Origin of the sequence: Tamlana sp. 2_MG-2023, assembly GCF_030548465.1 — a bacterium.
GTDB lineage: Bacteria > Bacteroidota > Bacteroidia > Flavobacteriales > Flavobacteriaceae > Pseudotamlana.
In genome coordinates, this window is record NZ_JAUOSF010000004.1 from 57301 (window position 1) to 114971 (window position 57671).

Genomic DNA, 57671 nt, shown 5'->3' on the forward strand with positions numbered 1-57671 from the left:
CACTTTTTTTGTTTTTATTTCAAAAAAACAAAGATAAGGTTTTACTATATTTGAAATCTAATTATTACAACTTAATTAATTATCAAATTATTATGGAAAATTCTTTAAAGTCGATCGCAACTCATTACGGCTTATATTTAGGTGCTTTACTTGCATTAATCACGGTTCTATGCTATGCCATAGATTTAGAATTACTTACAAATATGTGGGTTGGTATTTTTATAATGATTGCCATAATTGTTCTTGGTATCATTGCCGTGGCTAAAGTGAAACAAGCACAATTAGGATTTGTTTCCTTTAAACAGGCTTTTACTTCTTATTTCATTACCGTTTTAATTGGTTTATTAATTAGCACTTTTGTCTCATACTTGTTATTCAATTTTATTGATACCGACGCTGCTGAAGTTTTAAAACAAAAAACGATTGAAAAAACTGTTGAAATGTTAGAAGGCTTTAACTCACCTACTGAAGCTATTGATGAAGCCGTAACACAAATTGAATCTCAAAACCAATATTCTCTTGGCAACATTGCTAAAGGCTTAGCTGGTTATCTTGTGTTTTTTAGTGTTATCGGACTCATAGTTGCTGCAGCAATGAAAAAAAGTAACCCAGAGGCGGAATAAATTCAGTATTTTTGAATATTATTTTCGAAAATATTCAAATGAACATATCTGTAGTTATTCCACTACTTAACGAACAAGAATCTTTAACCGAATTACACGATTGGATCGTAAGAGTGATGCTTTCCAATCAGTTTTCCTATGAAATCATTTTTATAGATGATGGCAGCACCGATGACTCTTGGGAGATTATTTCAACATTGGCTTCGCAAGATGTTCATGTTAAAGGGATTCAATTTTTAAAAAACTTTGGAAAATCTCAAGCCTTACATGCTGGTTTTGAAAAAGCCCAAGGCGAGGTGGTTATTACCATGGATGCCGATTTACAAGATAACCCTGATGAAATTCCTGAGCTCTACCGCATGATTACAAACGAAGGTTTTGATCTAGTTTCGGGCTGGAAAAAGAAACGCTACGATTCGGTTATCTCTAAAAACTTACCTTCAAAATTATTTAATTGGGCAGCTAGAAAAACATCTGGAGTGAAATTAAATGACTTTAATTGTGGTTTAAAAGCATACAAACTTGAAGTTGTAAAAAGCATAGATGTTAACGGTGAAATGCACCGCTATATCCCTGTGCTTTCTAAAAATGCAGGTTTTGGCAACATAGGTGAAAAGGTGGTGCAGCACCAAGCTCGAAAATATGGGGTCACTAAATTTGGTATGGATAGATTCGTTCATGGTTTTCTCGATCTAATCACGATTTGGTTTTTATCACGTTTTGGTAAACGTCCTATGCACTTATTTGGTGCACTAGGCTTTATTATGATTACCATTGGTTTCATTTTTGCTTTTTATCTTGGCATTGACAAACTCTTTTTGAACCAGCAAGGGAGATTGATAACCGAACGTCCACAATTTTATATTTCATTAACCACTATGATTATGGGAACCCAGTTTTTTGTTGCTGGTTTTTTAGGTGAAATTATTTTAAGAATGAAGCAAGACAAAAAACGATATGCCATAAAAGGCGCACTAAATATAAATTAACTTTATAAAATACAGTATTACCATTTGTATATGTTTTCTGTATTAACAACTAAATAAAAAGAGGAATTGCTTATTTTTGTAACTCTTTATTTCACAACATTATGATACACATTGAACCTAACATCTTAGAAAGAATAAACAGCTGGTTAACACCTGCTTTTGACGAAGAAACGCAAAACACAATTAAGGAAAGTATTGCGCACAACCCCAAAGACATCCAAGAAAGTTTTTATAAAGACTTAGAATTCGGTACTGGTGGTATGCGTGGTATTATGGGAGTTGGAACCAATAGAATTAATAAATATACCCTTGGAAAAAGCACGCAAGGCTTAAGTGATTATTTACACCAACAATTCCCAAACGAAACTCCCAAAGCAGTTATCGCATACGATTGTAGACACAACAGCAAATCATTAGCAAAAGTAGTTGCAGATGTGTTTTCAGCAAATGGAGTTGAAGTTTATTTATTTGAAGATTTGCGTGCCACACCAGAATTATCCTTCGCTGTAAAACACTTAAACTGTCACTGCGGAATCGTTTTAACAGCCTCACACAACCCACCAGAATACAACGGTTACAAAGTGTACTGGCAGGATGGCGGACAACTAGTACCACCTCATGATAACGGTGTTATTGATGTTATTAATACTGTTGAATACGCAAACATTAAATTTGAAGCTAACGATAGCTTAATTCATTATATAGGTAAAGATGTTGATGATGTTTTCATCGATGCTTCTGTTGAAAACGGTAGCGTTGGCGCAACACAAGCCGCTAAAGATGATTTAACGATTGTTTTCACATCTTTACACGGTACATCAATTACTGCTGTTCCAGAAACCTTAAAACGTGCTGGTTACAAGAATGTACATATTGTAAAAGAACAAGAAGTTCCAGATGGTGGCTTCCCAACCGTAAAATCGCCAAATCCAGAGGAACCTGCGGCCTTAAAAATGGCTTTAGAATTAGCTGAAGAAGTTAATGCCGATATTGTTATTGGTACCGATCCAGACTGTGATCGTTTAGGTGTTGCCGTTCGTAATTCTGAGAATGAATTGCAACTGCTTAACGGAAATCAAACCATGTTAATGATGACCGATTTCTTATTAAAACAATGGAAAGCAGAGAATAAAATTAAAGGTAAGGAGTTTATTGCTTCAACCATAGTTTCAACTCCTATGTTGAGCAAATTAGCTGAATCTTATAATGTTGAAAGTAAAATTGTTTTAACTGGTTTTAAATGGATTGCTAAGTTAATTCACGATTTCCCTGAACTAGATTTTATTGGTGGTGGTGAAGAAAGTTTCGGATTTATGGTTGGTGATTTTGTTCGCGATAAAGATGCTGTAACCTCTACCCTTTTGGCTTGTGAAATTGCTGCAATTTCAAAATCAAATAACAGTTCTTTCTTCAAGGAATTAATCAACTTATATACAGAACACGGCTTTTACAAAGAAAAACTGGTTTCACTGACTAAAAAAGGTATTGAAGGCGCCGAAGAAATCAAACAAATGATGATCGATGCTAGAGAAAATCCACTTAAAGTCATTAATGGTTCTAAAGTGGTAAAAATTGAAGATTACGATTTATCGGTTGCAAAAAACATGATTACTGGTGAAACTAGTACTATCGATATTCCTAAATCGAATGTTATCATTTATTATACAGAAGATGGTAGCCAAGTGGCTCTAAGACCAAGTGGTACAGAACCTAAAATTAAATTCTACGTAAGTGTGAATGATACTTTAAAGAATGCTAGTGATTTTAAATCTGCTGAAGCCCAACTTGACGCCAAGGCTGAAGCCATCTTAAAAGACATGAATCTTATTTAATGGAATATTTTAAAAAACTTTCTCAATTTATAAAACCGTACAAAAAGTACGGTTTTTTAAATATATTCTTTAACATCTTATACGCCTTGTTTAGCACTTTGGCCATGGTCGCTTTAATGCCGATGATAAGCGTGCTCTTTGGAGAAACTGAAAGATTAACGATTAAACCAGAGTACCAAGGCTTTAAACACCTCAAAGACTACGGCCAAGATTACCTAAATTATTTTGTAACAACAACAAATGCTAACGAAGGTCCAGAACGCACCTTGTTATACATGATTGTTTTAATTATAAGCTTATTTCTTCTTAAAAACATATTTAACTACTTAGCACTTTTTTCTATTACTTTCCTTCGGAATGGTGTTCTGCAAGACATGCGAAATGCCATCTATGATAAGGTCATCACCTTACCTATTTCGTATTATTCCGAAAAGAAAAAAGGTGATATTATTGCCCGTATTTCGGGTGATGTTAACGAGGTTAAAAATTCGTTGTTGGCTATTTTAGAACTTATCATAAAAGAGCCTTTAACCATTGTTTTTGCAATTGTCACTATGTTCACGCTTTCAGCAAAACTTACCATTTTTGTATTTATTTTTATTCCTGTTGCTGGGCTTATCATCTCTAGAATAGGAAAAAGTTTAAAACAGAAATCAGGTCAAGTACAAGCCGAACAAGGGGTTTTTATTTCAACTTTAGAAGAAACTTTAAGCGGACTAAAAGTAATTAAAGGGTTTAATGCTGAAGGTAAATTCAATAAGCGGTTTCAAGAATCTACGAATCGTTTTTATCACTATTCGAACACACTTTTAAACCGACAAAATTTAGCTTCTCCTACCAGTGAATTTCTAGGTATTGTGACCATAGCGGCCTTACTTTGGTACGGCGGAAGCATGGTTTTAATTGAAAAGACACTTACAGGAGGTGCCTTTATCACCTATATGGCTTTAGCTTATCAAATATTAACACCTGCCAAAGCAATTAGCAAGGCTAGCTACAAAGTGAAAGCTGGAAATGCTGCGGCCGATCGTGTTTTGGAAGTTTTACATACCGAATCTCCACTGCAAGATAAACCAAACGCTATCGTTAAAAAAGATTTTACAACTAGTATTGACATTAACAACGTTTCTTTTAAATATGAAGACGATCTGGTTTTAAAAAACTTTTCTATACAAGTTCCTAAAGGAAAAACTGTGGCCCTTGTTGGTCAATCTGGTAGTGGAAAAAGTACCATTGCCAATTTAGTAACACGCTTCTACGATGTAAATTCAGGAAACATTACTATCGATGGCACTGATATACGCGATTTAACTAAACATTCGCTTCGCGATTTAATGGGCCTTGTAACTCAAGACTCCATCTTATTTAACGAGTCTATAAAAAACAATTTATTAATAGGAAGAGACTCAGCTACGGAAGCTGAAATCATTGATGCTCTAAAAATTGCTAATGCTTGGGAATTTGTAAAAGATTTACCTAAAGGTATTGAAACCAATATTGGTGATTCTGGAAACAAACTTTCTGGCGGACAAAAACAACGTTTAAGTATTGCGCGTGCAGTACTTAAAAACCCACCTATTATGATTTTAGATGAGGCAACATCAGCATTAGATACAGAAAGCGAACGCCTGGTGCAAGATGCTCTGGATAACATGATGAAAAACAGAACATCTATTGTTATTGCTCACAGACTTTCAACCATACAAAAGGCAGATGAAATTATCGTTTTAAGTAAAGGTGAAATTGTAGAGCAAGGAAAACACAGTGAGCTTTTAGCTAAAAATGGCGTGTACCAAAAGCTTGTAGCTATGCAAACTTTAGAATAAAAACCTAGTTATATAAAATTAAAAAAGGATAGAGATTTGGGTTTCTATCCTTTTTTTGATTCATTGTTAGATATGGGGACATCTAACAACGTTAGTTAGGTTCTGCAGTAAAAGTAAATCACAAATCATATTTTTACAAGAAAAAACACATTTAATCGTGTTTTAGAAACACTTTGTCGATAAAAAAGATCCCTAGAACCTGATTAACAACCCCTTACACAATACTTCCTCAAGAAATCACAAACAAAAGCTTAAACCCACCTTAAAGGTTTCAATATTTATCATTAACAAACCATAAAACTAAATACTGTAATCATTTTAGATTCAAACCACAAACATTAAAACAAGCTGCTAAAAAGTATAAATCTTTTATTAAATTGCTCTGTTATAATAATTAATAGATTAAAATTTAAAATGGATATTAAAGAAAAAGTGTGGTTTATCACTGGTGTTTCATCGGGTTTAGGAAAACAATTAGCAAAAGAAGTATTAGCACAAGGTCAAATTGTCGTTGGTACCTTTAGAAAACAAGATCAAGTTGAAACCTTTAACAGTGAAGTTCCAGGAAAATCTTTTGGTGTCCTAATTGATGTGGCTTCAAACGATATGATTATTGAAGGCGTAAAATCAATTTTAGATAAATTTGGTAAGGTTGACGTTCTTGTAAATAATGCTGGTTACGGCATTATGGGAAGTATTGAAGAGGTTTCAGATGAAGAAGTTAGAAGACAGTTTGACGTTAATGTTTTTGGTGTTTTAACCACCATTCGTGAATTGCTACCATCTATGCGCGCCCGTAAATCTGGTCATATTATTAATATCACTTCTATTGCTGGCCGTGTTGGTTCACAAGGATTAGGCATTTATAATGGTTCAAAATTTGCTTTAGAAGGTATTGGTGAAGCGCTTGCTGCTGAATTAAAACCTTTAAATATTAAAGTGACTAACGTAGAGCCAGGGCCATTCCGTACAGAATGGGCGGGAAGTTCTGCTGATTACGAAAACACAAAAATTAAAGATTACGAAAGTACTGTAGGCGAGCGTATCGCTTCACTTCAAAAATTAAGCGGTAACCAACCTGGTGACCCTGAGAAAGCTGCTGAAGCTATTTATAAATTAGCACAGCTGGAAGAAGCGCCTATACATTTACCATTGGGTAAAATTGCTTATGAAGTTTTTGATAAAGTCAATAACGGACTCATTGAAGAACTTGCCAAGTTTGAGGACTTAGGAAAACCTTGTGACTTTGATAATAATTATTACGTTTAATTGATTTATCAATCAACACTATAATTTCAAAAAACCGTCTTTTAGACGGTTTTTTTACACCTAATTTTCTTATTACTCCAATAGTTTTAAAGTAGAAAACTAAGTTTTTAATCAAAAAGCATCAACTCCATTAAACTTTCTGTAATTTTAAAAGTCTAAGCAACAAATAGCAATTCGTGACAGACGAAACGATACTTTTAGAACAACTCAAATCTGAAAACCAAAAAGAACAGGCCTTTAAAGTTTTACTAAACTTATATAAGGAACGTTTGTATTGGCACATTCGTAATATCGTAAAGTCCCATGATGATGCCGATGATGTACTGCAAAACACCTTTATCAAAATTTATAGAAATATCAATGGATTTAAAGGCAATAGCAAATTGTATTCTTGGATGTATCGTATTGCCACCAACGAATCGTTAAGCTTTTTGAGTAAAAAGGCCAAGCAATTACAAATCACAAACGAAGAACTTCAAAACGCAACTATAAATAATTTAGCTTCTGATGTTTATTTTGAGGGAGATCATATTCAGCTCAAATTACAACAAGCTATTGCCTCCTTACCAGAAAAACAACAATTGGTTTTTAATATGAAATATTTTGAAGACATTAAATATAAAGATATGGCAGAAATTTTAGAAACTAGTGAAGGCGCTTTAAAAGCATCATACCACATTGCAGTGAAAAAAATCGAAGCTTATCTCACCCAAGATTAAACCTTTACAAAAAAACAGAGTCTTATAAATAAGATGAAAACAAATAAGTTACATAACGATAAATCTACTGGCTTTAAAGTTCCTGAAGGCTATTTTGATACGCTTGATGATAAAATCATGAGCCAAGTCAAAAACAACTTGACTTTAGACACTGGTGCAGAAAACGGATTTAAAGTACCTAAAGACTACTTCAACACCGTTGATGAGCGAATTATTAAGCGTATTGAAAACGGTGAAAAAACCGCGAAAGTTATTCCGATTTTTAATAAAAAAACAATTTTATTTGCATCAAGTATTGCTGCAGCGGTATTGCTTTTATTTAACTTATCTGTTTTTGAAAGCAACAAACCAAGTTTTAATAATTTAGATGTACAAACTGTTGAAAACTATATTATTTATGAAGACATCAGCACCTCGGAATTAGCCACTCTATTTACAGTTGAAGAATTGGATGAAACGGTTTTATCTGAATCGGTTTTTGATGATGAAAACATCGAAGATTATTTATTAAACCATGCTGATATTGAAAATTTGTTAACCGAATAAATTACCATGAAACCTCCATAACCAGAATTCGACACCCAATCGAATGTCTATTATGAAAGTAACATGTCGTGCTTTGCGCAGTCTAAGTATGACTACTGAAAAACAATAAATATAAACACATGAAAAAGTTACTCCTTATACTAGTTTTATTTTCATCGCTAACCATGTTGGCACAGAAAAACAAAAAAGACCACATAAAATCACTTAAAGTCGCATATATCACTGAAAAACTTAACTTATCTTCTAAAGAAGCACAGGAATTCTGGCCTATTTATAATACTTATGAAGACAACAGAAGTAAAATTAAACATGAAGAAATACGAAGCATTAGAAATGAAATAAAATCTAACTTTGAAGCCATGACCGATGAAGATGCTCAAGTTTTAATCGACAAGCTAAATGACTCTGAAATAAAACTCCACGAGCTTGAAATGGATTTTTCAAAGGAATTATCTAAAATTCTTCCGCCTAAAAAAATCATTTTGCTTAAGGTTTCCGAAGAAGACTTTAAGCGTAAAATGTTTGAAGAGTTTAAGAAGCGTAGAAAAGAAAAATCTTAATTCAGACTATCTTTAAACGTTAACTTAGAAATTTTTCCCGCACCAGTACCATAAGCTACGGAGTCATTTAAAAAACGTAAAGAATAAAAACCAGCTTCGGTAACTTCTTTCCACGTACTTCCTGAGTTTACACTATAAAAAATACCATTAGCACTAGAAGCTACTAAGGCTTTACCTCCTGCTCTAGGCACATAACGCACACAACTACTGTATCCCGGTTCCTGATGTTGCGCTACTAGAGTCCAAGTTTTACCTCCATCGGATGTTCGTATTTTATTGGCTGCATTGCCTTCTGGTTTAGTATAATCACCACCAATAGCAAACCCATTCAATTCATCGTAAAAATCTATCGAATAAATACCTTCGGTTTCTTCGGCACTCGCTATGTCTGTTTTAGTCACCGACCAAGTTTTACCGCGGTCTGCTGTATAATAAATATTTCCGTGTGTAGTACCAAACCATGCTTTATCTCCTAAAGTTTTAATATTAGTATTACTCGCTGCAAATGCCCCCTCGCCTGCTTCGGTTCCTGGTAGCTGCGAACAATCTAACTTTTTCCAAGTTGCTCCACCATCTCTTGTGATAATAACCGACATACAGCCATCAACACTATCACCTATGGCAATACCTTCTTGATCATCCCAAAACGTCATGGCATCATAAAAAACACCTTCACCCGCTTCTTGGTATACTAAAACCATATTGCCGTTATCACCTGTTTTATATAGTAAAGCAGGACTTTCAGTCGTTAACATAAAAAAATCGTGGGCGGTATGAGCCGTGGCTCTAAAGTTCAAAGTCGTGTTATCACGAGTCATGATTGACGTTTGCCACATGCCTGTTTTTAGACTGTTCATTCCAAAAACACCATCATTTGCAGCAAATGCTAAGCTTTTATCTTTTAAAATTTCTATCGTTCGAATACTATAATCTGCATCACGAAAAATGCCCTCAACTTGAACAACATTAACATCTTTAAGAATGATAGGTTCTTCAATATGAATTTCTGATACGGTCAAACTATCTTCATGAATACTTGCAGGCATTCCTGCAGGTGATTCTATCGAAGTTTCAACAGGACGATTGTTTTCCTCTTTACAATTAAAAAGAACCAGTAACAGAGCGAATAGGCTAAAGTATTTCATCTATAAAAATTTTGTATAAAAATAGGGAAGCTTTACCTAAGATTAAAGTCTGGTGAAGAAAATAAAGCTACGCAGACAAATATTACATTTATTTTATTTCTCATAAGTTCTTAATGGTTTGGTTTAATTCCTTTTAAATGGTCATTAGGTTATCCCCAAATCCCTATCATGAAAACAGCGTGAAAATCATAAAAACATTTAATACCAATGTTAATATGATCATTCCAATAAGTACTATAACAAACTTCCTTTGCTTCATTACTCTACTATAAATTCTTATTAACGGCTGTTTTCATATTTTAATAGGACTTACTTGACTAATTTCTTTTTCTACCCTGTGGTTTTGGTGCGTTTTTAAATTCTTCTTCTGTAATAAAACCATCTTCATCGGTATCTATTTCAGAAAATTGATCCTTTAAAGGGCCTTTAACTTCACTTTCAGAAAGTTTTCCATCTTCATTTTCATCTAGCTTTTCTAACAATTCACTAAATTCTGGAGGTCCTTTTCGCTCCCCACGCCCTTGTGAGAATGCGGTGGTAGTGCTTAATACTGTAATTCCAAATACGATTGCTAATGTTGTAAATAAGTTACTTTTCATGTTTCAAATTTTTATTGTTACGTACTTTTAGATGCACTCCTTAGAAACAACTTGTTCCTTACCATGTTAAAAAAAACACAAAAAAAAGCCCTTATTAAAAAGAGCCTTGATTACTATTAATGAAATTAAGAGAAAGAGAGTACCTATATTAATGGCGAGGCGGTGGTGGTCTATACCCATCAGGTCCTTGAAATTTTGACGGATCACGTGGCTCCTTCACACCACGTCCCTTATGTAAAGCATCCTTTAATATGCTCTTAAACTTCTGCTTTTGCTTCTCATTGCACAGCTCTTGAATGCTTCTCAAATGATTAAAAACTAACAACTCTTTAGTTTTCTCACTTTCTCCTATCACAATTGCTAAAGAATCTATTTTACTTTTTTGAATGGATTCACTTGTAACTTTTTCAAACAAGGCATCTTTCGTTCTTCTTAAAGCATTGTCAATAGCATCCATTTCCCTACGTTGATTTTTATTAATACGATTGAAATCCTTCAACTGAGCTTCACTAAACTTCAATTCTTTTACAATAAACTCCATAGGAGTTTTACCACCAGCCTTTTTCTCCTGTTGAGATTTCCCCATGTAATCTAACAAGAAAAAACCATTAACAACTATTAGAAAAAAAAGTAATATATATAAGAGTAAGTTTTTTTTCATTGTGTCAAATTATAATATTGAATTATCGCTTATTACCAGACCATAAGTTTCTGCAAACTCACTAATATTTTCATCATAGCTTTCAGTTTGCATTTTACTAAAGGCTACGATGTTTAAAACCACAATACAAACTAATACAGCTAGCTGTAATGATGATGTCAACCACGATGTAAGGAAATGTCGCTCTTCCTTCTCTGTAAATAATTTGTGCATGGTTTTATCCTTAAAAAAAGGCGAAACATTTACAGCTTCAATAGCATCTGCTGCATTTAAAGTTTCATTAATTTTATCCTGTATGTTGGTATTGATCTCCATAACTATTTCTAATATCTTTTTAGATGCTATTTTTCATTAAAACTTGCGTTAAAAAACATTTTTATTATCTTTTCACGCTTAGCGCTTATTAATTCATTTCATTTTCATAGTAATCTGTTAGCAATTTCTGCAAACTTTTTTTGGCACGAAACATTAATGATTCTACTGATGATAAACTCTTATCGACAATCTCACTAATTTCCTGATAACTTTTTCCATCTATTTTATGCAAGGTAAAAACGACTTTTTGATCTTCAGACAATTTATTTACTGCCCGAAACAAGGTTTCACTCTGTTCTTTATTTTCTAAAATAATCCCAGGATGATTCAATTCAGTAAAATAGTTGCTTCGGTCTAAAGGCATATCATGACCTAAAATTGATTGCATAAAAGCGAAGCGTTTCTTAGTATTTCGTTTTCTTATAAACTCCAAACATTTATTTGTAGCAATTCTATAAATCCATGTTGATAATTTTGAATCGCCTTTAAATTTATGAATGGATTTAAAAATTTCAATAAAAACATCTTGAGCAACATCTTCTGCATCCTCTTTATTAGGGATGAATGATATGCAGGTTGCGAATACTTTCTGCTGAAAGTCTTCTAACAACTTAGCATAAGCATTGGCGTTTTCACTTTTTAACCCCTTTATAAATTCGCTTTCGATCAAATAAAATAAATTAAACTTGAACAAGTTTAGATGCCAAAACTTTTAAAAACTTGCGCTCTTTTACAATTAAAAATAGTAAAAATTAAAATAGTCGTGAATTCGTCGCTTTTAATGTAACTTTGCAGCCATATTATTTTACACGATGCGAATACACAGAAATTTAAGCTTTGCCGTTATTGATGGTTTAACCCTAATATTTAACGAAGGAAAGTATGCCGATAAAGTCATTCAACAACTTTTAAAACGCGATAAACGTTGGGGGTCTCGAGACAGAGGTTTTGTTGCTGAAACGACCTACGATATTGTACGTTGGAAACGATTATATGCTGAAATTGCAGAGGTAAAAGCACCTTTTGATAGAGATAACCTTTGGCGTATGTTTGCCGTTTGGGCAACTCTAAAAGGTATCACTTTACCAGATTGGAAGTATTTTGAAAATACACCTACTAGAAAAATAAAAGGCCGTTTTGATGAACTTTCTCAAATTAGAAAATTCAAAGAATCTATTCCAGATTGGATGGACGAAATTGGAGAAAAAGAATTAGGAGCAGAATTTTGGTCTAAAGAAATGGCAGCCCTTAACGAGCAAGCCGATGTGATTTTAAGAGTAAACACCCTTAAAACAACTAAAGAAAAATTACAAACTGAACTTTTTGATTTAGATATTGAAACAGAATTCATAAAAGGGTATCCAAGTGCTTTAAAACTTAGAGAACGTGCTAATGTTTTCTCTACAGAAGCTTTTAAAAACGGACATTTTGAAGTTCAAGATGCCTCGTCGCAATTGGTTGCTGAGTTTGCAAATGTTCAACCTGGTATGCGCGTGGTAGATACTTGTGCGGGTGCTGGAGGAAAGACATTACACCTTGCTGCTTTAATGGAAAATAAAGGTCAGATTATTGCCATGGATATCTATGCCAATAAATTAAATGAACTTAAACGTAGAGCAAAACGTAATGGTGCTCATAACATCGAACCTCGCGCTATTGACTCTACAAAAGTTATTAAAAAACTTTACGACAAGGCAGACCGCGTGGTTATTGATGCTCCATGTTCTGGACTTGGTGTTTTACGCAGAAACCCTGATGCTAAGTGGAAGTTACAGCCCGATTTTCTTGATAAAATAAGAAAAACACAGCAAGAAATTATACAACAGTATTCTCGCATGGTAAAAGCTGGCGGACAAATGGTTTACGCGACTTGTTCAGTTTTACCTTCTGAAAATCAGCTACAGGTGGCTAAATTCTTAAAATCTGAAGCAGGAGCTAATTTCTCTTTAGTGAAAGACAAAAAAGTATCGGCTCATAAATCTGGTTTTGACGGATTTTATATGGCTTTATTGGAGAAAAAAGCGTAATACCCCTAATGATGCAAGTTTACCACGACGGCTACCGCTAGGATTTCCTAGTAGCAGTAAGAGTGAAAAAATAATTTAGAAAAGCTTTTACAGAAATGTAAAGGCTTTTTTCGTTTTTAAATAGCCTATAATTTAGAGGCCTTAACAAGGTTATCTATTAGATAGAAAAGATGTTGTTTATCTTCGTCGGGGGCAAAAACAAATCTCGACTGCGCCATTTTTGACGTAACCAGACCCTTCAGGTTTTAAATCGAAATCATGTTAATTTCAACAAAAACTCACCTCTAGATTTTGAAACTCTACGATTCTTTGTATTTTTAATACATGGACTCGGCATTACGAACACATATCTCTGAAATCTTAAACAAACCCATCCACCATGTCATTGATTTACAAGGTGGCGATATTTCGCATGCCTATAAAATTAGTAGTGATGACCATGCTTACTTTTTAAAAACTAATGAAGCCGATTATGCTTTAGATATGTTTCAGAGCGAAGCCGCTTCTTTGAAAGAAATCAGAAGTACCAATACCATAAAAACACCTGAAATCCTGGGTTGTGGAGCTTTCAACAATCTAGCCTTTTTGTTATTAGACTATATCCCGACCAAAACTGCTGATGCTTCCGATTTTAAAATACTAGGCAAACAACTCGCCCAATTGCACCAAACCACACAAGAAAACTTTGGCTTTTCCAACCACAATTTCATTGGTAAACTCACTCAAAGCAATACCGAACACGACAATTGGTTAGAATTTTACACCTATGAGCGTTTACTTCCGCAGCTAAAATTAGCCACTGAAAAAAGTTTATTAAAACCAAGTGAAACGCCTAGCGAAGCCCAAATCCTTTCGGTTTTAAAACCTCTTTTTGAAAACATCAAGCCAAGCTTAATTCACGGCGACTTATGGAGCGGTAATTATTTAATTTCTGAAAACGATGTGCCCTACCTCATCGACCCGGCTGCTTATTATGGGCATTATGAAATTGACATTGCTATGAGTCAGCTCTTTGGTGGTTTTGACCAAGAGTTTTATGAAGCGTATTTACAGGAAGCTGAACTAGAACATTTCAATCAAAAACGCATAGAAATTTATCAACTCTATTTTCTTTTAGTCCATTTAAATATGTTTGGCTACTCCTACTATACCGACGTTATACACATTATACGTAAGTATTTTTAGTTCTCACAGAACTTTCAAAATGAACCATCATTTAAGTCGCTCACTAGAAACAACAAACGCACCCGCGTTAGCGATTGCAGCGGCATCCTTTTTAAATCTTAAACAAACGAAATTTCTATGTGACACCAAAATACTCCTAAAATGATTCATCACAAAATCTTAGACTGAATAATTTAAAAAGATATAGCGAAAAGCGCGACCCTTGGGTAACGCCCAAAACAGAAAGTTTATTTGATTTTTTTTATGTTCAAAACCCTGTAAATAACTCACAATGTACTAGCTTATATTTTTGCTTAAAATTCCATTAAAAAGCAGTAAATTTGTGCTTTCTTTTTAATAACACAAATCAAGATATAATGATTCATTTCTTTGGAAACGTAACCAGCAAAGTATTTGCTGTTCAAGCAACAAAAGAATTATCAACTGAAACCATTTCTAAATTAGAATGGTTATTTGGCAATCAGCCAAAAATAGAACAAGCATCATTGGATGCTTTTTTTGTTGGGCCCCGCGCAGCCATGATTACACCTTGGAGTACCAATGCTGTTGAAATTACTCAGAACATGGGAATTTCAGACATCATTAGAGTTGAGGAGTTTCAAGCGGTTTCTGAAGGTTTTTCAGATTTTGACCCGATGATTTCTGAAAAATTCAACGGTTTAAATCAAGAATCATTTACCATAGATATTCAGCCAGAACCTATTTTAAACATTGAAGACATTGCGGCTTATAATAACCAAGAAGGGTTATCATTAAGCGATGAAGAGGTAGCATATTTAGAAGGTGTGGCTAAGAAAATTGGGCGCCCGTTAACCGATTCTGAAGTTTTCGGATTCTCACAGGTGAACTCAGAGCACTGTCGTCACAAAATTTTCAATGGAACTTTTGTGATTGATGGCGAAGAGAAACCAACGTCATTATTCAAACTTATTAAAGAAACATCGAAACAACATCCTAACGATATTGTTTCGGCATATAAAGATAACGTGGCTTTTATAAAAGGCCCAAAAGTGGAACAATTTGCACCAAAACGTGCGGATATTCCAGATTTTTACGAAACTAAAGATTTCGATTCTGTGATTTCGCTTAAAGCGGAAACGCACAACTTCCCTACTACTGTGGAACCTTTCAATGGTGCTGCAACTGGTGCTGGTGGAGAAATTAGAGATAGACTGGCTGGCGGAAAAGGATCGCTTCCTTTAGCTGGAACAGCAGTTTACATGACCTCGTATTCACGTTTGGAAGAAAACAGACCTTGGGAACAAAAATTTGAAGCTAGAGATTGGCTGTACCAAACGCCAATGGATATTTTAATTAAAGCTTCTAACGGTGCTTCAGATTTTGGAAACAAATTCGGCCAGCCATTAATTACAGGTTCTGTATTGACTTTTGAACATAATGAAAATGCTTCGGTAAGTGAATCTACTGCTAGAAGATTAGGTTTCGATAAAGTAATTATGCAGGCTGGTGGTATTGGTTATGGTAAAGCCGAACAAGCTTTAAAAGACACACCAAAAGCAGGTGATAAAATAGTGATTCTTGGTGGTGAAAATTACCGTATTGGTATGGGTGGTGCTGCGGTATCCTCGGCTGACACAGGAGCTTTTGCTTCTGGAATTGAATTAAACGCAGTACAACGTTCTAACCCAGAAATGCAAAAACGTGCTGCTAATGCGGTTCGTGGTATGGTGGAAGGCGATGAAAACTTTATCGTTTCTATTCACGATCATGGTGCTGGCGGACACTTAAACTGTCTTTCAGAATTGGTAGAAGATACTGGTGGAAAAATCGATTTAGATGCCCTTCCTGTTGGTGACCCAACTTTATCTGATAAAGAAATTATTGGAAACGAATCACAAGAGCGTATGGGCTTAGTGATTGCTGAAAAACATATTGAAACTTTACATAAAATTGCCGATCGTGAGCGTTCGCCAATGTACACCGTAGGTGATGTTACTGGTGATGACCGTTTTACTTTTCAGTCTAAAACCAAAGGCAATACGCCAATGGATTTAGCTTTGGAAGATATGTTTGGTAGTTCTCCTAAAACCGTTTTAACTGATAAAACAGTTACTAGAAAATACAAGAATTCAAGATACAAAACCAAAAACTTACAAATTTACTTAAACCAAGTCTTGCAGTTAGAAGCTGTGGCTTGTAAGGACTGGTTAACAAATAAAGTAGACCGTTGTGTTGGTGGTAAAGTAGCCAAGCAACAGTGTGTTGGACCGTTACAAATTCCGTTAAACAACGTGGGTGTGATGTCCTTAGATTTTAAAGGTAAAGAAGGTGTGGCCACAACCATTGGGCACTCCCCTATTTCTGGATTAATTAATCCGCAAGCAGGTAGTAGAAACTCAATCACCGAGTCGCTTACTAACCTAGTTTGGGCGCCTTTAAAAGATGGTTTACAATCGGTTTCACTTTCAGCTAACTGGATGTGGCCTTGTAAAAACGAAGGAGAAGATGCGCGTTTATATGAAGCGGTTCAAGCGGTTTCAGAATTTGCTATCGATTTAGGTGTGAATGTTCCAACAGGAAAAGATTCACTTTCCATGAAGCAAAAATACCCTGATGGTGATGTAATTTCTCCTGGTACCGTGATTATTTCGGCTGGAGCCAACTGTAACGATATTACTAAAGTGGTAGAGCCTGTTTTAAAACAAAACGGTGGAAACATCTATTACATCAACATCTCTCAAGATGAATTTAAACTGGGTGGAAGTTCTTTCAACCAAGTTTTAAATACCATTGGTAGCGATGCGCCTGATGTGAAGAATCCTGCTTTTGTTAAAACAACATTCAACACGATTCAAGGTTTAATTAAAGCTGATAAAATTCAAGCAGGACACGATGTGGCTTCTGGTGGTTTAATTACCACTTTATTAGAACTTTGTTTTGCTGATGTGAATTTAGGTGCCGATTTAGATATCTCTGCTTTAAATGAAGAAGATTCTATTAAAGTTTTATTTTCTGAAAATAGCGGACTCGTTTTTCAAGCGGATGCTTCAGTAGAAACTATTTTAGCTGAAAACAACATCCAGTTTTTCAATATTGGTTCTGCTAATGACACCGGAAATCTCAACATTAAAAATAACGATGATAATTTCAGCTTTGATATTGCTGAAACTAGAGATGTTTGGTACAAAACGTCTTTCTTATTAGACCAAAAGCAAACCGCTAATGGTTTAGCACAAGAGCGTTTTGACAACTATAAAAACCAACCTTTACAGTATACATTCCCAGCACACTTTACAGGGAAGTTACCAAGCATCAAAGCTGGTAGCCGTCCGAAAGCAGCAATTTTACGTGAAAAAGGGTCGAATTCTGAACGTGAAATGGCAAATGCTATGTACTTAGCTGGTTTTGATGTGAAAGATGTACACATGACCGATTTAATTTCTGGTCGTGAAACTCTTGAAGATATTCAGTTTTTAGGCGCTGTTGGTGGTTTCTCTAATTCTGATGTTTTAGGTTCTGCCAAAGGTTGGGCCGGTGCTATTAAATACAATGAAAAAGCCAATAAAGCGATTCAAAATTTCTTCAAAAGAGAAGATACCTTATCTGTTGGAATTTGTAATGGGTGTCAGTTATTCATGGAATTGGAAGAAATTCATCCAGAACATAAGGTACACGGAAAAATGCACCATAATGATTCTCAAAAACACGAGAGTTCATTTACTTCTGTGAAAATTCAAGAGAATAATTCGGTGATGCTTTCTACTTTAGCAGGAACAGAATTAGGGGTTTGGATTTCTCATGGGGAAGGTAAATTTAACTTACCTGAAAAAGAAGACCAGTACAACATTGTTGCAAAATACGGTTATGAAGGCTACCCAAATAACCCCAATGGTTCTGATTATAACACGGCGATGTTGTGTGATAAAACTGGGCGTCATTTAGTAACTATGCCACATATTGAACGTTCTACGTTCCAATGGAACTGGGCAAATTACCCAGAAAACAGAAAAGACGAAGCAACACCTTGGTTAGAAGCCTTTGTGAATGCTAGACTTTGGATTGAGAAGAAATAAATACTTTAGCATCTATCAAAAAGCAACTACTTGCATATTGTTTGCTTTGTGTGTCTTGGCTTGTTTACAGCCAAGACACACTAGATATAGTCCTTTTAAACAAACAGCTTAAAACAGCAAACTCTGCTAACAGTCAACTAAAAACATTAAACCATATTGTTTTATCTGAAACAAATGTTTTAGACAGTACGGCTATTAAATTTCTTGAAAACAAAATAGATTTTGCTTTAAAGCACCAAGATTATAATAGCGCATTATTATATGCAAATAAATGCATTAAGCACTATACTTTCAATAGTGTTAATAATGTAAAAGCTTTTCAAATAGGCGAATCTTTCCAGTCTAACATAAATAAATGCACCAATGTAGAGCAGATTACTAAGTTTTACATTAATTATGCTGAAGCGGCGACATACCTTCAAAAGTTCCACCAATCGTTAATCATTCTCAATGAAAACATTAAACGATTTAATACAGAAAAAGATTCCTCTTTATTTGAATACGGTTACACTTACTTAGTAGCAGGGCAAAATAGCGCGAAATTAGAAGATATTGTAAATGGCGCTAAATACTTTAATCAAGCCAGTGAAATTTTTCAGTATCAGAAAGACACCATATCTTATTTATGGTCATTAAACGGACTTAGCCGATTATTTGGCACTAATGGGCTTTATAATGAAGCTGAAAAAGTACGAGAAAAAATATTCAAACTAGAACCGTTAATAGGGACAAAAGATGTTGTTGTTATGGCTCACATTACTGCAGCCATTGATGCCTCTACACAAAAAGACAAAAAAGGAAACGAGATTTTACATGCTCAAAAAGCGATAGCACAAGTAAATAAAATAAATACAGAAAATAAGGGCATCTTAAAAGTGCTTAGCTACGCTTGTGCTGTTTACATTTACGCTAGGAATAACGACTTAAAAAATTCGGATGAACACTTAATTGTTCTAAAAAAATTAATGTGTAATTATAAAAACAATAGCTTTTTAGACACTTACTACAGTTTAGCACATGGCACAAATTTATATGCTCATAGAAAATATGAAGAAACAAAACAGCAAATTCTACCAATTTTTAATACCGTAAAAAAAGCTAAAGAAGCAGCAAATATTTTAGAGTTTGAAAAATTATTAGCTAAAACCTATGAGCAATTAGGCAACCACACAAAATCCCTACAACATTATAAAAATTACACCTATCTAAAAGATTCGTTACACCAACGCACTACCAGAAAACGCTTTGATTATGTTCAAAGTTTATTTGACATCGAGAAAAAAGATTTTGAAATTACTAAACAGAAAAAAAACATCAAGTTACTTTCTACTGAAAACAAACTAAAAACCCAATGGTTAATCTTTGGGGGCTTAAGCTTAATTTCTATTTTCATAATTCTTTACCTTTTAATGTCTAAAAAGTATGAAAAAAGAAAACAGAAAACACAAAAAGAATTTTCAAGAAACCTTTTATTAGGACAAGAAGCAGAACGTACACGTATCGCAAGAGAATTACATGATGGTGTAGGACAACAATTAAGTCTTATTAAAAGGAAAACACAAAACATAGCACACACCCAACTCACCCAATTAACAGATGGCGTTTTGGAAGAAGTGCGAGCCATATCTAGAGGCTTATATCCTCCCCTACTAAATGAGTTAGGACTTACATCTAGTCTTAACCAGCTTATTTATGACCTAGATAACGACACAGACATTTTTTTTACAGTAGAAATCGACAACATTGATCATCTTTTAAATAAAAATGATCACGTTCACTTATATCGATTTATGCAGGAAAGCTTAAGTAATATTATTAAACACGCTAAAGCCAGTTCTGTAGACATCTCGATAAAAGTAAAAGAAAATCTTATTTTTACACGAATAAATGATAACGGTGTAGGTTTCGATCTTAATAAGATGAAAATTTCAAAAAGTTTAGGTCTTAAAACCTTATCCGAAAGAATTCTAATTTTAAGAGGAAACCTTCAAATAGAAAGTAAACCTTCTGAAGGAACTATTTTAAAAGCAACTATACCGTGCAGAACTTAAATAAAAACGCAACAATAATTGTAGCCGATGACCACCCTTTATTGTTAAAAGGAATGGTAGAAACGCTAGAATCTAAAGATTATCAAGTTACTGGAAAAGCAGAAACAGGTTTAGATGCATTAAATTTAATTATTCAACAACAACCCACTATTGCTATTTTAGATATAGAAATGCCTATACTATCTGGTATTGAGGTTATTAAAAAAGCAAAAGCAAATCACTCTCCAACCAAATTTATCTTACTAACATCATACAAAGAACAGCGTATCATCTTAGAGGCAGAGCAACTTCAAATTCAAGGGTATTTATTAAAAGATGAACCTTTTGAAGAATTAGACCACTGTTTACAAGAGGTATTAAAAGGTGGGACTTATTTTAGTAAAACGTTTAATGAAGTCTTGGACGAGGATATAAATCCGCAATTAAAAAAAATAAAACGTCTAACTCCATCAGAGCGAACCATACTTCGATTAATAGCACAAGGCTATACTTCTGGTAAAATTTCAAATGAACTTAGTGTTTCTGTTCGCACGGTTGAAAAACACCGCAGCAACATTATTCATAAGCTAGACTTAGCATCTAACAACACATCTTTAGCGTTTTGGTCTGAAAAATATAAAGCATTTATTCTTGGTTTATAACCATGTCCTTACCGTAGTTTCTTCCTATTAGTTACAATCAATGTTAGTAGCAGGTTAATAGTGTATTTAGACACTACGTACCCCTACGTAATAATTGCTAAAAATGCGTATTTCAGCATTTATAGGGTGTTTATAGATTTGACGAAATAAACACCTACAAAATGTATACACTTACTATTAAAAATGATTTCCATGACCAGGGATTGCTCTATTACACAAAAAATGGAAAACGCCATGATTACCCGATTTTAAATCATGACACAACTACTATTAAAGATATAACAAATGCTTATTTAAGTATTTCTGCCAGTAATGTCACTTTTATTGATTTAGGAACAGATAAAATTCCGAATTATCCGATTCCTGGAGGCGAGTTTGGATTATTAATTAGAGTGGCAACTACAGAAGCATACTGCCGCTATAACGGTAAAGGTGAATTTATATTCACCTTAGATAAATATGGCTCTTATAGCATTGAAGCTGTTAAAGGTGAGGCTGTAAAAATTAAATTGGAAGAAATAACTATTAAGTAAAATACTATGGAAGATTATATAGGAATTATAAAAATATTTGCAGGTAATTTTGCTCCAAGCGGATGGCTTTTTTGCCATGGACAATTGCTATCAATAGCGGAAAATTCGGCACTATTTTCTTTGATAGGAACCACTTATGGAGGTGACGGAAGATCTACATTTGCGCTACCAGACTTTAGAGGAATAACGCCTATTGGTGCTGGACAAGGTAATGGACTTTCTAATTATAAAGTAGGAGATCAAGGTGGGAAAGAAAAAGTAAATCTATCTCTAGAGGAAATGCCTAGTCATAGTCATGACGCTAGTCTTCAAGTAGCTTCTCCACTTGAAAGAGGGAGTCAGACATATACAAAAGCAGCAAATCATTATTTAGCTGATGGGAATACCTATAGTGATATTAAAAACAATGCAATGCCTACAGATACTATCACTGTTAACAAATCAGGAAACGGAGCTGCTCATGATAACATGCAGCCTTTTATAGCAGTAAATTATATTATTTGTCTTGAAGGTATATTTCCGCCTAGATCCTAATAAACTCAAATTAACTACCATGAAAAAAAACTACTTATATTTATTTCTTTTTCTTATCTCAACAATTGGTTTTGCTCAAACCAGTTTAAATTTCACTATTAATAATGCCATAGATTATGGAGGTACTGGAGGAGTTACAAGCTCTGACGACCGTATTGAAGAAACCATTACCGTGGGTGGAGATACGTATTTACTAAAAGTAAGTTGTTCTAGAGATTTAGTCCTAGAAGATTTAGGAGGCGGAGATTATATTTTTTACTCGGCATTTTCAGACAAAGAAACGTTTGAACTCTTAAAAAACGGAAACCCTATTAATTTCAATTTTGTAAGCATTGATTTCGATAATCCTTTTGAAGAAGGTGAAGTAACCATTAAAAATTTAAATGGTGGTATCTTTTCTCAAAATATAAATGCTGGAGGTCAAGAAGATAGCTTTCCTCTTACTGGGACAATTACTTCTGATAACACAATCAATTCTACTAATATTACAGGTTTTGAAATTGACGAAGAAATCGCGAACACTTTAAATAACGTGGGTTGGCATAACATTAAACTAGAAATACCTGCAACAGGACCAACAATTACACCCGATGCCAACAACATACTCTATGTTGATAAAAATGTAAGTAGTGGCTCGGCAGATGGTAGCTCTTGGACTAATGCTATCGCAGAACTGGCGGATGCTTTGGTTTGGGCCAAACAAAACGAAGACCCTAGTTGGGCAACCACGCCGCTACAAATCTGGATCGCTGAAGGCACCTACACACCAGGAACCTTAGAAACCGACAGTTTTGAAATCCCTGGAGGTGTTACCCTTTTGGGCGGTTTCAATGGTACCGAAACCACTGCCGATGAGCGAAATTGGGCAGAAAACCCTACTATTTTGAGTGGTGATTTAGATGCTTCAAGCGATGCAACTGCTGGAGACAGCCACACCATAATCACGGCACTTAATAACGATATTACTATTGATGGTTTTATTGTAGAAAACAGTTACGCTGATGACGACACCGATAACTCACATACAGCTATTGGTAGAGCTGGTGGTGGAATTTATGCCAGAGATGCAGATAACTTAAACATTAATCACTGTATATTTAATAACAATATTGCTTACGGAAATGGTACAGACAACGGTGTAGGTGGTACTATTGTTAACTTTGGTAATACTTCTACGACTACAACCATTACCAATAGCTTGTTCTTTAACAACTCAGCAACTGGCGGAGGCGGTGCCATTTCTGGGGAAAGTGGAAACATAGACATTATTAATTGTACCCTAGCTAATAATGATGCCAATCAGGGTGGTGGCATACACCTATATGCTTCAAATGTCACAGCAACCAATTGTATATTTACCAACAACAGCGGTACCAACGGAAATATAAATGATAGTGGTCCTGGTCTGTCTTCTGCAGCGTATTCTTTATTTTACAATAGCACAAGTGGAAATAATGGAGGTATTCCTACCGATGTTACTGATGCCAATAACAACATAATCAACACTGACCCAATATATAGTAGCATTAACAATATAAGTGGGTATAGAATAAATTCCAATTCACCTGCTATTGATGCTGGTGACAGCAGTATCAATACCTCTAGTTGGGATTTAAGCCATAACGCCCGAATTTCAAACACAAACATAGATATAGGTGCTTTTGAAAAATCGAATCCTTGTGAAATTTACCCTTCTGGAATTATTTATGTAGATAAAAATGCCAGCGGAAACAATAATGGAACTAATTGGACTGATGCTTTTACCAATTTACAGAGTGCGCTTGCTATAACAGAAAACTGCAGTAGCTCCGCTTCTATTTATATTGCTGAGGGAACCTATACTCCCACTAGCAGTAGCGACCGTGATATCAACTTTAGTATTTCAAACAATGTTAGTTTATATGGTGGTTTTTCTCCTGCCAATGCAGCAACAGACCTGAACACACGTGATTACATACTTTATAAAACTGTATTGAGCGGTAACATTGGTGATGTGAATGATGCTAGTGATAATTCAAAAACAATAATAAACATACAATCTAATGGAGCAGAAATTATATTAGATGGATTTAGTGTTAGCGACAGTTATAATGACAGCTATAATCATAGCGCTTTGTTTTACGAAACCTCTTCGGGAACAAATACTATTAAAATACGTAACAGCACCATCAATAACAATTACTCTTCTTCTTCACATTCTGGGGTTATTTTTAGAACTAGTAACCATGGCACGACAGTTTTCTTTGAATTTAATAATTGTGTTTTTAAAGAAAACGAAAGTATTGTAAACGGAACTGTTCTTGGGTTATACTCCAGTCAATCTAAAATTAATGGTATTATAAAAAACAGTTTGTTTTTAAACAATCATGCTACTTCAACAAACGCTTTAGGTAGTGCTATAATTACTTCAAACAATGGAAACGCATCCTTTTTGGATGTTAACGTAATAAACACGACATTTTACAACAATACTAGCGGAAGGGGATATGGCATCTATAATTCAGCCACATCCTATGGTACCACCTCTACTTTTAGTTTTTACAATTCTATTATTAATAAAACTATAATTAAATCAGGAGGAGCTAGTGCTACAAATAAAGCGGTGAATTTATACAATACGTTTTATGATGATGGTGCCCCTGATGGTAATTTATCTCTCCCTACCTATGTGACCGACCAAGGAGGGAGTACAGATGCCGACCCTCTATTTAACGATACAGCAAATAATGATTTTAGCTTAGACAACAACAGTCCTGCTATTAATGCTGGTGACAACACTATTTACTCTAATTTAGGTGGCGATTTAACTAATGATACAGACTTGGCTGGAAACCCTCGTTTAGATGCTACAACTATAGACATAGGCGCTTACGAAAGTCAAAGCACATTAAATACAGATACATTTAATGCGTCTGTATTTAGCATCTATCCTAACCCAGTAAACCATATACTAAACATTAAAACACCTAATCAAAAATACAGCTATAGCATATACAACCTACAAGGGCAAGAAACCCTAAAGGCAAACAACCAAACATCAAAAACTATTGATGTTTCTAAACTACCTACAGGAATCTATATGCTTAAACTTTCGAATAACAACGACTCTCAAAATTTTAAAATCATTAAACAGTAACAAAATAGCTATTAATCAACTATTTTAGAGGTCAAGACTATTAATATGTCTTGGCCTCTTTTATTAACAATTAATCTCGTCCTGTTAAATTAAAAAACTTCGTTTTAAACTAGAAGACTTTGTGAATGCTAAACTTTGGATAGAGAAGAAATAAACTAGTATAACACGCATACATAAAAAAGGCTGTTTTCATCATTTGAAAACAGCCTTTTTTAAGTTATAATATTTCAACGCTTAATTATCTACTTTTCCGAAAAGGTAACCATAAGGCATCCCTACGAATAAGGCACCTCCAACTATATTTCCTAAGGTTGCAGGAATAAGGTTTTTAATAAAAAAAGTGCTCCATGTAATATCGGCGCCTTCAAAAATCGAAAGCGGTATAAAATACATATTTGCAATACTATGCTCAAACCCCATGGTTACGAAAGCCATAACTGGAATCCAAATAGCTACAATTTTACCGATGGTATTCTTTGCTGCGATACCTTGCCAAATGGCTAAACATACTAGCCAGTTTGCTCCTATCCCTTTTATAAAAGTGACTAAAAATGTGTTACTCGTTTTGCTTTTGGCTATTCTATGAACCATATCTATATACGGTGCGTCATGGACCAAATGCGTTAAATAAGTAATGACATAAGCAACAAAGAGAGCGCCTACAAAATTTCCAATATAAACTAAGCCCCAGTTTCTAAACATAGCATAAGCCCGTTGCCTTTTGGTTAAAATATTTGGGATAAAATAGGCATTATTACCTGTAAAAAGTTCAGCCCCAACAATCACCACAAGAATAAGTCCGAGTGGGAAAGCTGCGCCAAATAAAAACTTGGCAAACCCTGGATTATTAGCTGCTATTCCAGGAGAACCACCTGAAACAATAATAGCCAAAAGCCCTCCAAAAGCCACATAAGCCCCTGCTAAAAATGCTAAGATTAGTGTTTTACTGGGTTTATAACCTTCTTTATTTAAGGCTATTTCATTTACAATTTTTATACCTTCTTTAGGAGTATGCATAATATATAAGCTCTGGCTTAAATTAATTGACTTTAACTTCTTTAAAATATGCCTTTAAAATATCAACTGCAGCTTCAAGCTCTTCTTTAGTGTTTTCTCTGGCATCCTTCAATTCATAATCCCAACCAAGAGCTTCCCATTTATGGATACCTAATTTATGATAAGGCTGAATTTCAATTTTTTCAATCGTTTTAAAATCTTTGAAATACGCTCCAAGCGCATGAAGCAATTCAGGCTTGTTTGTTATTCCTGAAATTAAAACATACCTCAGCCACATCGTTTTTCCAGATGCTTCACGGTGTTTCGCAAAAGTTAAAGCGGTTTGCATGTTACGCTTGCCGGTTATAGCTTCATAGCCTTCTTCAGTCATGTGTTTAATATCTAACATCACTAAATCGGCATAATCATCTAAAAGGGATTTTGAAAAACTATTTAGAATTCTTCCGTTAGTATCAATATTTGTGTGAATACCTTCTTCCTTCAACCTTTTAAAAAATGGCACTAAGGCTTTCGATTGAAGTAAAGGTTCGCCACCAGAAACGGTAACACCTCCTTTTTTTCCGAAGTATGGTTTCACTTTAAGCACCATTTGAACCAATTCCTCGACTCCATAAGGCTTACCCCCAGAGGTTTCAATAGTATCCGGATTATGACAATACAAACATTTCAATTTACAGCCTTGTAAAAATACCACGAAACGAATTCCAGGACCATCATGGGTTCCAAAAGATTCTATTGAATGTACGTGTAATATCTCGTCTTCTTTTTTGATAACGTATAGGTTTTAGATTAAAAAATAAACACCTGAAAAATACAGTATTTATACTTCTTTTTCAGGTGCTTTTCAAAATATAAATAAAAACTCTACATGGATTCGTGGAACGAACGTGTAATAACTTCTAGTTGTTGTTCTCTTGTTAATCTAACAAAATTCACAGCATAACCAGAAACACGAATGGTTAATTGAGGATAGTCTTCTGGGCGCTCCATAGCATCCATTAACATTTCTCTATCCAACACATTTACATTTAAATGTTGTGCATTTCTACTGAAATAACCATCTATAATTGTAGCTAAATTGTCTATTCTATCAGTTTCATCTGATCCTAATGATTTAGGAACCATTGAGAAGGTATTTGAAATACCATCTAACGAATCTTTATAATCAATTTTAGATACTGAATTTAAAGAAGCAATAGCTCCGTTACAATCACGTCCGTGCATTGGGTTTGCACCAGGAGCAAAAGGCACACCACTTGCTCTACCATCTGGAGTCGCTCCGGTTTTCTTACCGTAAGATACGTTTGATGTAATGGTTAACACAGACATTGTTGGTTCTGCATCTTTATAAACTGGTAATTTTTTAAGCTCGTTGTTGAAATCTGCCACCGCATTTGCAGCTAACGCATCAACACGATCATCATCATTACCATATTTAGGAAACTCGCCTTCAATTTTGAAATCTACAGTTAAACCATCTTCATTTCTAATTGGTTTTACTTTAGCATATTTAATTGCTGAAAGAGAATCGGCTACAATAGATAAACCTGCAATACCATAAGCAATATTGATGCCTGGGTTGGTATCGATTAAAGCCATTTGAGCTTTTTCATAATAGTATTTATCATGCATGTAGTGAATAATGTTCATCGAATCATTATAAACTCTTGCCACTTCTTTCATAGCTATTTTGAAATTAGCCATAACTTTATCGAAATCTAAGTACTCACAATCGCAAGCCTCAATACCTTCAACCATGACTTTACCAGTGTTTTCACAACGACCACCGTTAACCGCTAATAATAATGTTTTAGCTAAGTTGGTACGTGCTCCAAAGAACTGGATAGATTTCCCTAAACTTTGGTAAGATACACAACAAGCAATACCGTAATCATCTGATCCACGTTGTGCACGCATTAAGTTATCATTTTCAAACTGAATTGAAGACGTATCAATCGCAACTTTAGCACAGTAATCTTTGAAATTTTGAGGTAACTCTTGAGACCATAAAATCGTCATATTAGGCTCTGGTGATGGCCCTAGATTATAAAGTGTGTTCAAGAAACGGAAAGACGTTTTTGTTACTTTCGTTCTTCCATCTTCAAACATACCTCCAATAGCTTCTGTTACCCAAGTTGGGTCTCCTGCAAAAATTTCATCGTAAGCCGCCATTCTTAAGTGACGTACCATACGTAATTTCATTACGAATTGATCGATAAACTCTTGAGCTTCTTCTTCTGTAATTAAACCTGCTTTAAGATCATTTTCAATGTAAATATCTAAGAATGTAGAGGTGTTACCTAAAGACATCGCAGCTCCATCTTGCTCTTTTACAGCTGCTAGGTAAGCCATATATGTCCATTGTACCGCTTCTTTAGCAGTTTCAGCTGGACGACCTAATTCTAAATCGTATTTAGCACCCAATTCCAGAATCTCGTTTAAGGCTTTAATTTGAGATGAAACCTCTTCACGTAGACGAATAACAGATTCTGTCATTGGCCCTGTGATGTTGTTTAAATCTACCTTTTTAGCTTCAATTAACGCGTTGATCCCGTAAAGCGCCACACGACGATAATCTCCAATAATTCTACCTCTAGCATAGTTATCTGGTAATCCAGTTAAAAACCCTAAAGAACGGAATTTTCTAATTTCAGCATTATAAGCATCAAAAACGCCATCATTATGGGTTTTTACGTATTTAGAAAATAACTCTGTTAAATTATCATTTGGTTTAACGCCTTGTTCTTGTAAAGCTTTTTGAACCACTTTAAAACCTCCAAAAGGTTTCATGGCTCTTTTCAACAATTCATCGGTTTGTAAACCAACAATAACTTCATTTTCTTTATCTATATAACCTGCTTCAAAAGCGCTAACAGTTGAAATGGTTTCAGTATCTACAGCACGAACCCCGTTTCTTTGGCGTTCCTCTTTGGTGGCAACTTTGCAAACTTCCCATAAACTCTTAGTCTTTTCACTAGGTCCAACTAAAAATTCGTAAGTTCCATGGTAAGGTGTAATGTTTTGAAATACAAAATCTCTAACATTAATGTCCTTAGTCCAAATTCCGTTTTTAAATTGTTTTACTTCCATGTTGTTTATATTAGTCCTTTGAATATAATTCCTTTACTTTAATATGATTACAAAGATATAACCACATGAAATCTAATAAACTGACATTTGTCAGTTTACACGGATGAGCACATGAAAATTTCCACGAAAACGTTTGATTTTACAATATTTTATCAAAATTTCTTTATTAAACTTATGCTTTTACCTCAAAATCTAATGACTTTAATTCTATATGAGAACAATTCGACAGGTTTTACAGTCTAACATTGAAGTATTGATAAAAATAAAATGAGGAAAACTTCAATTTATATTATTTTCACAGGAATGGAAGCCAAATTTTCTGAAATAATTAACAATTGTTTATCTAAACTTTTTAACTCCTATTTGAAAATCTTATTTAATTTCATACTTTGCAAGGCACCACACTATTCTATAACTATTTAAGATGACTAAAATCACTAGATTATTTGATTTTCCTTATTATCAACTTGAGAACAAACCAACTGATTCTGCATTAGTAACAAAATACAATGGCGAATGGGTAAAAACATCCACGCAAGAGTATATAGATAAAGCTAATGCTATAAGTCGTGCTTTATTAAAACTAGGCATCAACAAGGATGACAAAATTGCTGTGATCTCCTCATCTAACAGAACGGAATGGAATATTTTAGATATTGGTGTACTACAAACAGGTGCACAAAATGTCCCTATTTATCCAACTATTTCAGCTGAAGATTATGCCTACATTCTTAACCATAGTGAATCGGTGTACTGCTTTGTTTCAGATGAAGAAGTTTTAGAAAAAGTTAAGAAAGTTTTAGACCAAACACAATTAAAGGAAGTATACTCTTTTGATCATATAAAAGGCTGTAAGCATTACTCTGAGCTCTTAGAACTTGGTGCCGACACTTCAAACCAAAAGGATGTAGAAGCTCGAAAAGACGCCGTACAACCTAATGATTTAGCGACTATTATTTACACTTCTGGTACCACCGGAAAACCTAAAGGGGTCATGCTTTCACACTGGAATATTACCAGTAATGTATTGGACAGCATACCTAGAGTCCCCTTAAAAGATGGAAAAACTAGAATTTTAAGCTTTTTACCCATTTGTCACATTTTTGAGCGTTTGCTTATTTATGTCTATCAGCACACGGGGACTTCCATTTATTACGCCGAAGGACTTGACAAAATAGCCGATAATGCTAAAGAAATAAAACCAAACCTCATGAGTGTTGTGCCTCGACTTTTAGAAAAAGTATATGACAAAATTATAGCAAAAGGCACAGAACTAACAGGGATTAAAAAAGCACTATTCTTTTGGGCGGTTAGTTTAGGTGAAATTTGGGAACCTTATAAACAAAATGGTGCTTGGTATGAGTTTAAACTGAGCATCGCTAACAAATTAATATTTAGTAAATGGCGTGAAGCTTTAGGTGGCGAATTATCCACTATGGTTTCTGGAAGTGCAGCTTTACAACCACGATTGGCTAGAATATTTTGTGCTGCGGGCATGCAAATTATGGAAGGTTATGGACTTACAGAAACATCTCCTGTGATTTCCGTTGGAAAATATGCAGATAACATGTTTAAGATAGGAACAGTTGGAAAACCTCTGGAAAATGTTGAAGTTAAAATTGCTGAAGATGGTGAGATTTTAATAAAAGGACCAAACGTGATGTTAGGCTATTATAAAGATCCTGAAAAAACTTCCAGTGTCATGACCGACAACTATTTTCATACTGGTGATAAAGGCGAAATTGATGGCGAAGGCTTTTTAAAAATTACAGGGCGTAAAAAAGAAATGTTTAAAACGTCTGGCGGAAAGTACGTCATTCCAACGTTACTAGAAAACGATTTAAAGCAATCACGTTTTATAGAGCAAATTATGGTCATTGGCGAGGGTGAAAAAATGCCTGCAGCCCTTATTCAACCTAATTTTGAATTTATTTCTGAATGGATTGAAAAAAAGGGACACAACATAGAAATCACGAATGAAGCCATGGCACATTCTGAAATTATTCAAAAACGTATCCAAAAAGAAATTGCTAAATGCAATGAAAAATTTGGTAAATGGGAACAAATTAAAGTCTTTAGGTTAACACCAGATGTTTGGTCTATAAAATCACAACATCTTACCCCTACTATGAAAATGCGTCGTGATGTTATAAAGGATATTTATCGCGAGCTTATCGAGCAGATCTACAGGCCTTAATCATCTAAAAATGAGGCAACATCCTGCTTTAAAAACTAATATTATTTAAAATTATTTTAATACATTTTATTATGCGTGCATAATAAAATTTCATATATTTGAGAAAATTACATTCAAAATATGAAAGATAAGACCATTGATTATATATTAAGAACGACCTGGTTAACGGTTCAAAAAATGTATAATGAAGAAGCTGCTAAAATTGATAGCACAATGGCAACTGGGTTTACTTTACTCAGTATAGACCCCGAAAAAGGTACCGCTTCCACCTCTTTAGGCCCAAAAATGGGCATGGAAGCTACTAGCTTATCCCGTATTCTAAAATCTATGGAAACCAAAGGACTTATAGCTCGAACACCTAACCCAGATGATGGTCGTGGCGTTATTATAACCCTTACCGATTTCGGATTAGAAAAAAGAGACTTCTCCCGAGAAAAAGTTTTAACGTTTAATGAAGCCATAAAAAAAGAGGTTACTGAAGAACAACTAAAGCATTTCTATGAAGTTGCAGAGATTATAAATAATATGGTTTGTAACAAAAAAATCTACAAATAAAACCCAACAGCTAAACTAAAATGAGCAAACGAAGAATTAAAAAGATAGCCATAATTGGCTCTGGTATCATGGGTAGCGGTATTGCATGTCATTTTGCCAATATTGGTGTTGAAGTGCTATTACTGGACATCATTCCAAGGGAACTTAATGATAAAGAAAAAGCCCAAGGCTTAACTTTAGAAGATAAAGTAGTTCGAAACAGATTGGTAAATGAAGCCTTAGCTGCTTCGATAAAATCGAAACCCGCTCCACTTTATCATAAAAGTTTTGCTGATAGAATCACTATAGGAAATATAGAAGACGACATCGCAAAAGTTGCGAACGTCGATTGGATTATGGAAGTCGTAGTTGAAAGACTAGACATCAAAAAACAAGTCTTCGAAAAACTTGAAAAGCATAGAACTCCAGGAACACTTATAACAAGTAACACCTCTGGAATTCCTATAAAATTTATGAGTGAAGGGCGCAGTGAAGACTTTCAGAAACATTTCTGCGGAACACACTTTTTTAACCCTGCACGCTACTTAAATTTATTTGAAATTATTCCAGGGCCTAAAACGGATGCTTCAGTAATCGAGTTCTTAAATGGTTATGGGGAACAATTTCTTGGAAAAACTTCAGTAATAGCTAAAGATACTCCTGCTTTTATAGGAAATCGCATTGGCATTTTTAGCATTATGAGTTTATTCCATACTGTAAAGGCTATGGATTTAACCATCGAAGAAGTTGATAAATTAACGGGGCCAGTTATTGGTAGACCTAAATCGGCTACCTTTAGAACGGTTGATGTGGTTGGTTTAGACACTTTAGTTCATGTAGCGAATGGTATTGCTGAAAACTGTAAAAACGACGAACAATTAGCGTTATTCAAACTTCCAGATTTCATCAATACCATGATGGAAAATAAATGGTTAGGAAGCAAAACAGGGCAAGGTTTTTACAAAAAACAAGTTTCTGACGATGGCAAAAAAGAAATTTTATCGCTGGATTTAAACACATTAGAATACCGTTCAGCAAAACGCGCCAAATTCGCAACCTTAGAACTCACTAAACCTATCGATAAAGTTATTGATCGTTTTAAAGTTTTAGTTTCAGGAAAAGATAAAGCCGGTGAATTCTACCGAAAAACATTTGCTGCTCTATTTGCTTATGTATCACATAGAATTCCTGAGATTTCAGATGATTTATATAAAATAGACGATGCTATGAAAGCTGGTTTTGGTTGGGAACATGGCCCTTTCCAAATTTGGGATGCTATAGGCGTTGAAAAAGGTCTAGACCTCATAAAAGCTGAAGGCTTAGAAGCTGCTTCTTGGGTAAACGATATGATTGCTTCAGGAAACACGACTTTTTATCAGGTTAAAGAGGGGGCGAGTTATTTTTATGATATCCCTTCGAAATCACAACAAAAAATTCCAGGACAAGATGCTTTTATCATTTTAGACAATATTAGAAAGTCGCATGAAGTCTTTAAAAATTCAGGTGTCGTTATTGAAGATTTGGGAGACGGTATTTTAAACTGTGAATTCCAATCTAAAATGAACACCATTGGTGGCGATGTTTTAGCAGGCCTAAATAAAGCAGTAGATCTTGCTGAAAAAGATTTCGACGGACTAGTAATAGGAAATCAGGGGGCTAATTTCTCTGTTGGTGCTAATATTGGCATGATTTTCATGATGGCTGTTGAACAGGAATATGACGAATTAAATGGTGCTATAAAATATTTCCAAGACACGATGATGCGTATGCGTTACTCTTCTATCCCAACAGTTTCTGCACCTCATGGTATGTCTTTAGGAGGTGCTTGTGAATTATCCATGCACGCCGATAAAGTCGTTGCTGCGGCCGAAACTTATATTGGATTAGTCGAATTTGGTGTGGGCGTGATTCCTGGTGGTGCCGGCTCAAAAGAAATGGCCTTACGCGCATCGGACACGTTTAGAAAAGGGGATGTAGAATTAAACATTTTACAAGAATATTTTCTAACTATTGGTATGGCCAAGGTTGCTACTTCAGCTTATGAAGCTTTCGATTTAGGCATTCTTCAAAAAGGAAAAGATATTATTGTTCCTAATAAAGATCGCCAAATTGCAACTGCAAAAGCCCATGCTAGAATCTTAGCCGATGCGGGGTACACCATGCCTGTAAAACGTAAGGATGTTAAAGTCCTTGGTAAACAAGCTTTAGGCATGTTTTTAGTTGGTACAGATTCTATGGAAGCCTCTAATTTTATTAGCGAACATGATCAGAAAATAGCTAACAAATTAGCGTATGTCATGGCCGGAGGTGATTTGTCAGAGCCTACTCTGGTTACAGAACAATATTTATTGGATTTAGAACGTGAAGCTTTCTTAAGTTTATGTACGGAACGCAAAACCTTAGAACGCATTCAACACATGCTAAAAACAGGAAAACCACTTAGAAACTAAGAGCCCCCTAGCCTCCACAGGGGGAACAGGAAAACGGAAAATTAGTTGCATAAGCATGGTAAGAAAACAAAAAAATAACAAATAAAATCCTATTGACCCCTAATAGGTATTCCCCCTTCGGGGGCTAGGGGGCTAATATGAAACAAGCATATATAGTAAAAGCATACAGAACTGCAGTTGGTAAGGCACCTAAAGGTGTTTTCCGATTTAAGCGTACCGATGAATTAGCTGCTGAAACCATTCAGCATATGATGAAAGAACTGCCTCAATTAGACAAAGATCGTATTGACGATGTTATTGTTGGTAACGCCATGCCTGAAGGCTCCCAAGGTCTTAATATGGCACGTTTAATTTCATTAATGGGACTAAACTCTGTGGAGGTACCAGGAGTGACAGTAAACCGTTTTTGCTCTTCTGGAATAGAAACTATAGGTATTGCCACAGCTAAAATTCAAGCCGGCATGGCAGATTGTATTATTGCTGGTGGTGCCGAAAGCATGAGTGCCGTGCCTATGACAGGCTACAAACCAGAATTAAACTACGACATCGTAAAAGCTGGCCACGAAGATTATTATTGGGGCATGGGAAATACCGCTGAAGCTGTGGCCAATCAGTTTAACGTTTCTCGTGAAGATCAAGATGATTTTGCCTATAATTCACATATGAAAGCTTTAAAGGCTCAAGCCGAAAATCGTTTTCAAGATCAAATTGTACCTATTAAAGTTGATGAAACCTACATTGATTCTAACGGAAAAAAAGCTACGAAATCATATACCGTAACTAAAGATGAAGGTCCTCGTGCGGGCACTAGCAAAGAAGCCTTAGCTAAATTACGTGCAGTTTTTGCTCAAGGCGGAAGTGTAACTGCGGGAAACTCATCACAAATGAGTGATGGCGCTGCTTTTGTTATGGTAATGAGTGAAGACTTGGTTAAAGAACTTAATCTTGAACCTATCGCACGATTAGTAAACTATGCTGCTGCTGGTGTTGAACCACGCATTATGGGTATTGGTCCCGTAAAAGCGATTCCTAAAGCATTAAAACAAGCAGGATTACAACAATCAGATTTAGAACTTATAGAGCTTAACGAGGCCTTTGCATCACAAGCACTTGCTGTAATTAGAGAGTTAAACCTTAACCCCGACATCGTAAATGTAAATGGCGGTGCCATAGCTTTAGGACATCCACTAGGCTGTACAGGAGCTAAACTCTCGGTACAATTATTTGATGAAATGCGAAAACGCAACATGACTGGTAAATACGGCGCCGTAACCATGTGTGTCGGTACCGGACAAGGGGCTTGCGGGATTTTTGAGTTTTTGAAGTAAGGCCCCTCCTAACCTCCCCGAAAGGGAGGAACAAAAAACGCAAACACCAACTCAATGACTCGACTTAACTGAGCATTAAAAAACTAAATAGAAATTGTATAACTAAAAATCACCCCGAACAATGCTCCCCTCTTGGGGGAGTTAAAGAGGGCTATATTATGGAAAAAGACATTTTACGTGGCGGCCAATTCTTAGTAAAAGAAATTGACTGCGAAGATATTTTCACTCCGGAAGATTTTAATGAAGATCAGCTCATGATGAAAGAAGCTGTTACCGAATTTATAGATCGTGAAGTTTGGCCTAAGAAGGCTCAATTTGAACAAAAAGATTACGCTTTAACCGAATCCTGTATGCGAAAAGCTGCTGAACTTGGTTTTTTAAGTATTTCTGTTCCTGAAGAATATGGAGGTATGGGGCTTGGCTTTGTAGACACCATGCTTGTTTGCGACTATATTTCTGGAGCAACAGGTTCTTTTAGTACGGCTTTTGGCGCACACACTGGTATTGGCACCTTGCCTATTACTTTGTATGGAACTGAAGAACAAAAACAAAAATATGTACCAAAATTAGCTTCAGGGGAATGGTTTGGCGCTTATTGTTTAACCGAACCTAGTGCTGGTAGTGATGCAAATTCTGGAAAAACCAAAGCTGTACTTTCCGAAGATGGAAAATCATATAAAATTACAGGACAGAAAATGTGGATTTCAAATGCTGGATTCTGTAGTTTAATGATTGTGTTTGCACGTATTGAAGATGATAAAAACATCACAGGTTTTATAGTTGAATACGATCCTGAAAATCCGAATGGCATTACCCTAGGCGAAGAAGAACATAAGCTAGGTATCCGCGCCTCTTCAACAAGACAAGTGTTTTATAATGATACGGTAGTTCCTGTTGAAAATATGTTGTCTACTAGAGGCAACGGATTTAAAATAGCCATGAATGCCTTAAACGTGGGGCGTATAAAATTAGCAGCCGCTTGTTTAGATGCACAACGCCGTGTGATTACAGAATCTGTAAAATATGCTAATGATCGTGTTCAATTTAAAGTGCCTATTTCTAGTTTTGGAGCCATCCGTCAGAAATTTGCTGAAATGGCTACCAACTGCTGGGTTGGTGAATCAGCCAGTTATCGCGCTGCAAAAAATATTGAAGACCGTATTGAAATGAGAAAAAACAACGGTAAAGACACGCATCAAGAGGCTGAACTAAAAGGCGTTGAAGAATATGCGATAGAGTGCTCTATCCTTAAAGTTGCGGTTTCAGAATTCACTCAAAAATGTACCGATGAGGGCATTCAAATTTTTGGAGGTATGGGCTTTTCTGAGGACACACCAGTTGAATCGGCATGGCGAGATGCTAGAATTGCAAGAATTTACGAAGGTACCAATGAAATAAACCGCATGCTATCTATTGGTATGCTCATTAAAAAAGCAATGAAAGGTCATGTTGATCTTTTAACTCCGGCCACAGCAGTACAAGAAGAATTGATGGGTATTCCTTCATTTGAAACACCAGATTATTCTGAATTATTTTCTGAAGAAAAAAGTATCATTAAAAATTTGAAAAAATTATTTATGATGGTTGCCGGTGCTGCACTTCAAAAATATGGTGAAAAAATTGAGCAACAGCAGCAACTCATGTTGGCAGCATCAGATATTTTAATTCAAATTTACATGGCTGAATCTGCTATTTTACGTGCAGAAAAGATGGCTAAGAAAAACGGTAAAGAGGCCGTTAAAGAACAAATAGCGATGGCGCAACTTAATTTATTCCATGCTATTGATGTGATTGAAACTGCTGGAAAACATTCAATTATTTCATTCTCTAGCGGTGATGAACAACGTATGATGCTTATGGGATTAAAACGTTATATTAAATATGTAAATATGCCAAACATTGTCGAATTGAGAAACATCATTGCTGGAAAAGTAATTGAAGAAAATAAATATTGCTTTTAGATAAATTACAAGTATTTTTAAAATTAGTGACTAACTCTATTTACAAAAACGCTTCGGAAATAAATTTCGAGGCGTTTTTATTTTCGTTATTTTTAAAGAAAAAAAATGAAACAACTCTTTACAGTAGCCCTACTTTGTTTTATAAATCTTGCCGGTTCACAAACTTCAGAAAAAATATATAAAATTATTGAAGAAGTTTCAGAAGCGCGTATTGAAAAAGACGTTCAAAAACTAGTAAACTTTGGAACGAGAAATACCTTCAGTGATACCATTTCAAACAAGCGTGGTATTGGTGCTGCAAGACGTTGGATTAAATCAGAATTTGAAAACATTTCAAAATCCTGTAATCAATGTATTAATGTTTTTTATCAGAAGGATTTTGTAACACAGGAAGGGAACAGTCGAGTGCCTCATGATGCTTGGGTAGTAAACGTGGTAGCCATTCAAAAAGGATCAAAATACCCTGACCGATATATTATCATGAGCGGTGATATCGATTCTAGAGCCAGTGATACCATGGACTTTACAACCGATGCTCCTGGTGCAAATGATAATGCTTCGGGCATGGCAGCAACCCTAGAAGCAGCCAGAGTTTTAAGTCAGTATCAATTTGAAAACAGTATTGTTTACGTGGGACTATCTGGTGAAGAACAAGGTTTATTTGGTGGTGCTGGCCTAGCTCAATATGCAAAAGAAAATCTTTGGGAGATTATAGGTGTTTTAAACAACGACATGATTGGAAACATAAAAGGTGTTGATGGTGTGACTGACAATAGGAGCTTCAGAATTTTTTCTGAACCTGTTCCTCCCACCGAATCAGAACGCGAACGAACATTACGTAGGTTTTATGGAGGCGAAGTTGATGGTATTTCTCGCCAATTAGCACGCTATACTTTTAAAACCACCAAAACTTATATGCCAGAAATGAACCCTATGATGATTTACAGGTTGGATCGTTTTGGTCGTGGTGGGCACCATCGTCCTTTTAACGATTTAGGGTTTGCAGGAATACGGCTTATGGAAGCACATGAAAATTATACGCAGCAACACCAAGACATACGAGAAGAAAACGGTGTAAAATACGGAGACGTTATAGAGCATGTAAACTTCGGCTATGCTAAAAAAATAACTGCAGTAAATGCGATTACTTTAGCGAGTCTCGCTTCAGCACCACCTGCACCAAAACATGTTGCAATTGGAGGCATCGTAGAAGCGGCAGCTAAACTCAAATGGGATAAAGTGAACGGCGCTAAAGGTTATAAAATTTACTGGAGAGACACGACATCACCAACATGGGATTACAGTCGTTATGTAGGTGATGTTTCAGAATTTACTTTAGATGGCTTTATTATCGATAATTATTTTTTCGGAATTTCAGCCGTAGGAAAAGATAATTTTGAAAGTGTAGTCTCCTTTCCAAACGCTATCCTACGTGATTAATATTTATTTTAAACAGCAAGTAATGAATTATCATTTCCATATCGCTCTTATTTTTTCTATTGTTGCTTTTTCTTCCGCGGAAGCGCAAAGTTTGTTTTCAGACCATCAAAATTTTTCAAGACAAGATTCCTTAAGAGGCAGCATCACCCCAGAACGTGAATGGTGGGATTTAACTTATTATCATTTAGATATTAAGGTAGAACCTGACTCCAAATTCATTTCTGGAAAAAACACGATACAATATATAGTTTTAAAGCCATATCAAGTACTACAAATTGATTTACAACAGCCGTTAAAAATTATCAAAGTAAAGCAAAACGGTAAGTTGTTAAGGTTTAAAAGTGAAGGAAATGCCCATTTTATTACATTAGAAAGTAACCAAAAAATTGGAAGCACACAAAGCCTTGATGTCTATTATGAAGGACATCCCAAAAAAGCCAAAAACGCACCATGGGACGGAGGGTTTTCATGGAAAAAAGACCAGAATGGTAATGATTTTGTCGCCACCTCTTGCCAAGGTTTAGGAGCTAGTGTTTGGTGGCCGTGCAAAGATCACATGTATGATGAAGTGGATAGCATGCTCATTAGTGTAAATGTGCCTAAAAAACTAATGGATGTTTCAAATGGAAGACTTAGAAAAGTAGTAGAACATAACGATTCGAAAACGTATTCCTGGTTTGTTAAAAACCCAATAAACAATTACGGCGTGAATGTTAACATTGGGGATTATGTTCACTTTTCGGAAGTTTATGATGGTCTGAACGGCAAACTAGACATGGATTATTACGTGCTTAGAGACCATTTAGAAAAAGCCAAAACTCATTTTAAAGATGCTCCAAAAATGATGAAGGCCTTCGAGCACTGGTTTGGCCCCTACCCTTTTTATGAAGATGGCTACAAACTTGTTGAAACGCCTTATTTAGGCATGGAACATCAAAGCTCGGTAACCTATGGTAATAATTACCAACAGGGCTATCTAGGTCGTGATTTATCAGGTACGGGCTGGGGATTAAAGTTTGATTTCTTAATCATACATGAGTCAGGCCACGAATGGTTTGCAAACAACATCACTAATAAAGATATTGCCGATATGTGGATTCATGAGAGCTTCACGGCCTACTCAGAAAGCTTGTTTCTAGATTATTACCACGGAAAAAAAGCGGCTTCAGAATACGTGATAGGCACCAGGCGGAACATTTCAAACGATAAACCCATTATTGGTCACTACAATGTAAACAATGAAGGTTCGGGCGATATGTATTATAAGGGAGCAAATATGCTTCACACCCTAAGACAACTTATTGAAGATGATGAAAAATGGCGTGATATTCTAGTTGGAATGAACAAAACATTCTATCATCAAACGGTGACCACAGCACAAATTGAAAATTATATTAGCACAAATTCAGGCATAGATTTAACGGCCTTTTTTAATCAGTATTTAAGAACCATAAAAATTCCTTGTTTAGAATACACAGTTTCAAATAACATCCTAAAATACCGTTGGAACAATGTTGTGGCTGATTTTGACATGCCAATACAGGTAAAAATCAATGACGCCGAACAATGGATTTATCCGAATTCGGAATGGAAAATTTTAAAAAATGACCATAAAGTTTCAACTTTTGAAGTAGACCCTGATTTTTACGTAAATTCAAAAAACATATAACTTTTGGAAGACTCTATTGAACTGCATTTTGAACGAGACACCGATTGGTACGACTGGCTTCTTAAAAATCACACTAAAGAAAAAAGTGTTTATTTAATCTTTTATAAGCTTGAAACAAACATGCCAACCATGCGTTGGGAAGAGGCCGTTAAAGTCGCTTTATGCTTTGGCTGGATAGACTCTAAAGTACAAAGTTTAGGTGAAGGCAAACGCCGACAATATTACTCTCCTAGAAAAGCGAACAGTAACTGGAGCGCAGTTAACAAAAAATATGTAGCAGAATTAATCGCTAAAAATTTAATGCAAGACGCTGGATTCAAAAGCATTGAAACTGCAAAGCAAACGGGAACATGGACTGCTATGGATGCCATTGAAAAAGGCATCATTCCAGATGCTTTACAACAGGCGTTTGATGAAAACTCAATAGCTTTCGCAAACTTTAATAACTTCTCTAAAAGCTATAGAAAATCATACCTCGCGTATTTAAATAGTGCCAAACGCGAAGTCACGCAATCAAAAAGAATTGAAGAAATTATTGCACTCTGTGAAGCAAATAAAAAGATGAGATAATATCTAAGATCACCATAGTAAATTTTTAAGGTTTCAAGGCTAAACGTCACTTTAAATTCCGCAAAACAAGGCATAAAAAAACCCAAGATCTTCACCTTGGGTTCACGCACTAATACTACTAAGATGTTAGGTTTAACGTAATCGATCTACAGATTTTACGAGATCTTCATCCTTCTTGATGGCCTTATTGGCTAAAGCCAAAAACACGATAGAAACAATAGGGAGAAGCATCCCAATACCTTTCTCAGAAACCGCCGTTTCTCCAGATACATTTAGAGATAAATACACAAAAAATCCTAATAAAATAAAGTTTAATATGATGTTAAGTCGTCCCAACATAAATTGTGACTTCCTATTTTTGTAACGTAAAATAGATACAATAGAAAACAAAGCAGAAGTTAAAAATGCGATATACTCATAAGTCGTATCGCTAGCGTAAACTTTTACACCCTCTGGAGTTGTCCATAATTCAAACGCAAAAATTAAGCCACCTGAAACTAATGCAGCTAAAATAAGATAAATGGTTTGAATACGTTGTATCATATGTTTTTATAAAACTAGATCGCAAAAATAAAAGAATTAATGCAAAAAAATAAAATAAAGTTGTATAATTGCAGTAATAATTCTCAACAGTCGCAAATACAAGCGATTAAATCTTCAGAATAAACTCATATTTTTCAGAATTACTCAAGTTAGTGTTCAAATCAACATATTCAATTAAACATCAATGTTTGAAATTTCACAATTAAAAGAAAAAAAACTCGCTGATTTACAGGAGATTGCAAAAAAACTGAACGTTCCTAAGTTTCGTTCATTAAAAAAACTAGATTTAGTATATCAAATACTAGATCAGCAAGCAGCAGATCCTAAAGCAGTTAAAGCTGCAGTAGCACCTTCAGAATCAATTGAACCGGCTAAAGCAACAGAAGAAAAAGAAACAAAAGCAGCAGCCAAACCTGCAGCAAGAAAACCTAGACAGCGCGTACAAAAGCCTGCTAGAAATACAACTCCAAAAACAGAAGATCAAACTGTTAATGCACCAGCTAAAGCTGAAGCTCCAAAAACAGAAACGTCTCAAGTAGAAGCTCCTAAAAAAGTACAAAACAAAAAAGAAGCTCCTAAAAAGGATAACGCTCCAAAACCAAAAACTCAAAACGACGGTCCGAAAAAACCGAACCCTAGACCACAAAACAACCAGAACAATCAAAATAAAAATCAGCAACGCAACCAAAAAAATGGCAATGTTGATAAAGGCAATAAAGATAACAGAAACCGTTACCGTGAGCCAGATTACGAATTTGATGCCATTATTGAAAGTGAAGGGGTTTTAGACATCATGCAGGATGGTTATGGTTTTTTACGTTCTTCTGATTATAACTATTTATCATCACCAGATGATATTTATGTATCTCAATCTCAAATTAGATTATTTGGTTTAAAAACTGGAGATACGGTTTTGGGTCATGTGCGTCCGCCAAAAGAAGGTGAAAAATATTTCCCATTAATCAAAGTAAGTCAAATTAATGGTCAAAGTCCGAATGTGGTTAGAGACCGTGTTTCTTTTGAACATTTAACACCATTATTTCCTCAAGAGAAATTTAATCTTGCTGAAAAACAAAGTACCATTTCAACAAGAATTATGGATTTGTTTGCTCCTATTGGTAAAGGGCAACGTGGTATGATTGTATCGCAACCTAAAACTGGTAAAACCATGCTTCTAAAGGATGTCGCTAATGCAATTGCTGCAAATCACCCTGAGGTTTACCAAATGATTTTACTTATTGATGAACGTCCTGAAGAGGTAACAGACATGCAACGTAATGTTCGCGGTGAAGTAATTGCTTCTACGTTTGACAAGGAAGCGCATGAACACGTAAAAATTGCAAACATTGTACTTGAAAAAGCAAAACGTTTAGTAGAATGTGGTCATGATGTGGTTATTTTATTAGATTCTATCACACGTTTAGCACGCGCATACAACACGGTACAACCTGCCTCTGGAAAAATATTAAGTGGTGGTGTTGACGCCAACGCCTTACATAAGCCAAAACGTTTCTTTGGTGCAGCACGTAATATTGAGAATGGTGGTTCATTAACCATTATTGCAACTGCGCTTACAGAAACAGGTTCTAAAATGGACGAGGTGATTTTTGAAGAGTTTAAAGGAACTGGTAACATGGAACTTCAACTAGATAGAAAAATTTCTAACCGTAGAATTTTCCCTGCTATCGACTTAACATCTTCAAGTACACGTCGTGATGATATTTTATTAGATGATACGACCGTACAACGTATGTGGGTAATGCGTAAATACCTTGCGGATATGAACCCTGTAGAAGCGATGGAGTTTATTAACGAACGTTTTAAACAAACAAAAAACAATGAAGAGTTTTTAATTTCTATGAACGGATAGAACTCATCAGCATAAATTTTAATCAAGCCTTAACAAAAAATGTTAAGGCTTTTTTTATGTTTAACTTAAAAGTTATCTTTATTCGAGCTTAAAAAATATAAAACCCCTGTATCGATCGATTAAGCCTTGTAGCTTCCTATATCCTATTTATAACTTGCTTTATGAAACTAAACCCGAGTGTATTTGAACAAACCTATCCCATTAGAAGTGTCAATATCAATTCGAACAAAAAACTTGGTTTATACGGACTTCTAGGATTACTACAAGACATAACCTCCGAACATGCTTACGACCTTAATTTCGGCTATGAAAACATGATTAAGCGCGGTTTTATATGGGTTTTAATTCGACAAAATTTAAAAATGAAAGCTTGGCCGAATTGGCATGATACCCTAACTATTAAAACATGGACGCTTCCTGTTGACGGTTTTTACGGTACAAGGGAATTTGAAATATTTCTCAAAGACGAGAAAATAGGCGCCTGTTCTACCATATGGATGATTTTAGATAGCGTAACACGCAGACCAAAAAAAATAACAGATATCGAAACATCCTTTTCTCCACGTTCTGATTATCAGCTTGATTTTAAAGCCAACAAAATTGTAACTCCAGGCGGTTTAGAATTGAACCAAAATATCCAAGTTAAAAACAGTGATTTAGATATGCATAACCATGTTAATAATATCAAATATTCACAATGGGCATTGGATGCTATTCCGTTTGAATATCATAAAAAATATAGTATTACTGAATTTGAAATTAATTTTTTACATGAAACATTACTAGGCGATGACATTGCTTTATATAGTAGTACAGACCTGAATACTAAAAATGAAGTTTTCTTCTCTGGAAAAAATCTTAAAACATCTCAAGAAGCCTTTAAAATAAAAATGAAAATTCAAGAAGGGCTTTTGTAATTTGAAAACATAAAAAAACGTAGCATGATGAAAATTAAATCTGTTTTAATTTTATTAAGTATATTAAGTAGTTCACTCTTATTTGCTCAATTGACTGAGCATAAATCAAACATAGTTAACAATACTGAAATTCAGTATTTCCTGTATACGCCAATCCAAAAACAAGAACTTTACCCCTTAGTTGTTTTTTTACATGGTGGTGCGCAAAGCGATACAGATCTAAATATCGCTAAAGCCCACGGCATACCTAAACGTATTGCTGAAGGTAAAGATTTTCCCTTTTATGTATTTGCTCCTCTAAATCCAAATAAAAATGGCCTATGGGATGATCGCGCTATTCATAAGAAGGTTACAAAATTGGTAGATTCGTTACCAATAGATAAAAAACGAATCTATTTAGCAGGGCTTAGTCGCGGTGGTGATGGTATTTGGCGTATGGCTGTAAACAATCCTAATACCTATGCAGCTATGATTTCAGTTTGTGCGGCAGATATTCCAATGGTTTATATAAAATGGGCTAAAAACCTTCCGGTTTGGTTTTTTCATGGTGAAAAGGATGCTGTGGTTTCTGTAGAACAAACCAAAGAAGCCTATAAAACTCTAAAAAAGCTAAACCCAAAGACTAAACTTACTATCTATCCCGATGCCGCGCACGATAGTTGGACAGAGACCTATAACAATGAAGCGGTTTACTCTTGGCTACTAGAGCAACATTTATAGATATCGCGTTTACAGTAGTGAATAATTCTAATAGAAAAGCCCCAACATCACATGTCGGGGCTTTTAATATTTTATAAAACGATAAAATTTTAAATTAATAAGCTAATAAAAGTTCCTTATATGCTTTTAAATCGGCAATATTCGTTTTGTTTTTAAGGTTTCTAGTTAAAGAAATAACGTATTTGAGACTTTCAACCGGATCAACCTCTACAGCTTCTTCTGTTTCAACAGCTTCTTCTCCTTCTTCTGTAAACAACTCATCATCATCTTCAGGCATTGGAATAAGGAACGTTTCATTTTCTTCAATATGCTCGTAAGTATATCTAAGAACCTTTACCACTAGTGGAGCTTGCTCTTCTATCGCGTATGTTCTTAATTCTTTAATATCGTTTATTAACGCATCGGTATTGATTCCTGTATTATCAAGATCTTCAAGAATCTTATCAATTAATTTGATTGCTTTTGTATTTTCCAAAGAGGTAATATTATGTGAGTTATTAACTTTTTACAGTTGCAAATTTATAGTATTAAAACAAAACATACTTACTTTTATATGCTTTTTTTACAACGACATGAGCATGAAATTATCTTAAACTATAAGGCATAAAAAAAGCTTCTCATTTCTGAGAAGCTTTTTAAATATTTTAAAATCTTAAGTCGAAGTTACTTATTAAAGTGCTGCAACGTGTTTTGCTAAACCAGATTTAAGGTTAGCAGCTTTGTTAGCATGAATAACATTTTTCTTAGCTAATTTGTCTAACATAGAAACTACAGAAGGATATAAAGCCTCAGCTTCTTTCTTATCTGTTAACTCACGTAATTTTTTAATTGCATTACGAGTAGTTTTGTGTTTATACTTGTTAGTTAAACGCTTAGCTTCGTTGCTTCTTATTCTTTTTAATGCTGACTTATGATTTGCCATTTTTTTTCTTCTTATTAAAATATTGTAGCCCGTAGGGGAATCGAACCCCTCTTACCAGGATGAAAACCTGGCGTCCTAGCCGATAGACGAACGGGCCATTTGTTTTTTTTGAGAGTGCAAAGATAAATTTAATTTACAAATCTGCAACTTAAATTTTAATTATTTTCTCACTCTATCTTTTCAAATAACTTGCAATGTTTTCCATTGCGGGTGCAAATTTACAACTTATTTTCACTTTTACAAGCGCTAAATAACTTTTTTTTAAAAAAAATTACTCAGCACTTGTTTTAGTATTGATTAATAAGCTTTTGCGAACAGCACACGGCGTTCAGAAGGTCTCCCTGAATACACACAAACTCCTGCTTCTACCTTCCCTTCTAATGGTACACACCTAATTGTAGCCTTTGTAATTTCTTTAATTTTATCTTCAGTTTCTGTTGTACCATCCCAGTGCGCCGAAATAAAACCTGTTTTGGTTTCTAAAACTTCCTTAAAAGCATCAAACGAATCAACCTCTGTAATATGACTGTCTCTAAAATCTAAAGCTTTATTAAATAAGGTATCTTGTATCTCTTTTAATAACCTTTCTATGGTTTCAGTTAAATCATTTAAGTTAACCACTTCTTTGCTTAACGTATCACGACGTGCAAGCTCTACAGTTCCATTAGCTAAATCTTTTGGCCCAATAGCAATTCGTAATGGCACCCCTTGCAATTCATGCTGAGCAAACTTAGCTCCTGGCCTATGCGTATCGCGGTTGTCAAATTTAACCGTAATGTGCTTCGCTCTTAAATCGGTTAAAATACTATTTGCAACTTCCGTAATATTGTTTAAATCTTCTTCACTCTTATATATAGGAACAACAACCACTTGGTTTGGCGCTAAACTTGGAGGCAAAACTAATCCGTGATCATCACTATGTGTCATAATCAATGCCCCCATTAAGCGTGTAGAGACACCCCATGAAGTTGCCCAAACGTGATCTTGTTTGCCTTCCTTATTAGCAAACTTAACATCAAATGCTTTTGCGAAATTCTGACCTAAGAAATGTGAAGTTCCTGCCTGTAAAGCTTTCCCGTCTTGCATTAATGCTTCTATACAAAAGGTTTCATCAGCCCCTGCAAAACGTTCACTCTCGGTTTTTAGTCCTTGTATTACAGGAATAGCCATAAACTTCTCAGCAAACGTAGCATAAACATTATTCATTAATGCGGCTTCGTCTAAAGCTTCCTTTTTAGTAGCATGGGCAGTATGCCCTTCTTGCCATAAAAACTCTGCCGTTCTTAAAAACAAACGCGTACGCATTTCCCATCGTACTACATTCGCCCATTGATTTATTAATAAAGGTAAGTCTCTATAAGATTGTACCCAACCTCTAAAGGTGTTCCAAATAATAGCTTCACTTGTTGGTCTTACTACAAGCTCCTCTTCTAACTTCGCTTCAGGATCTACACGCAGCTTCCCTGGTTTATCAGGATCGTTCTGTAGCCTATAATGTGTTACAACAGCACATTCTTTTGCAAAACCTTCTGCATTTTTCTCTTCAGCTTCAAACAAGCTTTTAGGCACAAATAAAGGAAAATAAGCATTTTGATGCCCTGTTTCTTTAAACATACGATCTAATTCTGCTTGCATCTTTTCCCAAATAGCATACCCATAAGGTTTAATAACCATACATCCTCTAACAGCTGAATTTTCAGCGAGGTCTGCCTTGACAACCAATTCGTTATACCATTTCGAATAATCTTCTGCTCTACTAGTAAGTTTTTTGCTCATATCATTTTTTTGGCACAAATGTTGTACCTCTGTTAAATATAAAAAATAGTTCAGCAAAACTAACTATTTTTGTTATGTTCAACAATTAAAATAAACAGATATGCAATTAATTAAATCCTTACAAAAAAAAGCACCATTAGCGAGCTTACTGGGGTTACTCCTAGTATTCACTTCTTGTGGTTCATATGAATATGTTGGCGCAGGAAATGATGGCATTTATGGCGGATCTGTTCCACAAACACAACAACAGCACAATGAAGTATATAATGATAACAATTATTACACAAATTACTTCAAAACAAAATCTATAGAGTCTGAAAATTTCAGTGAAGATCCTGCGATTTTTACTGATATTGATTCTTATGAAAATTCGGCATATGTTGAAAACGATTCCTTAGTAGATGACTATGAAGGCTACGCAGGCTGGGGACAAAACAACAGCAGTGTAACTATTAACTATATTGATAACGGTTGGAATAACTGGGGCATTGGCTTCAATTACGGTTGGGGTTATGGTGGATGGGGATACCCTTCATACGGATGGGGATACCCAGGTTATGGATGGGGTTATCCTGGATATGCTTGGGGATACCCTAGCTATGGATGGGCTTATCCTGGATACGGATGGGGCTATCCTCCATATTACGGAGGAGGTTACTACAATAGATACAACCGATATAATTCGTATAGTGCCACGCGAAGAGGAGGTTATTACGGTAGCAATTATGCTAACACCAGAAGAAGTAATTACACCAGAAATAACGTAAATGCTTCAAATAACACAAGACGTAGTTCCGCAAACACAAACAGAGGAACAACATCTAAATATAACACCACTAGAAGAACGAGCACAACGACTAGAAATTCGCAAGGAACAACGACTAGACGTAGCTATACAACAAATAGAAATCCGTCTCAAACCGGAGTAACAAGAAGAACTTCAACAGTTACACGAACACCTTCTAATAACTCAACAAAAAGATCGTCAACATCAACTTCAAGAAGAAGCTCAAGTACGGTTTACAAACAACCTACAAATCGTTCAAGTTCTAGCAGCAGCTACAATACGAATAGGTCATCTTCTTCAAGAAACTCTAGCTATACTCCTAGTTCTAGCTCGAGATCTAGCGGATCTTCAACGAGATCATCAGGAGGTAGCAGCAGAAGTTCTTCCGGAGGAGGAAGAAGACGTTAATATTAAAAATAAAATCTAACCAAATAAATTGAATATCATCTCAATTTGTTTGGTTATTTAATTCCCTAAAACGATTAAAAAGTTATACATGAAAAAGTTTAATTTACTATTCATAAGCGTACTTTCATTATCTACCGTTTATGCGCAAGACATTACCGATGCTTTAAGGTATTCACAAAATGAAATTCAAGGAACAGCACGTTTTAGAGCCATGAGTGGTGCTTTTGGTGCTTTAGGCGGTGATTTAAGTGCCGTTAGTTTAAACCCTGCAGGTTCAGTAGTTTTTAGTAACAGCCAAATCACCTTTACAGGATCCAATAACTATACTAAAAACGAAACAAACTATTTCAATAGCATGACAAACACCAACGAATCCTGTTTTGGGATTAATCAAGGTGGTGCGGCTTTTGTATTTGTTAACAGAAATAGTAGTTCATCTTGGACAAAATTTGCTATGTCACTTAATTATGAGCGCACAAATAATTTTAATGACTTCTGGCAAGCAAGAGGCACGAACACAAATGATGATGGTAATTTTACAAATTCCGTAGCAAGTTTTTTTTATGATTATGCAAACGGACAAAGGCTAGTGGATATTTCTGCATTACCTAACGAATCTATAGACCAAGCTTATCGCGCCATTGGAAATCAATTTGGTTACGGTAACCAACAAGCGTTTTTAGGCTATGAATCCTATATCATTGACCCTGAATTTGATGACGATGACAACACAACCTACTTTTCAAATGTTGCTGCTGGAAATTTCGATCATAAGCACACTTATCTAGCAACAGGTTATAACGGAAAAATGAGTTTTAATTTTGCTACACAGTTTGAAGACAAGTTTTCTTTAGGGCTAAATTTAAATTCACATTTTATTAATTACGAACGCAATACGGTATTAATTGAAGACAATAACAATACGGGATCAACTGTAACACATATTGATTTCGAAAACAACTTATTAACCACAGGTGCAGGGTTTTCTTTTCAGCTAGGTGGAATTTTCAATATAACTCCAGACCTTCGAGCCGGAGTGGTTTACGATTCACCAACATGGTATTCCATAGATGAGGAAACCACACAATACATAAGTACAGTTAGAGACGATTCTGGAACACCAACCACACAAACGGTAGATCCTCATATTATAAATGTTTACCCAAGATACCAATTACAAACTCCAGGAAAAATAACGGGAAGTTTAGCCTACATTATTGCTAAACGCGGTATTATTAGTTTCGATTATTCAAACCAAAATTTTAGTAATACAGAATTTAAGCCAACGCACGACCCTGAATTTGCCGATCAAAATGCCTTAATGAGCAACGTACTAACTCACGTTTCTACCTATCGCGTTGGTGCAGAATACAGAGTCATCAATCAATTAAGCTTACGTGGTGGTTACCGTTATGAAGATAGTCCGTATAAAAATGGAGACATTATGAGTGAGCTACAAGGCTTCTCTGCAGGTATTGGATATACTTTTGGAAACACAAAGATTGATTTAACTTACGATCAAGCCTCAAGATCATACGAAAACAACCTATACAACCTTAACGGAGGCGGTTCGCCTTTTGCTTCAATCGACAGAAAAAATCAAAACATTACATTATCCTTAGGCTTCAGTATTTAAACTTTTTAACTAAAGAAATTAAATAAAGCGTAGGCTGTAATGATTGGAATCGTTTTCAGACTAAAACAAAAAATTAATAATTCAGCAACACCAAGCATAACAAAACGGAATTGCTTATCTTTGCAAACTAATTTTTGAAATATTAATCATACTTCATTTATTTGTAAAACTCTTACTAACAAAGAACTAACAAACGAATGACTTTTATGATTGTTGAAAAATAATAGATTTTAACAGATGAAATTTGATAGTAATTTAGACGATTTTGACGCTTTAGGAGAAGAGCACATTGGTACTTCTGAAGACACACCATTGCGAAATGATGCTTTTAAACTGTCTAATGAAGAGAAAATAGACATTATTAAAGACGATGTGCGTCACATCATGGAAACTTTAGGTTTAGATTTAACAGACGATAGTTTAAGCGGAACACCTAATCGTGTGGCTAAAATGTTTGTTAAAGAAATTTTTGGCGGATTAGATCCGAGCAAAAAACCTAGCGCTTCTACTTTCGATAATAAATACAAGTATGGCGAAATGCTTGTTGAAAAAAACATTACGGTTTATTCAACATGCGAACACCATTTATTGCCAATTGTAGGTAGAGCTCACATCGCTTATATCGCCAATGGTAGTGTTGTAGGTTTATCTAAAATGAATCGTATTGTAGATTATTATGCAAAACGTCCTCAAGTTCAAGAACGTTTAACAATTCAAGTTGTTAGAGAGCTTCAAGAGGTTTTAGGCACTAAAGATGTAGCATGTGTTATCGATGCAAAACACCTTTGTGTAAATTCAAGAGGTATTAGAGATATAGAAAGCAGCACTGTAACTTCAGAGTTTGGAGGAAAATTCAAAGACATGGCAACACGTCGCGAATTTTTGGATTACATAAAGCTAGATACTCAGTTTTAATCCATTTTGTAATTTACTTTATTAAGTCATAATCGACTACACCACATACGCCTAAACCACTATGCCACTTTATAAAGACAACCCTATCAAAATTTATAATTCCCTAACTGGAAAAAAGGAAACTTTTAAACCTATAAACGAAGGCCATATTGGTATGTACGTTTGTGGGCCTACAGTTTACAGTAATGTACACTTAGGAAATGTGCGGACTTTTATGTCTTTTGATATGGTTTTTCGTTATTTAAAGCATTTAGGTTTTAAAGTACGCTATGTTAGAAACATCACTGATGCCGGACATTTAGAAAATGATGCTGATGCTGGTGAAGATAAAATCACCAAAAAAGCACGTTTAGAACAAATTGAACCTATGGAGGTGGTACAGCGTTATACTGTAGATTTTCACAATATTCTAAACACATTTAATTTCTTACCACCAAGTATAGAACCTACCGCTACAGGACATATTATTGAGCAAATAGAATTGATAAAAAGCATTATTAAAAATGGTTTTGCTTACGAAGTAAACGGGTCTGTTTATTTCGATGTTCATAAATTCAATGAAACAAACGAATACGGTAAATTAAGCAAGCGTAAACTTGACGATTTAATTCATAATACCCGTACGCTGGACGGACAAAGTGACAAGAAAAACCCGCAAGATTTTGCCCTTTGGAAGAAAGCCGAACCGCAACATATTATGCGTTGGCCTTCCCCTTGGAGTGATGGTTTCCCAGGCTGGCATTTAGAATGTACAGCCATGAGTACCAAATATCTTGGTGAACAATTTGATATTCACGGTGGCGGCATGGATTTAAAATTCCCGCACCACGAATGTGAAATTGCTCAAAATGAAGCTGCCATTGGAAAATCTCCGGTAAATTATTGGATGCACGCGAACATGTTAGAACTTAACGGGCAACGCATGTCGAAATCTACTGGAAACACGGTGAATCCAGATGAATTACTTTCTGGAGACAACAAATTTTTCAGTAAAGCTTATGCGCCAAGTGTGATTCGTTTCTTTATAGCGCAATCATCTTACCGTAGTGTATTAGATTTAACCGATGACGGTTTATTAGCCAGCGAAAAAGGCTTTAATCGTCTTATGGAAGCTCTGAATATTGTAAACAGCTTACAAGCTTCAAAAACATCTTCTATTGATGTTTCAGCATGGAAACAAAAGTGCTATGATGCCATGAATGACGATTTCAATTCACCAATTTTAATCGCGCATTTATTTGAAGCTGCTAAATACATCAATCAAATTAAAGAAGGTGTAGAAACCTTAACTGCAGAAGACTTGAACTTACTTAAAGACACCTTAAACAGTTTTGTTTTTGATGTTTTAGGCTTAGAAAATACCGCAAATAGCAATTCTGGAACTGATAAACTTTCAGGCGCAGTTGATGTTTTAATCAAATTGAGACAAGAAGCTAGAGCGAATAAAGATTTTGCTTTATCTGATAAAATTCGTGATGAATTAGCTGAAGTTGGTATTCAACTGAAAGATGGCAAAGACGGCACGACGTTTAGCGTCAACTAAATCCACTACAAGCGAGAGTGCTTTTAGCTACTTATGAAAAAACTACTCATTGCACCGTTTCTGTTTTTGATAAAAGTGTATCAAACATTTATATCACCATTAACGCCTGCAACGTGTAGATACCAACCTACTTGTTCGCATTACGCCAAAGAATCTTTAATTAAACACGGTTTCCGTAAAGGCGGATGGCTAGCTATAAAACGTATTTTTAGCTGTCACCCATGGGGAGGTTCGGGATATGATCCGGTTCCTTGAGTTTTGTTGAATCGTTTATTCGTTTAACCGCAAAGCCGTAAAAATTTGATGAAATCAAATTTTTACGCTCACCTCCTTAACTCCTCCACTCCTTAACTACTAAAAAAAAAAAAACTAACGTACAGGTATCGCCTTCAAGATTTCCAATACGAATTTCCAATATTTCTGAACTGAAGAAATTTGAGCACGTTCGTCTGGTGAGTGTGCCCCTTTAATAGTTGGTCCGAAACTAATCATATCCATATCTGGATAATTTTGCCCCAGAATACCACACTCTAAACCAGCATGGCAAGCGGCAACATGGGCTTTTTCGCCATTTAAATCTTCATAGATTTTGTCCATGACTTTTAAAATTGCAGAATCCATATTTGGCGCCCAACCTGGGTAATCACCAGAAACCTCAACTTCACAACCAGTCAATTCAAACGTAGAACGTAATGTATTTGCTAAATCGTCCTTAGAACTTTCAACTGAAGAACGCGTTAAACATCCAATATGAATCTCGCCATCTTTTATGATAATTCGGGCGATGTTATTCGAAGTTTCCACCAGTCCAGGGATATCAGCACTCATACGATACACCCCGTTTACGGCTGCATAAATTGCTCGAGTTACCCCTTCTTGAACGCCTAAATCCATAATGTTTTCAGGAGTTTCACATTTAGCAACCTCTATTTTTAAATCAGGCTCCATAGTTTTAAGTTCCTTTTGAATGGTATTGGCCATAAGTGCCATTTCCAATAAAAAGGCATCTTCATGAATGGCATCAATAGCCACAATAGCATGACTCTCACGCGGAATTGCGTTACGTAAACTTCCGCCGTTTACCTCTGAAATTCTCAATCCGAAATTCTCAAAACCATCAAACAACACGCGGTTCATGATTTTATTGGCATTTCCTAAGCCTTCATGAATTTGCATTCCAGAATGCCCTCCTTGAAGTCCTTTAACGGTGATTTCATAACCAATTTTAAACTCAGGTGTTTCCTCTAAATTATACGTTCGATTTGCAGTCACATCAACACCACCAGCGCAACCTACGCCAATTTCATCATCTTCTTCAGTATCTAAATTCAACAAAATACCACCAGAAAGGAGTCCGCCTTTTAAGCCCATGGCTCCAGTCATTCCTGTTTCCTCATCTATAGTGAACAACGCTTCAATGGCAGGGTGGACAATCGTATCACTTTCTAAAATCGCCATGATAGTAGCCACACCTAGCCCGTTATCTGCACCAAGAGTCGTGCCCTTAGCACGAACCCAATCACCATCAACATACATTTCTATACCTTGCGTATCAAAATCAAAATCGGTATCATTATTTTTTTGATGTACCATATCTATATGCGATTGCATCACGATAGTGGTTCTGTCTTCCATTCCGGCAGTTGCGGGCTTTTTAATAATCACATTCCCTACTTCATCAACTATAGTTTCTAAGCTTAAATTTTCACCAAAGGCTTTCATAAAAGCAATCACACGTTCTTCTTTTTTTGAAGGACGCGGAACGGCGTTTAAATCTGCAAATTTATTCCAAAGGACTTGAGGTTCTAATTGTCTTACTTCTGTGCTCATCTTGTGATTATTTTATCTTTCAAAGATAGAAAAAATGCCTTGACCTCAACTTGATTCCATGAGGCGAATCACTAAGTTTTAACAAAGTTTAACCTTAAAGTCATCTTTCAGGATTCTAAAATTTAATCCTCTAATTTTTTAGTATTTTTGACCATGCTCCAAAACAAAAAAACGCTTTTAGCCCTAACTTTAATTCCACAAATCATTTTTATTAGAATACTCTCTAATTACCCTGAGTTTGTCGAACATTATTACAGTAATGGGTTATATCCTTTAATCTCAAAACTATTCAGGTTCGTATTAGGTTGGTTACCATTTTCTTTCGGTGATTTTGTATATGCATTAACCTTGATTTATGGCGTGCGATGGCTTGTATTAAACAGAAAACGTTTAAGGTTAGACACTAAAAACTGGTTTATTGATGTTTTTGCTACGTTATCTATCTTTTACTTTGTGTTTCATTTATTTTGGGGCTTGAACTATTACCGCTTACCGCTTCATAAGAGTTTGAATTTGGCGCACGATTATTCTACAGAACAACTAATCGTTTTCACGGAAAATCTAATCAAAAAATCGAACGCTGTACATTCAGAAATCACAAAAAACGATACTTTAAAAGTAGACATGCCTTTCAACAAATTAGATATTTTGAAAATGGCACCCCATGGATATGATAACTTAAAAGAGACTTTTCCGCATTTAGAATATAGCACTAAAAGTGTAAAAAGATCCTTATTCAGTTATCCGCTAACTTATATGGGTTTTAGCGGTTATTTAAATCCGTTTACGAATGAAGCCCAAGTAGATGGCTTAATTCCAATCTACAAATTATCAACCACCACGACACACGAAATCGCCCATCAATTAGGCTATGCTGCCGAAAATGAAGCAAATTTCATAGGCAGTATGGCAGCCATAAAACATGAGAATATCTACATAAGATATACGGGCTATACCTTCGGTTTGCGATTCTGTTTGAATGAAATTTACAGACGCAACCCAGAATTATACGAAACCATGGCAGAAACTGTAAACCCAGGAATCTTTAAAAACTACAAAGAGGTTCGTGAATTTTGGGAATTACACCAAAATCCTGCCGAACCTCTTTTTAAATCATTTTATAATGGTTTTCTAAAAGCGAACAAACAAAGCAAGGGCATGCAAAGTTATAATTATGTTGTGGCGCTTTTAGTGAACTATTATGAAAAAAATAGTTTATAAATTACTCTACCAATTGAGCACCTTCAGGCATTTCAAAAATATCCTGATTTGTTTGTTCTTTGGTTAATTTCACATTATAAAAATTATTTTCACTATGTACAGTAGTTGGTAAATTATTTTCATACTCATACCTAACAATTGTTTTTGGCAATAATACGCCATTGAATTCTTCCCATTCGCTGTATTTTCTAAAGTGCCATTCTTTAGCTTTTTCTTGGCTAAAAAATGTAACTGTATAGCCTAGCCATTCCATTTTATAAGTATCAGGATTGTAGTAAAGCGCATATTCATCTTCTGGAGACTCACCTACACCACTTTCATAACCTACTTTTATTCCAGGGTATGTTTTTCCTTCAAAAACTAAAGGATCAATGTCACTATAAATAATACCATCATCAGCCAAAATAAAAGGCATCGCATAGAAATAAGACATTAAGTTATAGTAGAATTTAGGTTTCCCTTTGTACTCAGCGTCATTTTTATTTTGCAACCAAACTTGTTCTCCGTCGTAACCAAGTTTATGGTCAGGCGTTTCAACTAAAGATTTTCTATTCCATAAATCGGTTGAAGTCACTTCTTCAACTCCGTTTTTGTTCATGGTAAACTCTAAAAAACGCATACTTTTCCACTGGTCTAATCCGCCATGAGCTTCAAATATTTTCTCTAAGGCTTCTGGGTAGTTAGATTCAACAATGACTTCTTTGGTTTCCGTTGGTTCTGGAGTTACAACTGTTTCTTTTTTAGCATCTTTACAAGAAAAAACAGAGACAGCAATAAACAAATAAATAAAGTTTTTCATTTTATAATTTTAAATGGTTTTGTGTTTTGACGCACTAAGTTCAATATAATTACACAAAATCGATTACTTTTGCTTCACTTTTATGAAAGAAATAACAAGTATACAGAATCCACTTATAAAACAGCTGTCACAATTAAAAGACAAGTCTCGTGAACGCAGAAAAACAGGTACCTTTTTAATTGAAGGTGAACGCGAAATCTCTTTAGCTATCAAAGGCGGGTTTCAGCTAGAAACTATTTTGTTTTGTACGGAATTATTTTCTTCGGAAAAACTAAAAACATTCACTTCTGAAGCTATTCAACA

The 57671-nt window shown here is 35.2% G+C and carries 48 protein-coding genes and 1 tRNA gene (1 of these 49 running past the window's edge); 34 read left to right on the plus strand and 15 right to left on the minus strand.

The genetic code is table 11. The features are described 5' to 3' along the window. The first annotated feature begins 92 nt into the window (after nucleotides 1-92). From Q4566_RS07640 to Q4566_RS07675, 8 genes are all read left to right on the plus strand, one after another. Entirely contained in the window at nucleotides 93-623 is a 531-nt protein-coding gene (locus tag Q4566_RS07640; protein ID WP_303420048.1) for a DUF4199 domain-containing protein, read from the plus strand. Between the two features lie 38 nt (nucleotides 624-661). Next, nucleotides 662-1612, plus strand: a complete 951-nt coding sequence (locus Q4566_RS07645; protein ID WP_303420541.1) for a glycosyltransferase family 2 protein — start codon at nucleotides 662-664, stop codon at nucleotides 1610-1612. A 101-nt stretch (nucleotides 1613-1713) separates the two neighbouring features. Next, nucleotides 1714-3444, plus strand: a complete 1731-nt coding sequence (locus Q4566_RS07650) for a phospho-sugar mutase (RefSeq protein ID WP_303420049.1) — start codon at nucleotides 1714-1716, stop codon at nucleotides 3442-3444. Continuing rightward, nucleotides 3444-5270: an ABC transporter ATP-binding protein gene (locus tag Q4566_RS07655; RefSeq protein WP_303420050.1), complete on the plus strand. Its 1827-nt coding sequence runs from the start codon at nucleotides 3444-3446 to the stop codon at nucleotides 5268-5270. Before Q4566_RS07650 ends, Q4566_RS07655 begins: the two co-directional genes overlap by 1 nt. 414 nt (nucleotides 5271-5684) lie before the next feature. After that, the gene (locus Q4566_RS07660; RefSeq protein WP_303420051.1) at nucleotides 5685-6539 is read left to right on the plus strand and encodes an oxidoreductase; all 855 of its coding nucleotides are present in this window, start codon (nucleotides 5685-5687) and stop codon (nucleotides 6537-6539) included. 176 nt (nucleotides 6540-6715) lie between these two features. Then, nucleotides 6716-7258: an RNA polymerase sigma factor gene (locus tag Q4566_RS07665; protein WP_303420052.1), complete on the plus strand. Its 543-nt coding sequence runs from the start codon at nucleotides 6716-6718 to the stop codon at nucleotides 7256-7258. Between the two features lie 33 nt (nucleotides 7259-7291). Next, a complete protein-coding gene (locus Q4566_RS07670) occupies nucleotides 7292-7804 on the plus strand; it encodes a hypothetical protein (protein ID WP_303420053.1) in 513 nt (170 codons plus the stop codon). Between the two features lie 119 nt (nucleotides 7805-7923). Then, a complete protein-coding gene (locus Q4566_RS07675) occupies nucleotides 7924-8364 on the plus strand; it encodes a sensor of ECF-type sigma factor (protein ID WP_303420054.1) in 441 nt (146 codons plus the stop codon). Here Q4566_RS07675 and Q4566_RS07680 read toward each other — a convergent pair. The 5 genes from Q4566_RS07680 to Q4566_RS07700 all read right to left on the minus strand — a co-directional run bounded on the left by Q4566_RS07680 (nucleotide 8361) and on the right by Q4566_RS07700 (nucleotide 11754). Further along, complete coding sequence (locus tag Q4566_RS07680) at nucleotides 8361-9509, minus strand: oxidoreductase (RefSeq protein WP_303420055.1); 1149 nt, start codon at nucleotides 9507-9509, stop codon at nucleotides 8361-8363. The two genes, Q4566_RS07675 and Q4566_RS07680, sit on opposite strands and share 4 nt — an antisense overlap. A gap of 317 nt (nucleotides 9510-9826) precedes the next feature. Next, nucleotides 9827-10108, minus strand: a complete 282-nt coding sequence (locus tag Q4566_RS07685) for an EF-hand domain-containing protein (RefSeq protein WP_303420056.1) — start codon at nucleotides 10106-10108, stop codon at nucleotides 9827-9829. A 148-nt stretch (nucleotides 10109-10256) separates the two neighbouring features. Further along, the gene (locus tag Q4566_RS07690; RefSeq protein WP_303420057.1) at nucleotides 10257-10694 is read right to left on the minus strand and encodes a hypothetical protein; all 438 of its coding nucleotides are present in this window, start codon (nucleotides 10692-10694) and stop codon (nucleotides 10257-10259) included. Between the two features lie 84 nt (nucleotides 10695-10778). Then, nucleotides 10779-11084 carry a hypothetical protein gene (locus Q4566_RS07695; RefSeq protein ID WP_303420058.1) on the minus strand — a complete coding sequence of 102 codons (306 nt, stop codon included), beginning with the start codon at nucleotides 11082-11084 and terminating at the stop codon, nucleotides 10779-10781. 88 nt (nucleotides 11085-11172) lie between these two features. Beyond that, on the minus strand, nucleotides 11173-11754 hold the full coding sequence (locus Q4566_RS07700; protein WP_303420059.1) for an RNA polymerase sigma factor: 582 nt from the start codon (nucleotides 11752-11754) through the stop codon (nucleotides 11173-11175). Between the two features lie 142 nt (nucleotides 11755-11896). Between Q4566_RS07700 and Q4566_RS07705 the strand changes: the two genes are divergently transcribed. The 8 genes from Q4566_RS07705 (at nucleotide 11897) to Q4566_RS07740 (ending at nucleotide 25225) form a co-directional block, all read left to right on the plus strand. After that, complete coding sequence (locus Q4566_RS07705) at nucleotides 11897-13111, plus strand: RsmB/NOP family class I SAM-dependent RNA methyltransferase (RefSeq protein ID WP_303420060.1); 1215 nt, start codon at nucleotides 11897-11899, stop codon at nucleotides 13109-13111. A gap of 324 nt (nucleotides 13112-13435) precedes the next feature. Next, on the plus strand, nucleotides 13436-14296 hold the full coding sequence (locus tag Q4566_RS07710) for a fructosamine kinase family protein (RefSeq protein WP_303420061.1): 861 nt from the start codon (nucleotides 13436-13438) through the stop codon (nucleotides 14294-14296). Between the two features lie 356 nt (nucleotides 14297-14652). Continuing rightward, entirely contained in the window at nucleotides 14653-18330 is a 3678-nt protein-coding gene (purL, locus tag Q4566_RS07715; protein ID WP_303420062.1) for a phosphoribosylformylglycinamidine synthase, read from the plus strand. 50 nt (nucleotides 18331-18380) lie between these two features. Continuing rightward, nucleotides 18381-20381: a sensor histidine kinase gene (locus Q4566_RS07720; protein ID WP_303420063.1), complete on the plus strand. Its 2001-nt coding sequence runs from the start codon at nucleotides 18381-18383 to the stop codon at nucleotides 20379-20381. Next, the gene (locus Q4566_RS07725; RefSeq protein WP_303420064.1) at nucleotides 20369-21022 is read left to right on the plus strand and encodes a response regulator transcription factor; all 654 of its coding nucleotides are present in this window, start codon (nucleotides 20369-20371) and stop codon (nucleotides 21020-21022) included. The genes Q4566_RS07720 and Q4566_RS07725 overlap by 13 nt, the downstream gene beginning before the upstream one ends. A 161-nt stretch (nucleotides 21023-21183) precedes the next feature. Then, nucleotides 21184-21555 (plus strand): hypothetical protein, encoded by a 372-nt coding sequence (locus tag Q4566_RS07730; protein ID WP_303420065.1) that lies wholly within the window; start codon nucleotides 21184-21186, stop codon nucleotides 21553-21555. Between the two features lie 6 nt (nucleotides 21556-21561). After that, the gene (locus Q4566_RS07735; protein ID WP_303420066.1) at nucleotides 21562-22089 is read left to right on the plus strand and encodes a phage tail protein; all 528 of its coding nucleotides are present in this window, start codon (nucleotides 21562-21564) and stop codon (nucleotides 22087-22089) included. A gap of 19 nt (nucleotides 22090-22108) precedes the next feature. Then, nucleotides 22109-25225, plus strand: coding sequence for a choice-of-anchor Q domain-containing protein (locus tag Q4566_RS07740; protein ID WP_303420067.1), 3117 nt, complete (start codon nucleotides 22109-22111; stop codon nucleotides 25223-25225). A gap of 234 nt (nucleotides 25226-25459) precedes the next feature. Here Q4566_RS07740 and Q4566_RS07745 read toward each other — a convergent pair whose 3' ends face one another. The 3 genes from Q4566_RS07745 to pflB form a co-directional block, all read right to left on the minus strand. Then, a complete protein-coding gene (locus Q4566_RS07745) occupies nucleotides 25460-26242 on the minus strand; it encodes a formate/nitrite transporter family protein (RefSeq protein ID WP_303420068.1) in 783 nt (260 codons plus the stop codon). Between the two features lie 22 nt (nucleotides 26243-26264). Then, nucleotides 26265-27014, minus strand: a complete 750-nt coding sequence (gene pflA / locus Q4566_RS07750; RefSeq protein WP_368506628.1) for a pyruvate formate-lyase-activating protein — start codon at nucleotides 27012-27014, stop codon at nucleotides 26265-26267. Nucleotides 27015-27106: 92 nt separating this feature from the next. Continuing rightward, nucleotides 27107-29332 carry a formate C-acetyltransferase gene (gene pflB, locus Q4566_RS07755; protein ID WP_303420069.1) on the minus strand — a complete coding sequence of 742 codons (2226 nt, stop codon included), beginning with the start codon at nucleotides 29330-29332 and terminating at the stop codon, nucleotides 27107-27109. A gap of 424 nt (nucleotides 29333-29756) precedes the next feature. On the opposite strand from pflB, the gene Q4566_RS07760 reads away from it, so the two are divergent. The 8 genes from Q4566_RS07760 (at nucleotide 29757) to Q4566_RS07795 (ending at nucleotide 41481) form a co-directional block, all read left to right on the plus strand. Further along, nucleotides 29757-31529: a long-chain fatty acid--CoA ligase gene (locus Q4566_RS07760; RefSeq protein ID WP_303420070.1), complete on the plus strand. Its 1773-nt coding sequence runs from the start codon at nucleotides 29757-29759 to the stop codon at nucleotides 31527-31529. A gap of 120 nt (nucleotides 31530-31649) precedes the next feature. Beyond that, nucleotides 31650-32084: a MarR family winged helix-turn-helix transcriptional regulator gene (locus tag Q4566_RS07765; RefSeq protein ID WP_303420071.1), complete on the plus strand. Its 435-nt coding sequence runs from the start codon at nucleotides 31650-31652 to the stop codon at nucleotides 32082-32084. 20 nt (nucleotides 32085-32104) lie between these two features. Next, nucleotides 32105-34513, plus strand: a complete 2409-nt coding sequence (locus Q4566_RS07770) for a 3-hydroxyacyl-CoA dehydrogenase/enoyl-CoA hydratase family protein (RefSeq protein ID WP_303420072.1) — start codon at nucleotides 32105-32107, stop codon at nucleotides 34511-34513. A gap of 137 nt (nucleotides 34514-34650) precedes the next feature. Next, nucleotides 34651-35841 (plus strand): acetyl-CoA C-acyltransferase, encoded by a 1191-nt coding sequence (locus Q4566_RS07775; RefSeq protein WP_303420073.1) that lies wholly within the window; start codon nucleotides 34651-34653, stop codon nucleotides 35839-35841. A gap of 158 nt (nucleotides 35842-35999) precedes the next feature. Beyond that, nucleotides 36000-37802, plus strand: a complete 1803-nt coding sequence (locus Q4566_RS07780) for an acyl-CoA dehydrogenase family protein (RefSeq protein WP_303420074.1) — start codon at nucleotides 36000-36002, stop codon at nucleotides 37800-37802. Between the two features lie 105 nt (nucleotides 37803-37907). After that, on the plus strand, nucleotides 37908-39242 hold the full coding sequence (locus Q4566_RS07785) for a M28 family metallopeptidase (RefSeq protein WP_303420075.1): 1335 nt from the start codon (nucleotides 37908-37910) through the stop codon (nucleotides 39240-39242). A gap of 22 nt (nucleotides 39243-39264) precedes the next feature. Continuing rightward, on the plus strand, nucleotides 39265-40911 hold the full coding sequence (locus tag Q4566_RS07790; RefSeq protein ID WP_303420076.1) for a M1 family metallopeptidase: 1647 nt from the start codon (nucleotides 39265-39267) through the stop codon (nucleotides 40909-40911). 3 nt (nucleotides 40912-40914) lie between these two features. Beyond that, entirely contained in the window at nucleotides 40915-41481 is a 567-nt protein-coding gene (locus tag Q4566_RS07795; RefSeq protein ID WP_303420077.1) for a YdeI family protein, read from the plus strand. 132 nt (nucleotides 41482-41613) lie between these two features. Here Q4566_RS07795 and Q4566_RS07800 read toward each other — a convergent pair whose 3' ends face one another. Beyond that, nucleotides 41614-42024, minus strand: coding sequence for a DUF4293 domain-containing protein (locus Q4566_RS07800; RefSeq protein ID WP_303420078.1), 411 nt, complete (start codon nucleotides 42022-42024; stop codon nucleotides 41614-41616). Between the two features lie 184 nt (nucleotides 42025-42208). Between Q4566_RS07800 and rho the strand changes: the two genes are divergently transcribed. The 3 genes from rho (at nucleotide 42209) to Q4566_RS07815 (ending at nucleotide 45531) form a co-directional block, all read left to right on the plus strand. Further along, nucleotides 42209-43894, plus strand: coding sequence for a transcription termination factor Rho (gene rho / locus Q4566_RS07805; protein ID WP_303420079.1), 1686 nt, complete (start codon nucleotides 42209-42211; stop codon nucleotides 43892-43894). A gap of 161 nt (nucleotides 43895-44055) precedes the next feature. Then, the gene (locus tag Q4566_RS07810; RefSeq protein ID WP_303420080.1) at nucleotides 44056-44811 is read left to right on the plus strand and encodes an acyl-[acyl-carrier-protein] thioesterase; all 756 of its coding nucleotides are present in this window, start codon (nucleotides 44056-44058) and stop codon (nucleotides 44809-44811) included. Between the two features lie 24 nt (nucleotides 44812-44835). Further along, nucleotides 44836-45531 (plus strand): prolyl oligopeptidase family serine peptidase, encoded by a 696-nt coding sequence (locus Q4566_RS07815; RefSeq protein WP_303420081.1) that lies wholly within the window; start codon nucleotides 44836-44838, stop codon nucleotides 45529-45531. 94 nt (nucleotides 45532-45625) lie between these two features. On the opposite strand, the gene Q4566_RS07820 is transcribed toward Q4566_RS07815, so the two are convergent. The 4 genes from Q4566_RS07820 to proS all read right to left on the minus strand — a co-directional run bounded on the left by Q4566_RS07820 (nucleotide 45626) and on the right by proS (nucleotide 48229). Further along, nucleotides 45626-46006, minus strand: a complete 381-nt coding sequence (locus tag Q4566_RS07820) for a hypothetical protein (protein WP_303420082.1) — start codon at nucleotides 46004-46006, stop codon at nucleotides 45626-45628. 195 nt (nucleotides 46007-46201) lie between these two features. Further along, nucleotides 46202-46453, minus strand: a complete 252-nt coding sequence (gene rpsT, locus Q4566_RS07825; RefSeq protein ID WP_150936963.1) for a 30S ribosomal protein S20 — start codon at nucleotides 46451-46453, stop codon at nucleotides 46202-46204. Nucleotides 46454-46478: 25 nt separating this feature from the next. After that, nucleotides 46479-46550: transfer RNA gene (locus tag Q4566_RS07830), tRNA-Glu, on the minus strand. Between the two features lie 200 nt (nucleotides 46551-46750). Continuing rightward, on the minus strand, nucleotides 46751-48229 hold the full coding sequence (proS, locus tag Q4566_RS07835) for a proline--tRNA ligase (protein ID WP_303420083.1): 1479 nt from the start codon (nucleotides 48227-48229) through the stop codon (nucleotides 46751-46753). A gap of 100 nt (nucleotides 48230-48329) precedes the next feature. Here proS and Q4566_RS07840 point away from each other — a divergent pair, with 100 nt between their 5' ends. From Q4566_RS07840 to yidD, 5 genes are all read left to right on the plus strand, one after another. Then, nucleotides 48330-49424 (plus strand): hypothetical protein, encoded by a 1095-nt coding sequence (locus Q4566_RS07840; RefSeq protein ID WP_303420084.1) that lies wholly within the window; start codon nucleotides 48330-48332, stop codon nucleotides 49422-49424. A gap of 88 nt (nucleotides 49425-49512) precedes the next feature. Continuing rightward, nucleotides 49513-51060, plus strand: a complete 1548-nt coding sequence (locus Q4566_RS07845; protein WP_303420085.1) for an OmpP1/FadL family transporter — start codon at nucleotides 49513-49515, stop codon at nucleotides 51058-51060. 237 nt (nucleotides 51061-51297) lie between these two features. Further along, nucleotides 51298-51975, plus strand: coding sequence for a GTP cyclohydrolase I FolE (gene folE / locus Q4566_RS07850; RefSeq protein WP_303420086.1), 678 nt, complete (start codon nucleotides 51298-51300; stop codon nucleotides 51973-51975). 61 nt (nucleotides 51976-52036) lie between these two features. Further along, complete coding sequence (gene cysS, locus Q4566_RS07855) at nucleotides 52037-53518, plus strand: cysteine--tRNA ligase (RefSeq protein WP_303420087.1); 1482 nt, start codon at nucleotides 52037-52039, stop codon at nucleotides 53516-53518. 33 nt (nucleotides 53519-53551) lie between these two features. Then, complete coding sequence (yidD, locus tag Q4566_RS07860) at nucleotides 53552-53773, plus strand: membrane protein insertion efficiency factor YidD (RefSeq protein WP_303420088.1); 222 nt, start codon at nucleotides 53552-53554, stop codon at nucleotides 53771-53773. Nucleotides 53774-53887: 114 nt separating this feature from the next. On the opposite strand, the gene Q4566_RS07865 is transcribed toward yidD, so the two are convergent. Continuing rightward, nucleotides 53888-55348 carry an aminoacyl-histidine dipeptidase gene (locus Q4566_RS07865; protein ID WP_303420089.1) on the minus strand — a complete coding sequence of 487 codons (1461 nt, stop codon included), beginning with the start codon at nucleotides 55346-55348 and terminating at the stop codon, nucleotides 53888-53890. Between the two features lie 153 nt (nucleotides 55349-55501). Here Q4566_RS07865 and Q4566_RS07870 point away from each other — a divergent pair, with 153 nt between their 5' ends. After that, nucleotides 55502-56569 (plus strand): DUF3810 domain-containing protein, encoded by a 1068-nt coding sequence (locus Q4566_RS07870; protein WP_303420090.1) that lies wholly within the window; start codon nucleotides 55502-55504, stop codon nucleotides 56567-56569. A gap of 1 nt (nucleotide 56570) precedes the next feature. On the opposite strand, the gene Q4566_RS07875 is transcribed toward Q4566_RS07870, so the two are convergent. Continuing rightward, a complete protein-coding gene (locus Q4566_RS07875; RefSeq protein WP_303420091.1) occupies nucleotides 56571-57368 on the minus strand; it encodes a DUF6503 family protein in 798 nt (265 codons plus the stop codon). Between the two features lie 82 nt (nucleotides 57369-57450). Between Q4566_RS07875 and Q4566_RS07880 the strand changes: the two genes are divergently transcribed. After that, nucleotides 57451-57671, plus strand: partial view of an RNA methyltransferase gene (locus Q4566_RS07880; protein ID WP_303420092.1) — the 5' end (the start) only. It continues 574 nt past the right edge of the window; only the first 221 of its 795 coding nucleotides appear in the window; its start codon is at nucleotides 57451-57453; its stop codon lies beyond the right edge, outside the window.

Bases quoted from the DNA above. Each gene is read 5' to 3' on its own strand.
- Q4566_RS07640 (WP_303420048.1), top strand. From the start codon at position 93: ATGGAAAATTCTTTAAAGTCGATCGCAACTCATTACGGCTTATATTTA.
- Q4566_RS07645 (WP_303420541.1), top strand. From the start codon at position 662: ATGAACATATCTGTAGTTATTCCACTACTTAACGAACAAGAATCTTTA.
- Q4566_RS07650 (WP_303420049.1), top strand. From the start codon at position 1,714: ATGATACACATTGAACCTAACATCTTAGAAAGAATAAACAGCTGGTTA.
- Q4566_RS07655 (WP_303420050.1), top strand. From the start codon at position 3,444: ATGGAATATTTTAAAAAACTTTCTCAATTTATAAAACCGTACAAAAAG.
- Q4566_RS07660 (WP_303420051.1), top strand. From the start codon at position 5,685: ATGGATATTAAAGAAAAAGTGTGGTTTATCACTGGTGTTTCATCGGGT.
- Q4566_RS07670 (WP_303420053.1), top strand. From the start codon at position 7,292: ATGAAAACAAATAAGTTACATAACGATAAATCTACTGGCTTTAAAGTT.
- Q4566_RS07675 (WP_303420054.1), top strand. From the start codon at position 7,924: ATGAAAAAGTTACTCCTTATACTAGTTTTATTTTCATCGCTAACCATG.
- Q4566_RS07680 (WP_303420055.1), bottom strand. From the start codon at position 9,509: ATGAAATACTTTAGCCTATTCGCTCTGTTACTGGTTCTTTTTAATTGT.
- Q4566_RS07685 (WP_303420056.1), bottom strand. From the start codon at position 10,108: ATGAAAAGTAACTTATTTACAACATTAGCAATCGTATTTGGAATTACA.
- Q4566_RS07690 (WP_303420057.1), bottom strand. From the start codon at position 10,694: ATGGGGAAATCTCAACAGGAGAAAAAGGCTGGTGGTAAAACTCCTATG.
- Q4566_RS07695 (WP_303420058.1), bottom strand. From the start codon at position 11,084: ATGGAGATCAATACCAACATACAGGATAAAATTAATGAAACTTTAAAT.
- Q4566_RS07705 (WP_303420060.1), top strand. From the start codon at position 11,897: ATGCGAATACACAGAAATTTAAGCTTTGCCGTTATTGATGGTTTAACC.
- Q4566_RS07710 (WP_303420061.1), top strand. From the start codon at position 13,436: ATGGACTCGGCATTACGAACACATATCTCTGAAATCTTAAACAAACCC.
- purL (WP_303420062.1), top strand. From the start codon at position 14,653: ATGATTCATTTCTTTGGAAACGTAACCAGCAAAGTATTTGCTGTTCAA.
- Q4566_RS07730 (WP_303420065.1), top strand. From the start codon at position 21,184: ATGTATACACTTACTATTAAAAATGATTTCCATGACCAGGGATTGCTC.
- Q4566_RS07735 (WP_303420066.1), top strand. From the start codon at position 21,562: ATGGAAGATTATATAGGAATTATAAAAATATTTGCAGGTAATTTTGCT.
- Q4566_RS07740 (WP_303420067.1), top strand. From the start codon at position 22,109: ATGAAAAAAAACTACTTATATTTATTTCTTTTTCTTATCTCAACAATT.
- Q4566_RS07745 (WP_303420068.1), bottom strand. From the start codon at position 26,242: ATGCATACTCCTAAAGAAGGTATAAAAATTGTAAATGAAATAGCCTTA.
- pflB (WP_303420069.1), bottom strand. From the start codon at position 29,332: ATGGAAGTAAAACAATTTAAAAACGGAATTTGGACTAAGGACATTAAT.
- Q4566_RS07760 (WP_303420070.1), top strand. From the start codon at position 29,757: ATGACTAAAATCACTAGATTATTTGATTTTCCTTATTATCAACTTGAG.
- Q4566_RS07765 (WP_303420071.1), top strand. From the start codon at position 31,650: ATGAAAGATAAGACCATTGATTATATATTAAGAACGACCTGGTTAACG.
- Q4566_RS07770 (WP_303420072.1), top strand. From the start codon at position 32,105: ATGAGCAAACGAAGAATTAAAAAGATAGCCATAATTGGCTCTGGTATC.
- Q4566_RS07775 (WP_303420073.1), top strand. From the start codon at position 34,651: ATGAAACAAGCATATATAGTAAAAGCATACAGAACTGCAGTTGGTAAG.
- Q4566_RS07780 (WP_303420074.1), top strand. From the start codon at position 36,000: ATGGAAAAAGACATTTTACGTGGCGGCCAATTCTTAGTAAAAGAAATT.
- Q4566_RS07785 (WP_303420075.1), top strand. From the start codon at position 37,908: ATGAAACAACTCTTTACAGTAGCCCTACTTTGTTTTATAAATCTTGCC.
- Q4566_RS07790 (WP_303420076.1), top strand. From the start codon at position 39,265: ATGAATTATCATTTCCATATCGCTCTTATTTTTTCTATTGTTGCTTTT.
- Q4566_RS07800 (WP_303420078.1), bottom strand. From the start codon at position 42,024: ATGATACAACGTATTCAAACCATTTATCTTATTTTAGCTGCATTAGTT.
- rho (WP_303420079.1), top strand. From the start codon at position 42,209: ATGTTTGAAATTTCACAATTAAAAGAAAAAAAACTCGCTGATTTACAG.
- Q4566_RS07810 (WP_303420080.1), top strand. From the start codon at position 44,056: ATGAAACTAAACCCGAGTGTATTTGAACAAACCTATCCCATTAGAAGT.
- Q4566_RS07815 (WP_303420081.1), top strand. From the start codon at position 44,836: ATGATGAAAATTAAATCTGTTTTAATTTTATTAAGTATATTAAGTAGT.
- rpsT (WP_150936963.1), bottom strand. From the start codon at position 46,453: ATGGCAAATCATAAGTCAGCATTAAAAAGAATAAGAAGCAACGAAGCT.
- proS (WP_303420083.1), bottom strand. From the start codon at position 48,229: ATGAGCAAAAAACTTACTAGTAGAGCAGAAGATTATTCGAAATGGTAT.
- Q4566_RS07840 (WP_303420084.1), top strand. From the start codon at position 48,330: ATGCAATTAATTAAATCCTTACAAAAAAAAGCACCATTAGCGAGCTTA.
- Q4566_RS07845 (WP_303420085.1), top strand. From the start codon at position 49,513: ATGAAAAAGTTTAATTTACTATTCATAAGCGTACTTTCATTATCTACC.
- folE (WP_303420086.1), top strand. From the start codon at position 51,298: ATGAAATTTGATAGTAATTTAGACGATTTTGACGCTTTAGGAGAAGAG.
- cysS (WP_303420087.1), top strand. From the start codon at position 52,037: ATGCCACTTTATAAAGACAACCCTATCAAAATTTATAATTCCCTAACT.
- yidD (WP_303420088.1), top strand. From the start codon at position 53,552: ATGAAAAAACTACTCATTGCACCGTTTCTGTTTTTGATAAAAGTGTAT.
- Q4566_RS07865 (WP_303420089.1), bottom strand. From the start codon at position 55,348: ATGAGCACAGAAGTAAGACAATTAGAACCTCAAGTCCTTTGGAATAAA.
- Q4566_RS07870 (WP_303420090.1), top strand. From the start codon at position 55,502: ATGCTCCAAAACAAAAAAACGCTTTTAGCCCTAACTTTAATTCCACAA.
- Q4566_RS07875 (WP_303420091.1), bottom strand. From the start codon at position 57,368: ATGAAAAACTTTATTTATTTGTTTATTGCTGTCTCTGTTTTTTCTTGT.